The 43,913-nt window shown below is 51.6% G+C and carries 50 protein-coding genes (1 of these 50 cut by a window edge); 19 read left to right on the top strand and 31 right to left on the bottom strand.

Going from position 1 to position 43,913, the window contains the following annotated elements:
• From BLW97_RS01310 to ftsZ, 3 genes are all read left to right on the top strand, one after another.
• Positions 1 to 450 (top strand): cell division protein FtsQ/DivIB (locus BLW97_RS01310; RefSeq protein ID WP_143214896.1); only part of this gene is annotated, 450 nt, incomplete at its 5' end.
• Positions 451 to 480: 30 nt separating this feature from the next.
• On the top strand, positions 481 to 1,770 hold the full coding sequence (gene ftsA / locus BLW97_RS01305) for a cell division protein FtsA (protein WP_010641219.1): 1,290 nt from the start codon (positions 481 to 483) through the stop codon (positions 1,768 to 1,770).
• A 41-nt stretch (positions 1,771 to 1,811) separates the two neighbouring features.
• The gene (ftsZ, locus tag BLW97_RS01300) at positions 1,812 to 2,981 is read left to right on the top strand and encodes a cell division protein FtsZ (protein ID WP_010641217.1); all 1,170 of its coding nucleotides are present in this window, start codon (positions 1,812 to 1,814) and stop codon (positions 2,979 to 2,981) included.
• A 16-nt stretch (positions 2,982 to 2,997) separates the two neighbouring features.
• Here the strand turns inward: ftsZ and BLW97_RS01295 are convergent, their stop codons facing one another.
• Complete coding sequence (locus tag BLW97_RS01295; RefSeq protein ID WP_075322086.1) at positions 2,998 to 3,423, bottom strand: hypothetical protein; 426 nt, start codon at positions 3,421 to 3,423, stop codon at positions 2,998 to 3,000.
• An 18-nt stretch (positions 3,424 to 3,441) separates the two neighbouring features.
• Positions 3,442 to 4,299 carry a diiron oxygenase gene (locus tag BLW97_RS01290; RefSeq protein WP_024893332.1) on the bottom strand — a complete coding sequence of 286 codons (858 nt, stop codon included), beginning with the start codon at positions 4,297 to 4,299 and terminating at the stop codon, positions 3,442 to 3,444.
• Between the two features lie 234 nt (positions 4,300 to 4,533).
• Here BLW97_RS01290 and aroQ point away from each other — a divergent pair, with 234 nt between their 5' ends.
• From aroQ to BLW97_RS01260, 6 genes are read left to right on the top strand one after another with little or no spacing between them, the layout of a single operon-like run.
• Positions 4,534 to 4,992, top strand: a complete 459-nt coding sequence (gene aroQ, locus BLW97_RS01285) for a type II 3-dehydroquinate dehydratase (protein WP_010641211.1) — start codon at positions 4,534 to 4,536, stop codon at positions 4,990 to 4,992.
• A gap of 19 nt (positions 4,993 to 5,011) precedes the next feature.
• Positions 5,012 to 5,479: an acetyl-CoA carboxylase biotin carboxyl carrier protein gene (gene accB, locus BLW97_RS01280; protein WP_024893330.1), complete on the top strand. Its 468-nt coding sequence runs from the start codon at positions 5,012 to 5,014 to the stop codon at positions 5,477 to 5,479.
• A 1-nt stretch (position 5,480) separates the two neighbouring features.
• On the top strand, positions 5,481 to 6,827 hold the full coding sequence (accC, locus tag BLW97_RS01275; RefSeq protein WP_010641208.1) for an acetyl-CoA carboxylase biotin carboxylase subunit: 1,347 nt from the start codon (positions 5,481 to 5,483) through the stop codon (positions 6,825 to 6,827).
• Positions 6,824 to 7,702, top strand: coding sequence for a 50S ribosomal protein L11 methyltransferase (gene prmA / locus BLW97_RS01270; RefSeq protein WP_075322085.1), 879 nt, complete (start codon positions 6,824 to 6,826; stop codon positions 7,700 to 7,702). The genes accC and prmA overlap by 4 nt, the downstream gene beginning before the upstream one ends.
• Before the next feature lie 3 nt (positions 7,703 to 7,705).
• Positions 7,706 to 8,338, top strand: a complete 633-nt coding sequence (locus BLW97_RS01265) for a zinc-ribbon and DUF3426 domain-containing protein (RefSeq protein ID WP_024893327.1) — start codon at positions 7,706 to 7,708, stop codon at positions 8,336 to 8,338.
• A gap of 11 nt (positions 8,339 to 8,349) precedes the next feature.
• A complete protein-coding gene (locus BLW97_RS01260; protein ID WP_010641203.1) occupies positions 8,350 to 8,592 on the top strand; it encodes a helix-turn-helix domain-containing protein in 243 nt (80 codons plus the stop codon).
• On the opposite strand, the gene BLW97_RS01255 is transcribed toward BLW97_RS01260, so the two are convergent.
• The 10 genes from BLW97_RS01255 to BLW97_RS01210 form a co-directional block, all read right to left on the bottom strand.
• A complete protein-coding gene (locus tag BLW97_RS01255) occupies positions 8,574 to 9,254 on the bottom strand; it encodes a transglycosylase SLT domain-containing protein (RefSeq protein WP_010641202.1) in 681 nt (226 codons plus the stop codon). The two genes, BLW97_RS01260 and BLW97_RS01255, sit on opposite strands and share 19 nt — an antisense overlap.
• Positions 9,251 to 9,670: a ClpXP protease specificity-enhancing factor gene (locus tag BLW97_RS01250; RefSeq protein WP_207650535.1), complete on the bottom strand. Its 420-nt coding sequence runs from the start codon at positions 9,668 to 9,670 to the stop codon at positions 9,251 to 9,253. Before BLW97_RS01250 ends, BLW97_RS01255 begins: the two co-directional genes overlap by 4 nt.
• 98 nt (positions 9,671 to 9,768) lie before the next feature.
• Positions 9,769 to 10,794: a chorismate transformation FkbO/Hyg5 family protein gene (locus tag BLW97_RS01245; RefSeq protein ID WP_075322083.1), complete on the bottom strand. Its 1,026-nt coding sequence runs from the start codon at positions 10,792 to 10,794 to the stop codon at positions 9,769 to 9,771.
• A gap of 119 nt (positions 10,795 to 10,913) precedes the next feature.
• Complete coding sequence (locus BLW97_RS01240; RefSeq protein WP_242947646.1) at positions 10,914 to 13,241, bottom strand: MMPL family transporter; 2,328 nt, start codon at positions 13,239 to 13,241, stop codon at positions 10,914 to 10,916.
• A 23-nt stretch (positions 13,242 to 13,264) separates the two neighbouring features.
• Positions 13,265 to 13,963: an outer membrane lipoprotein carrier protein LolA gene (locus BLW97_RS01235; protein ID WP_242947643.1), complete on the bottom strand. Its 699-nt coding sequence runs from the start codon at positions 13,961 to 13,963 to the stop codon at positions 13,265 to 13,267.
• A 24-nt stretch (positions 13,964 to 13,987) separates the two neighbouring features.
• Positions 13,988 to 14,908 carry an LpxL/LpxP family acyltransferase gene (locus BLW97_RS01230; protein WP_075322081.1) on the bottom strand — a complete coding sequence of 307 codons (921 nt, stop codon included), beginning with the start codon at positions 14,906 to 14,908 and terminating at the stop codon, positions 13,988 to 13,990.
• Positions 14,908 to 15,315: an ApeI family dehydratase gene (locus BLW97_RS20185; protein WP_077218164.1), complete on the bottom strand. Its 408-nt coding sequence runs from the start codon at positions 15,313 to 15,315 to the stop codon at positions 14,908 to 14,910. Before BLW97_RS20185 ends, BLW97_RS01230 begins: the two co-directional genes overlap by 1 nt.
• A complete protein-coding gene (locus tag BLW97_RS01220; protein ID WP_075322080.1) occupies positions 15,215 to 16,588 on the bottom strand; it encodes an AMP-binding protein in 1,374 nt (457 codons plus the stop codon). The genes BLW97_RS20185 and BLW97_RS01220 overlap by 101 nt, the downstream gene beginning before the upstream one ends.
• Before the next feature lie 17 nt (positions 16,589 to 16,605).
• On the bottom strand, positions 16,606 to 17,331 hold the full coding sequence (locus tag BLW97_RS01215; RefSeq protein ID WP_075322079.1) for a COG4648 family protein: 726 nt from the start codon (positions 17,329 to 17,331) through the stop codon (positions 16,606 to 16,608).
• Positions 17,332 to 17,476: 145 nt separating this feature from the next.
• On the bottom strand, positions 17,477 to 17,806 hold the full coding sequence (locus tag BLW97_RS01210; protein ID WP_075322078.1) for a hypothetical protein: 330 nt from the start codon (positions 17,804 to 17,806) through the stop codon (positions 17,477 to 17,479).
• A 219-nt stretch (positions 17,807 to 18,025) separates the two neighbouring features.
• Here BLW97_RS01210 and BLW97_RS01205 point away from each other — a divergent pair, with 219 nt between their 5' ends.
• From BLW97_RS01205 to fabG, 4 genes are read left to right on the top strand one after another with little or no spacing between them, the layout of a single operon-like run.
• Entirely contained in the window at positions 18,026 to 19,222 is a 1,197-nt protein-coding gene (locus BLW97_RS01205; protein ID WP_075322077.1) for a beta-ketoacyl-[acyl-carrier-protein] synthase family protein, read from the top strand.
• A gap of 9 nt (positions 19,223 to 19,231) precedes the next feature.
• Positions 19,232 to 20,047, top strand: coding sequence for a beta-ketoacyl synthase chain length factor (locus BLW97_RS01200; protein WP_075322076.1), 816 nt, complete (start codon positions 19,232 to 19,234; stop codon positions 20,045 to 20,047).
• Positions 20,038 to 20,523 (top strand): hotdog family protein, encoded by a 486-nt coding sequence (locus BLW97_RS01195; RefSeq protein ID WP_075322075.1) that lies wholly within the window; start codon positions 20,038 to 20,040, stop codon positions 20,521 to 20,523. Before BLW97_RS01200 ends, BLW97_RS01195 begins: the two co-directional genes overlap by 10 nt.
• Positions 20,520 to 21,257 carry a 3-oxoacyl-ACP reductase FabG gene (gene fabG / locus BLW97_RS01190; RefSeq protein WP_242947638.1) on the top strand — a complete coding sequence of 246 codons (738 nt, stop codon included), beginning with the start codon at positions 20,520 to 20,522 and terminating at the stop codon, positions 21,255 to 21,257. Before BLW97_RS01195 ends, fabG begins: the two co-directional genes overlap by 4 nt.
• A 77-nt stretch (positions 21,258 to 21,334) precedes the next feature.
• Here the strand turns inward: fabG and BLW97_RS01185 are convergent, their stop codons facing one another.
• The 5 genes from BLW97_RS01185 to bamE form a co-directional block, all read right to left on the bottom strand.
• Positions 21,335 to 22,102 carry a glycosyltransferase family 2 protein gene (locus BLW97_RS01185; protein ID WP_075322074.1) on the bottom strand — a complete coding sequence of 256 codons (768 nt, stop codon included), beginning with the start codon at positions 22,100 to 22,102 and terminating at the stop codon, positions 21,335 to 21,337.
• Positions 22,099 to 22,815 carry a lysophospholipid acyltransferase family protein gene (locus tag BLW97_RS01180; RefSeq protein WP_242947637.1) on the bottom strand — a complete coding sequence of 239 codons (717 nt, stop codon included), beginning with the start codon at positions 22,813 to 22,815 and terminating at the stop codon, positions 22,099 to 22,101. Before BLW97_RS01180 ends, BLW97_RS01185 begins: the two co-directional genes overlap by 4 nt.
• Before the next feature lie 175 nt (positions 22,816 to 22,990).
• On the bottom strand, positions 22,991 to 24,313 hold the full coding sequence (locus BLW97_RS01175; protein WP_075322072.1) for an NAD(P)/FAD-dependent oxidoreductase: 1,323 nt from the start codon (positions 24,311 to 24,313) through the stop codon (positions 22,991 to 22,993).
• A gap of 80 nt (positions 24,314 to 24,393) precedes the next feature.
• Positions 24,394 to 25,134, bottom strand: a complete 741-nt coding sequence (locus BLW97_RS01170; protein ID WP_065958051.1) for a polysaccharide deacetylase family protein — start codon at positions 25,132 to 25,134, stop codon at positions 24,394 to 24,396.
• A 75-nt stretch (positions 25,135 to 25,209) separates the two neighbouring features.
• Positions 25,210 to 25,710, bottom strand: coding sequence for an outer membrane protein assembly factor BamE domain-containing protein (gene bamE, locus BLW97_RS18890; protein WP_143214827.1), 501 nt, complete (start codon positions 25,708 to 25,710; stop codon positions 25,210 to 25,212).
• A 539-nt stretch (positions 25,711 to 26,249) separates the two neighbouring features.
• On the opposite strand from bamE, the gene BLW97_RS01160 reads away from it, so the two are divergent.
• The gene (locus BLW97_RS01160) at positions 26,250 to 26,516 is read left to right on the top strand and encodes a phosphopantetheine-binding protein (protein WP_075322070.1); all 267 of its coding nucleotides are present in this window, start codon (positions 26,250 to 26,252) and stop codon (positions 26,514 to 26,516) included.
• A 122-nt stretch (positions 26,517 to 26,638) separates the two neighbouring features.
• Here BLW97_RS01160 and BLW97_RS01155 read toward each other — a convergent pair whose 3' ends face one another.
• The 13 genes from BLW97_RS01155 to BLW97_RS01095 form a co-directional block, all read right to left on the bottom strand.
• Complete coding sequence (locus BLW97_RS01155) at positions 26,639 to 27,643, bottom strand: class 1 fructose-bisphosphatase (protein WP_024893397.1); 1,005 nt, start codon at positions 27,641 to 27,643, stop codon at positions 26,639 to 26,641.
• A gap of 34 nt (positions 27,644 to 27,677) precedes the next feature.
• Entirely contained in the window at positions 27,678 to 28,424 is a 747-nt protein-coding gene (zapD, locus tag BLW97_RS01150) for a cell division protein ZapD (RefSeq protein ID WP_075322069.1), read from the bottom strand.
• Positions 28,425 to 28,519: 95 nt separating this feature from the next.
• Positions 28,520 to 29,128, bottom strand: coding sequence for a dephospho-CoA kinase (gene coaE / locus BLW97_RS01145; protein WP_075322068.1), 609 nt, complete (start codon positions 29,126 to 29,128; stop codon positions 28,520 to 28,522).
• 6 nt (positions 29,129 to 29,134) lie between these two features.
• Positions 29,135 to 29,935 (bottom strand): prepilin peptidase, encoded by an 801-nt coding sequence (locus BLW97_RS01140; RefSeq protein WP_075322067.1) that lies wholly within the window; start codon positions 29,933 to 29,935, stop codon positions 29,135 to 29,137.
• On the bottom strand, positions 29,932 to 31,290 hold the full coding sequence (locus BLW97_RS01135; RefSeq protein WP_242947635.1) for a sigma-54-dependent transcriptional regulator: 1,359 nt from the start codon (positions 31,288 to 31,290) through the stop codon (positions 29,932 to 29,934). The genes BLW97_RS01140 and BLW97_RS01135 overlap by 4 nt, the downstream gene beginning before the upstream one ends.
• Positions 31,287 to 32,900: a two-component system sensor histidine kinase NtrB gene (locus BLW97_RS01130; protein WP_065973655.1), complete on the bottom strand. Its 1,614-nt coding sequence runs from the start codon at positions 32,898 to 32,900 to the stop codon at positions 31,287 to 31,289. The genes BLW97_RS01135 and BLW97_RS01130 overlap by 4 nt, the downstream gene beginning before the upstream one ends.
• 32 nt (positions 32,901 to 32,932) lie before the next feature.
• A complete protein-coding gene (pilB, locus tag BLW97_RS01125; RefSeq protein ID WP_075322066.1) occupies positions 32,933 to 34,651 on the bottom strand; it encodes a type IV-A pilus assembly ATPase PilB in 1,719 nt (572 codons plus the stop codon).
• A complete protein-coding gene (locus BLW97_RS01120; protein WP_010640538.1) occupies positions 34,621 to 35,505 on the bottom strand; it encodes a shikimate dehydrogenase in 885 nt (294 codons plus the stop codon). Before BLW97_RS01120 ends, pilB begins: the two co-directional genes overlap by 31 nt.
• A 263-nt stretch (positions 35,506 to 35,768) precedes the next feature.
• On the bottom strand, positions 35,769 to 36,920 hold the full coding sequence (locus tag BLW97_RS01115) for an anhydro-N-acetylmuramic acid kinase (RefSeq protein WP_242947633.1): 1,152 nt from the start codon (positions 36,918 to 36,920) through the stop codon (positions 35,769 to 35,771).
• Between the two features lie 38 nt (positions 36,921 to 36,958).
• A complete protein-coding gene (locus BLW97_RS01110) occupies positions 36,959 to 37,441 on the bottom strand; it encodes an FKBP-type peptidyl-prolyl cis-trans isomerase (protein WP_024893405.1) in 483 nt (160 codons plus the stop codon).
• 55 nt (positions 37,442 to 37,496) lie between these two features.
• A complete protein-coding gene (gene hemH, locus BLW97_RS01105) occupies positions 37,497 to 38,510 on the bottom strand; it encodes a ferrochelatase (RefSeq protein ID WP_010640554.1) in 1,014 nt (337 codons plus the stop codon).
• The gene (xth, locus tag BLW97_RS01100) at positions 38,510 to 39,280 is read right to left on the bottom strand and encodes an exodeoxyribonuclease III (RefSeq protein ID WP_010640556.1); all 771 of its coding nucleotides are present in this window, start codon (positions 39,278 to 39,280) and stop codon (positions 38,510 to 38,512) included. The genes hemH and xth overlap by 1 nt, the downstream gene beginning before the upstream one ends.
• Positions 39,281 to 39,285: 5 nt before the next feature.
• The gene (locus tag BLW97_RS01095; protein ID WP_075322065.1) at positions 39,286 to 39,888 is read right to left on the bottom strand and encodes a glutathione S-transferase N-terminal domain-containing protein; all 603 of its coding nucleotides are present in this window, start codon (positions 39,886 to 39,888) and stop codon (positions 39,286 to 39,288) included.
• Between the two features lie 80 nt (positions 39,889 to 39,968).
• Here BLW97_RS01095 and BLW97_RS01090 point away from each other — a divergent pair, with 80 nt between their 5' ends.
• Genes BLW97_RS01090 through prmB form a run of 4 tightly spaced genes read left to right on the top strand, consistent with a single transcriptional unit; the run spans position 39,969 to position 42,805 of the window.
• Complete coding sequence (locus BLW97_RS01090) at positions 39,969 to 40,817, top strand: 23S rRNA (adenine(2030)-N(6))-methyltransferase RlmJ (RefSeq protein ID WP_075322064.1); 849 nt, start codon at positions 39,969 to 39,971, stop codon at positions 40,815 to 40,817.
• A gap of 33 nt (positions 40,818 to 40,850) precedes the next feature.
• Entirely contained in the window at positions 40,851 to 41,135 is a 285-nt protein-coding gene (locus BLW97_RS01085; protein WP_075322063.1) for a DUF2322 family protein, read from the top strand.
• A 12-nt stretch (positions 41,136 to 41,147) separates the two neighbouring features.
• Entirely contained in the window at positions 41,148 to 41,909 is a 762-nt protein-coding gene (locus BLW97_RS01080) for an exodeoxyribonuclease III (RefSeq protein ID WP_075322062.1), read from the top strand.
• Entirely contained in the window at positions 41,909 to 42,805 is an 897-nt protein-coding gene (gene prmB, locus BLW97_RS01075) for a 50S ribosomal protein L3 N(5)-glutamine methyltransferase (protein ID WP_075322061.1), read from the top strand. Before BLW97_RS01080 ends, prmB begins: the two co-directional genes overlap by 1 nt.
• On the opposite strand, the gene BLW97_RS01070 is transcribed toward prmB, so the two are convergent.
• Positions 42,800 to 43,726 carry a LysR family transcriptional regulator gene (locus tag BLW97_RS01070; protein ID WP_075322060.1) on the bottom strand — a complete coding sequence of 309 codons (927 nt, stop codon included), beginning with the start codon at positions 43,724 to 43,726 and terminating at the stop codon, positions 42,800 to 42,802. The genes prmB and BLW97_RS01070 overlap by 6 nt on opposite strands.
• 91 nt (positions 43,727 to 43,817) lie before the next feature.
• Between BLW97_RS01070 and BLW97_RS01065 the strand changes: the two genes are divergently transcribed.
• Positions 43,818 to 43,913 carry the start of an MFS transporter gene (locus BLW97_RS01065; RefSeq protein WP_075322059.1) on the top strand. Its footprint extends 1,473 nt past the window's final position, so 96 of the gene's 1,569 nt are visible here — the first part of the coding sequence; the start codon lies at positions 43,818 to 43,820; the stop codon falls past the right edge of the window.

Here is a 43,913-nt window from a genome sequence, read left to right as displayed (position 1 = left end):
TCGGGCCAGACCCGCCTGACGGTCAATATCAAACCCTACACGCCGGTCGCCCGCTGGCTGGGTGGTGCCGGGCAAATGGTCGATGCCCAGGGAAAAGTGTTCAGCGTTCCCCCGGCACAAGTACCCAATGGACTCCCCAATCTAGCCGGACCCGCCGATAGTGGCAGCCAACTCCTCGCGCAACTGGCGAAATTTAATTCCATTGTTGCCCCACTGGGCCTGAAGGTCGTTTCCCTTCAGGAAGACCAAAGGGGTGGATGGCGCTGCATTCTCAATAATCAGGTTCGCCTGCTGCTGGGCAGCGAGGACGTGATACCCGCTTTAAAACGCTGGGTGGCCATTGCCCCCCAGGTCAAGGAATACCTGGTAGCCGGAGCCACAATGGATCTTCGCTATACCAATGGTTTTGCGGTCGCCATGCCCTCAGCGACCACCGTCAACAGTCAGTAACGGATCCCGGATCCGAAGGAGAGAAAGCAAATGAAACGTGGACATCAGGAACTCATCGTCGGCCTGGATATTGGTACTTCCAAAGTGGCCTGTATTGTTGCGCAGTCCAAAGGTGGTCGTGAAGCAGAAATCATCGGTGTTGGTCAGCACCCCTCCCGGGGCTTGAAAAAAGGCGTTGTCGTGGATATTGAATCCACGGTTCAGGCTATCACCCGTGCCGTGCAGGAAGCCGAGCTCATGGCCGGTGTGCAGATTCATGGCGCGGTGGTCGGCATCGCCGGCGGACATATTCGCGGCTACAACAGCCACGGTATTGTCGCCATCAAAAACAAGGAAGTCAGCAATGATGATGTAGGTCGGGTCATGGACGCCGCGCGCGCCATCGTGATCCCGCAGGATCAGAACGTCATTCATATTCTGCCCCAGGAATTCATGATCGACAGTCAGGAAGGGGTTCGCGAACCGGTCGGCATGTCGGGAGTCCGTCTGGAAGCCCGGGTACATATTGTTACGGGTGCAGTCAGCGCCGCCCAGAATATCGCCAAATGTGTGGAACGTTGCGGGCTGCAAGTCCAGGATCTGGTCCTCGAACAGCTGGCCTCGGCAGACGCCGTGCTTACCCAGGACGAGAAAGAGCTGGGTGTTTGTCTGGTGGATATTGGTGGCGGGACTACCGATATCGCCATTTTCCGCGATGGGGCCGTCCGCCATACGGCTGTCATTCCCATCGCCGGAGATCAGGTGACCAATGACATTGCCCTGGGCCTTCGCACCCCACCCGTTGAAGCGGAGCAAATCAAGAAGCTATATGGTTGCGCCCTGGGTGATCTCATTCAGCAGGATGATGAAATCTCGGTCCCCAGCGTCGGCACCCGCCCGCCCCGCACCATTTCCCGGCGCATTCTCGGTGACATCATTGAGCCCCGCATCAAGGAATTGTTTGAACTCATCCAGGCAGAACTACGGCGCACCGGCTATGAAGATTTGATTGCCGCTGGCGTTGTCATTACCGGCGGTTCCAGCCGTCTGGAAGGCATTGCCGAACTGGCAGAAGAAATCCTTCACCTGCCGGTTCGCGTCGGTGAACCCATGCATTTGCCGGGGATGGAAAACGTGGTTCGGGTACCTGGACATGCCACGGGCGTAGGCCTGGTGATGTACGGATTACATAACCAACCTGCCGGGCAAGGCGAAGCCGCCGTTGTCGCCCAGCCCAAGGCGGCCTATGAAGATCACAGTCAGGGACATGCCGGTATGGACACCAGCTTTGGTGGTGTTTTCCGGAAAATGCGCAACTGGGTCCAGACCAGCTTCGGCTGATCCCCACCAACACCCATACTTAACGAATCAGGAGAAATATCATGTATGAATTGAACGAATGCGAACAGGACGGCGCCGTCATCAAGGTCATCGGCGTCGGCGGTGGTGGTGGTAACGCCATCAACAACATGTGCGGAGCGGGTCTGGAAGGGGTGGAATTCATCACCGCCAATACGGATGCCCAGGCTTTACGTCACTCACAGGCTAGCCGCACCATTCAGCTGGGTGCGCAGATTACCCGTGGTCTGGGCGCCGGGGCTGATCCGGAAGTCGGCCGCAAGGCAGCGGAAGAAGGTCGCGATGATATTCGTGCAGCCCTCGAAAAAGCGGATATGGTATTCATCACTACCGGCATGGGTGGCGGAACCGGTACGGGTGCTGCTCCTGTTGTTGCTGCCATTGCCCGGGATATGGGCATTCTGACGGTTGGTGTGGTAACCAAACCCTTCAATTTTGAAGGCAAAAAACGCCAGCAGCATGCACTTTCCGGTATCGACGAACTTTCCCAGCATGTCGATTCTCTGGTCATTATTCCCAATGAGAAGCTGCTGGCCGTTCTGGGCACATCCATCAGTCTCAAGGATGCCTATCAGGCAGCGGACAACATTTTGTTGGGCGCGGTGCAGGGTATCTCCGAGCTGGTCACCCGTCCCGGCCTGATGAACCTGGATTTTGCCGATGTGCGTACGGTCATGTCAGGCATGGGTCTGGCGATGATGGGTGCCGCCAGTGGCAAGGGTGAAAACCGCGCCAGAGATGCAGCGACCCGCGCCGCATCCAGCCCGTTACTGGACGACATCAACCTCTCCGGGGCACGCGGTATTCTCGTCAACATCACGGCAGGTATGGACCTGACCCTGGGCGAATTCCAGGAAGTCGGCGAGCTGATTCGCGGTTATGCAGCAGATGACGCCAATGTGAAGGTCGGTACAGTGCTGGATCCTGACCTGGATGGGGAGTTACGCGTCACTGTAGTGGCTACGGGTTTGCAACGCGAACCTGTACGTTTGGCCGTGGAGAACATCCGGGGTCGTGGGGCTGCCAGTGCCGGCAATCCGAGCACCCCTTCCGACTGGCGCAATCTCGACATACCCGTGGGTATGCGTCATAACGAACGTCCGGCACCAGCTTCAACCTCTAACCGTAGCTCCGGGGTTCAGGATTTTGCCGATTTGGATATACCTGCCTTTCTGCGCCGCCAGGCTGACTAAGGTCGGTACCGCCGGGTCAGCGCAATAACGGCGCCTGACCTGGACGACAGCGCTCCTGACTAGGCCGTGGCCCCTTGGCTGCGGCTGTTCTTACCAACTCGTCTTCATCGGCAAGCAGCCCGGCGCGCTGAATGTCCGTCAGCAGGGAATTTCGGGCAATGGCATAACGCACATTGGGATCCCGATCCATACAAAACTCCGCCACCTGTTCCGCTGATAAATCCGGTCTTTTCGCAATACACAAGCGGATCACGTAGTCGTCATCCCGAGCCAACGCCGCTACTTCTCCGGGCAGCAAATCCACGCGTCTGGCAAAGTAACAGCGCGTCTGTACCCACTGCTCCCTCAGCAGGAAGGGACGATAGTGCCCGGGCAGTTCAGGACTCAGTGCCCATTTCAACCTTTCCTCCAGGCTCATACTCCGCCAGGACGCATCTGACATACTTAAACGTTCCTGATGTCAGCCAGCGGCCATATGCCCGGATGCTTCGCGGTCTGCACTGGACATGGCCTTACGATAACGGCTTAGATCCTTGGCACTCTGGATGGGAATTTCAAGCAGCGTGGAAAGATTGCGCAAAATGCCATTGATAACCTTGCCTTCCCAGATGGCATCAAAATGAATCTGGGTATCCAGCCATTGCTCCAGCCAACCCGGATCCGGCAGGTGACTCTGGACACTATCCTCAGGGTACATCTCTTTATTCACATGCAAGTTGGTTGGATGCAAAGCCTTTGCCGTCTTGGTATTAGCCATCAATACGCCAATTTTAGCGAAAGCCAGACGCGCCGAGTCTCCCAGGCGCTCAATGGCCCGGCGCATATATTTCAGATAAATGCCCGCGTGCCGCGCTTCATCTTTAGACAGCACTTCGTAAATAGAACGAATGACCGGCTCGCTGTGCCACTGCGCCGCGCATTTGTACCAATGCGTCAAACGAATTTCCCCACAAAAATGGAGCATCAGGGTTTCCATGGCAGGGGCAGGATCAAATTCAAAGCGCACCTTGTGCAGCTCTTCCTCAGTCGGGAGATATTCGGGGGCAAAGCGGCGCAGGTATTCCATCAAAACCAGCGCGTGCTTCTGTTCTTCATAAAACCAGATGGACATGAAGGCCGAAAAATCCGAATCATCGCGATTATCACGCAAAAACATTTCCGTCGCCGGCAGCGCCGACCACTCGGTCACAGCATTCATCTTAATGGTGCGCAGCTGCTCTTCACTCACCAGACTCCGATCAAACTGATCCCAGGGAATATCTGTCGCCATATTCCAACGCGCGGCCTCCAGGGATTTAAATAATTCAGGGTATAACATGGCAAAGCCACCTCTCTCCGGCGTCGTCAATCACAATAGGTCGCAGCGACCTGTCTGGGCTGCACCATACTGCCAGCAACCCCTATGAACCATATATTGGGTGTATTCTACGTCAAATCAACGCGTGGGGCGATGCCTGCGAAAAATCATGAGTCGCTGATGTAGTGCTTCGACCTAGATTTATGCGCGCATTTGCGGCAGACTTCAGTTTATTCTTGATGTTACGCGGAAGCCATGGCTGTATCTAATCCTCACATATTGGTACTGCACGGACCGAACCTGAACCTTCTGGGTCAGCGTGAACCGGCACACTACGGCCACAGTACCCTGGCCGACATAGACGCCAAACTGGTAGCCATGGCCAATGCCTGGGGTTGGGCCTTGAGCAGCTTGCAAAGCAATGCCGAGCATCAATTGATAGATGCCGTGCAGCTTGCACCCAAGCAGGGTGTCACCAACATCATCATCAATCCTGCTGCGTTTACCCACACCAGCGTGGCCCTGCGGGATGCCCTGAGTGCCGTGGCGATTCCGTTCATTGAGGTACATTTGTCCAACATTCATGCGCGGGAACCCTTCCGTCAGTATTCCTACTTTTCCGACATGGCCCAAGGGGTCATCGCCGGATTGGGTGCTGATGGCTACTTCCTCGCGCTGGAAGCCATTTACCGGCGTTTTTCACGCCCCGACTAAACGCATAATAAGGAAAAGTATGGATATCCAATTCATTCGTCGCCTTGCCGAATTACTTGAAAAAAGCGCTATTGACGAAATTGAAGTTGTGGAAGGTGAAAGTAAGGTGCGTATTACCCGACATGCAGCGCCCGTCGCCCCGCAAAATGTGACCTATCACACTCAGCCAGCCCCACTGCCAACACCGGCTGCAGAAGTAACTCGGCCTCCTGAAGCCACTGCAGCACCTGAAACCGCCCCCCAGGGCTACATGATCAAGTCCCCCATGGTCGGCACCTTTTATCGGGCTGCTTCACCGGAAGCTGCGCCTTTTGTTGAAGAAGGCAGCACCGTCAAGGCTGGTCAGACACTTTGCATTATCGAAGCCATGAAATTGCTGAATGAAATTGAGGCGGATGTCTCCGGCAAAATCATCAAGGTGCTGGCCAGTAACGGCCAGCCCGTAGAATACGGTGAACCACTCTTTATTATTGCACCAGAGGATTGATATGTTTGAGAAAATCCTCATCGCCAACCGGGGCGAAATTGCCCTGCGCATTCAGCGTGCCTGTCGTGAGCTGGGTATCCGCACGGTGGCCGTACATTCCGAACCCGACCGTGACCTGATGCACGTCAAGCTGGCCGATGAATCAGTCTGTATCGGCCCCGCTCCCAGTGATCAAAGCTATTTGAATGTCCCGGCGGTCATTGCTGCCGCAGAAGTTACCGACGCCGAAGCCATTCATCCCGGCTACGGATTTTTATCGGAAAATGCCGATTTCGCAGAAAGGGTGGAAAACAGCGGTTTTGCATTTATTGGTCCCCGTGCAGAAACCATTCGCCTGATGGGAGACAAAATCGCGGCCAAGGCCGCCATGATCAAGGCCGGCGTACCCTGCGTTCCCGGGTCTGATGGTCCCCTACCCGATGACAATGAAGCCCTCAAAAAACTGGCGAAGGAAATCGGTTATCCGGTCATTCTCAAGGCTGCCGGTGGCGGTGGCGGACGCGGCATGCGCGTTGTCCACACCGAGGCACATTTGATCAACGCCGCCAACCTGACCCGGGCAGAAGCGGGCAAGGCTTTTGGCAATCCGACCCTGTACATGGAAAAATTTCTGGAAACCCCCCGCCATATTGAATTCCAGGTGCTCTGCGATGCGCACGGCCATTGCGTACACCTCGGCGAACGGGACTGCTCCGTACAACGGCGTCACCAAAAGGTCGTCGAGGAAGCACCGGCTCCAGGCATTACCGATAAACAACGCGCCGAAATTGGTGCAGCAGTGGTCAAAGCCTGTTCAGACATGGGCTATCGCGGTGCCGGAACCATTGAGTTTCTTTACGATCCCGGCAGTAAAACCTTTTACTTTATCGAGATGAACACCCGCGTTCAGGTAGAGCATCCAGTGACTGAAATGATTACTGGTGTGGACATTGTCAAAGCGCAGATTCTGATTGCGGCAGGCAAGCCTCTCCCTTTCCGGCAGGAAGATGTCCGCTTGCAGGGACATGCCATTGAATGCCGCATCAACGCTGAGGATCCTGAAAAATTCATGCCCTCACCCGGGCAAATCACGGCATGGCACCCACCCGGCGGTCCAGGAATTAGGGTAGACAGCCATATATATGCCGGTTATCGGGTACCGCCTTTCTATGATTCCATGATCGGCAAAATCATCGCCTATGGAAATGATCGGGAAGAAGCCCAGATGCGCATGCGCAGCGCTCTGCGGGAAACCAGCATTGAAGGCATCCAGACCAACATTCTTCTGCATCGCCGCATTCTTGAAGAAGCCCAATATGCAGCCGGTGAAGTGAACATCCATTATCTGGAGGCACTGCTCGCGCTATGAACATTGCGTGGTGGCAACTGAGCCTTCAGGTTCCGGCCGACTCTGCCGCAAAGGTGGAAACACAATTGCAGGAGGCAGGTGCTGAAGCCATCACTTTTTTGGAGCTGGATACCAGCGAAGCACTTTTTATTGAAGGAGAGCTCTGGCAGAAAAGTCAGTGTCTGGCGCTTTTTGCTGCCGAAAACCATAGCGAAGCCAGTATTCATGCCTTAGTAAACATGGCCGGTTGGCAAAACTACGGAGCCTCTGTCCATGCTTTGGAAGATCAGGATTGGGTATCCAGTACCCAGGCACAATTTCCGGCCCGTCAGTTTGGAAAACTCTGGGTGGTTCCCAGCTGGGATCAAGCGCCACAAGATGCCCGCTATGAACTGCACCTCGACCCCGGCCAGGCTTTTGGTACCGGGGCGCATCCCACTACTTCGCGCTGCCTGCACTTTCTGGAAAGCCACATTCAAGGTGGCGAGTGCATTGTGGATTATGGCTGCGGCTCAGGTATTCTCGCTATTGCTGCTTTGCTTTTGGGTGCGAAAGAAGCTTATGGAGTCGATACCGACTCAATTGCGCTGCAAGTGGCCATGGACAACGCCCAACGCAATGGTGTCGCGGAGCGACTGCGACTGTCCCTGCCGGAAGCAACACCACTGCCCTTGGCGGATATTCTGGTTGCCAACATTCTGGCTGGGCCCCTGCTCAGTCTTGCCCCGACGCTGGCTGCATTGACCAGGCCAGGAGGATGGATTGCCCTCTCCGGCATTCTCCACAGCCAGGAAACCGGCATTCAAAATGCCTACGCACCCTATTTTAATTTAGCCGCCCCGCAACATGAAGAAGACTGGTCCCTGCTGTATGGCCAGCGAAAATCCGGAGACTGAACCATGGAAATAACCTGCCCGCGTTGCGAGTCCACTTTCAGCGTGGAAGCAAAGGCCCTGCAACAACATCACTATCAAGTGAAATGTGGCGTCTGCCAGCACGTCTTCCAGGTAAACCCGGACGACGAAACCAGTGCAGCCGGCGCCCATCTGGGGCAGCGTCTGGGCCGTTATTTACTCCTGTTGATTATTTTCCTGTTGATTTTGGCGCTGATTGGACAAATCCTCTGGTCAACGGGCGTCTATAGTTATGCAGCCAACAGTGCGCCCATCCGCCGTGCCATGATCCAGAGTGCCAACACATTAGGTACACAGATTTCCTGGCCGGGACCCAATAGGGAAATGCGCATTGTCGATAGTCATGTCACTGCGCTGGATAATCACTTGGCTGAAATTACCGGAAAAATGGAGAATCTGGCGGGGCACGTGCAGGCATACCCGGTCATCCAGGTCACTCTGAGTAATGTTTACGGTGCACCCATTGCCCATCTGCAATTCACACCTAAAGAATATCTGGCAAAGCCGGAAGAGAGCATCTCCGGATTTTTATCCCATACACCCGTTCAGTTCTCCATCAAGAGTCCGAAACTGATTGCCGCTGCAGGCTATCAGGTCACTCTGCTCAGTCAACCCTGAGGAGCAGGATCATGGCAACAGAATCAATGACTCTGAGTGACTGCGTGGTCATGATCGTGGATCGTTATCTGGACGATCTGCAGGGCGAAGCGCCAAAAAACCTGCATACTCAGGTTATTGAACAGGTGGAATGTGCCCTGCTCGAACACACACTGAAGAAATGTGACGGACAACGGGGTACGGCTGCCCAATGGCTGGGTATCAATCGCAATACCTTGCGAAAAAAACTGCAAAACTACGGGCTGGATACCTGAATAAGCTGCGGAGAGACCGAAACCGGAGTGGGCATATGATCAATAACACCCAGGCTTGGGCCAGAGCTGCTGCCATTGAGATAACGCTGGTAATAAGCCAACACCCGAGGTACATAGGCCTGGGTTTCAGCAAAGGGAGGGATGTGATAACCCGCCTGAATAACCGCACCGGAACCGGCATTATAGGCGGCCACGGCCAGTTTCAGATCACCGCTGAACTTACGCAGCAGATGGGCCAGATAAGCAGTGCCACCATTGATGTTTTCGGCCGGACTGAAAGAGTTGGAAACCCCGAAACGGGCCGCTGTAGCCGGAATTAACTGCATCAGACCAATGGCTCCCTTGGGTGAAACCGCACCGGCGTTATAACCAGACTCGGCAGAAATGACGGCATTGACCAAAGCCGGACTCACCCCGTAGCGGCTGGCCGCCGCGTGAATCAGCGACTGATATTGCTGTTTGGCTACCCGGTTGAAGTCGGCGCGAGCCGTAGCTACCGGCATTTTCGGGGTGCGCATGACCATGTGATATGCGCTGTTTCCAGCCGGAACATTGGTCAGATGCACGACCCCATGGCTATCTGTATAGGCGTAGATATTTGCCTCGGCCGCCCCCGCAATCAGGAGCAACAGCAGTCCGCAGAAACCCGCCTGAATTTTCATTTGATGACCCGCAATGAAGGTCTCTCTGGTTTTTCCTGAACCTCAGCAGCACGCGCTACACGATCTTCGGGTTCGGCTCCTGGAGGCGGCGCAACAGGCAGCTCTGGCTCCGCAAAACCCATACCCTCCTGGGTTTCTGCTGCATAAATAGCCACCACGGCCGCCATAGGTACATCCACCGTTCGCGCCACACCACCAAAGCGCGCATTAAAGCTGATCCAACCATCTGCCATGCTGAGGTTGTGGCAAGCATTCGGGGAAATATCCAGTATCATGCGCCCGTCTTTTTCATAACCGCTGGGAACCGCCACCCCCGGATAGGCAACCACCACCAGAATATATGGCGTATGACCCTGGTCAACACACCATTGATAAACACTATTCAGCAAATAAGGCTTGGCACTTTCAGGCAACAATTTGCATTCTCCATTCATTCCGGGTCTGGATGACTATCTTCCAGATGAGTCACTAGGGGATATATAGCCGAATTTTCAGAATCCTCAAGCTGTCATCATCAGTGGTGATGTTCAAGCGTACTTGTGCAAGGCAAAGCAACTGCTTCTATTTCAACCAAAAGGTCGCGTCGGCATATGTCCGCCTGGATAATCAGGCAATTTACCTCTTTACCGACTATCTGATCCATTTCCTCGCGAAACATCCAAAGATCAGCACCATTCCGCAAATAAGCCTTGAATTGCAAGTTGGCAAGTTCCCAGTCAACGCCATGAGAACAGCTGACCTCATGGAGCAGTGCCTCTATGTTTCGCATGGTCTCGCGGATTTGTTCACGACAATTATCGGGGTGCATACTTTGGTGACCCACAATACTTGCTGTGCCCGATATAAACAGGGTCGGTCCATCCAGATCAATCAGGCTGGCACGAGAAAAGGTAGGCGGGCAGGGTCCATAATTTTGAGGATAATCATAAGCTCGAATTTGACGAGGATTTTCAATGGCCAGTGGCGCATGATGCGAAGCCAGTGCAAACAATGCCAATGGAGTATTGCGCTGCGCGCCCAGCGCGCTGGCCGCTGGTGGTGCAACATCAATTACTGACCAGTTGCCGGCCATAAAAGCTTCTAGTCTACCTATATTGAACTGTCGGTAACGTTCAAGGCCAGTCGAATCATCGTTTATATCACCAATGTGGTTCCAGACTCTCAGCAGATGCGGATAGCCAAGAGCAGTTATTTCGGCAAGCAATGCGCAGTAGGCATCTCGTGTAGCGTCATGCAAACATTGTTCAGCATTACCGATTTCCACCGTCAGAAACAGTAAGGATTCATTGGCTCTCCAGGAAATTGGCCCGTGACTCCCCGCCCGCACTTTTTGCTGTGACCTCCAGAGTTCACAAATACCATCGCCATGACCCAAAACCGGGACGTTGACTAAAGAAACGGGGATTTCGAGCTCTCTGAGTCCCGTGTGAACTTGATTTGGACCATAATGCACAATACCCAGCACATGAGACAGATATTCTTTGGGTTGACGCAGCAAAATTTCAGTACTGATCCATTCAAGTTGCAGCGGCTCATTCATACATAACAAATCCTTCAAGGCAAGTAGTACCAGTCAAAAATAACACAAGCGCGCGCGTGATGACTCCTCCTCAAAAATCAGCACGGCCCAGAACAGGATCATCCACAATGATTTTGGAATCAGGATGCTTGACGTTGAGAAAAGCTTGCAGCGAACAACAGGGCTAGAAAAACGCCTGGAGCAACAGTGGCACCTATGGCCTGAAGAACAGGCACCCCGGAAAAAGCGAGTGGCGCGAATCCCATAATGGTAGCGGTATTGGCAATAACCAGAGAGGCGAGTGTACACGAAGCAATTCCCCCCTGACCATGCCTATCGGCCTGATCAAAAAATATTGCATAGTTTGACCCGATGGCAACAATCAGCATCAGCCCAATTAGATTCATGATATTAAGTTCATATCCGCACAAGACAAATCCTGCAGATACGCTCAGTACAGCGGCTGTTAGCGGTAACATTATTCTAAAAACCCGAACTGGGGAACGTAATAAAAACAATAAAAGCACCACGATAAGAACCGCACCGGCTAATGACAGTTTAATCACATTGGTGAGATAACCTTTATACAATTGATCTGATGAGCCGGATAAATCAATGAGCATGGCGTCTTTGATATGTTGCCGGGCAAGGCTGCTACGTATGCGCTGGGTATTCACAATCCCTGATGCAGGTGCCTTGATCGGCAAAATGGCCTGCCATCCTTTCCCATGGTGAACAAGCATGCTGTTAACCACCATACCAATGCTGGTGCCATGCAGATCGGCAAGTTTTAAGGGGGCACATGTACGTTGTATTTCAGCCTCGTGGATAAATGGTGTAAAAAGGGAGGCTTTTACCGGCAGGCCTGTTAAAGCCTCATGCAATCGCTTTGCCAATTGCGTTTGCGGTGGAATTGCTGCTTGCCGCTCTTGTTGCATGGTAATGCTTGGGAGATATCTAACAGGGCTTTCATAACTTGCAATCACATCATTTTCAACCAGGCCCTGTAAGGCAATTCCAGCCTTCTCAGCTGTCAACAACGTGGCGTTAATCGTGGGCCCTGAAACAACAACCAGATAACCGCTTCCAGATACCCCCAAATCAGCGCGCAGTCGTGCATAAAGTTTTTGCGCAGCCGCCGGAACCGGACTCAGAGCAGATGGTTTATAATCCCAGATATTATCATGATGGCTAACAAGGGTGACACAAGCAACTATCAACATTAAGACAATACCGGGCCTCAGGATAAAAAGAATCTTTTTCCAACGCAGCAGATATTCGCCAATAGCGCTTAAATCCCGCACCTTAAGATGACGAGGCTGCAGGATTGGCAAGATCAGCCTGGTAACAGTCGCCGCAGTAAGGAGACCTGCAATTGCATATAGACCAATTTGCGCTAACCCAGGTAAATTAGAAAACAGCAGGCTGGAAAAACCTATGACTGAAGTGAATACTCCCAATTTTATTGTCGGCCAGTAGTTACGGATCCATTCTTCTGTATTTTTTTCTGACTGATCAGACTGCACGAAAAAATAAATAGAATAATCTACTGCTTCACCAATTAACGCGGTGCCGAACCCCATAGTGATATCATAAACAACGGAAAAGCCAAGAGCCACCGCAGTAATCCCGACAATGACACCAGAAAATACCGGTACGAGGCCTAAAACCAACACAAACACAGAACGGTAAACAAATAAGAGCAATATCGTGATAAGCGTCATGCTGATGACGGACATCATCTCAGCGGCATGAACGATAGTATCACGGGAGGCCACCGAAATAACTCCAACCCCTGTCATCATTAAGGAAGTGCCTGTGGCTAACAAACCCGCCTCATTTTTGGTTTTAGCAAAGGCCAATCTGATGCTATTAACCGCAACCTGCTGAGCAGCCATGTCAGAACCAGAGGCCCGGGTCTGAGCCAATATCAAAGCACTCTGACCCGAACGAGACGACCAGACTCCATCTTGCGTCATTGGTCTTGCAACACGCCCCAGGGATTGAATCAGTTGCACTGTGGCCCCAGTTGGATCACTCGGAAACAGGGATTGGACCATTCCCCCACCCGGTGTAGCCAACATATTAATGGAATTTTCTATAGCTTTATGTAAACCAGCCACAGTAAAAAGTTGCGAGTTGACGCTAGGACTTAGCAGATAGCGATGGGAGAAAAAATAATGAAAAAAACTGGCATCATCATTGCTGCTGCCATTGCTAACCGAGAAAAATGCCGCGTTTCGCTGCAACTTCTTAACAATCTCATTGGAAATCTTGGCACGGGTGGAAGCATCACCGCCATTAATCTCAATCATGATTTGGCGTGACAAAATACCATGCAGTAATTGTTCATTCAGAACCGCTTGCTGTGCGGTTGGAGACTGCGGCATAAATTCCGAAAGACTGGCTGAAAAGTTGGCCGTCAAAATCAATGCACCACCTACAAACAAAACAGTCAGCCAGATCACGACGACCAAACCGTGAATTTTTCTCACGGGGTACCGGACGAAATGATGGTTATCAGCGAACGATCATTATTCATTTTCAGAGTATTAATGCTGGTAATACTACTATTGTTACCATCAACTTGAATATATCTAATCAGACCGGCCAGTTTTTTTTGTTTGGGTCGCAACGTCAAGGTCCAGTTTTTTTCATCACCCTTCAAAAAAAGATAAAAATATTGCTCGAGCATCTGCTGGTTACCAGTTAATACACCACGAATACTATCAACAAATGCAAGCAGTTCTGGATGATCTTGTAAGTGGATATCATGGTGGTCAATACTTAGGATGTCGCCGTGGATAAGCATGACCTCATTTTTTGGCTCAATGGTGTGCATCTCCAATCCATCTGGAGCAATAAATTGCATTTTCCCATATGATTCTATGGGTTTTTCCAGAATATTAAGAAATTTTTTTTCGACGAATGTAGCATGATCCGGTTGAGCGTGTGCCAGAGAATGCATGAGTTGATTAACATTCCATTCTGCAGCATCCGCGTCACTCGTCAGCATTACACTTAACCCCATGAATGCCATAATAATAAAAGCACTGTAACGAATATACCGAGTAGCCGAGGGGAATGAAAAACCTCCCAACCAAACCTGACACCTGCGGCCGGTGCTTTCAGGATATATTGTGATCATTTTGATCGGTATATCCAGCAGGCCTCGAAATATTTCAGCCATTGTTTTCAGAGTAATCTCCTCTATTCATTGCCAAAAGTCAAAAAAATTAAACCAGTTATACGGGGCCATATGACAGTACTTATCCAGCAATTCTACATATTTTGTTAATGCTTGTTGTAGTGCCGCTTCTCTTCCTTCTTTCTCTACCTCAGTGAAATCGGCCAATGGCTCTATAAAAACTTCATATTTCCCCGGTCCAGTATGTAACCCAGTCATGAAGAAAACCGGCCTGCGCAATATTGCCGCTATTCGTAATGGACCATTTGACCATAAAGCAGATTTACCCAGAAACGGAATTGGTTGCATTTTCTCCTTTCCAAAAGAACGATCTCCAAGCAACCCAACCAAGGCACCATTTTCCAGTTCATTTTGTACGCAAATCATCGAATCTACACGGCCTGGAGATATAACATTTTGTTCAATATTCGGGTTTATCGCTGAAAGAATGGCATTAACACGCTCCGCATTTTTTTCATACATCACCATAATTACACGGGGATCAATATGCTGTCGGCCAAGGCCTCTTAACACCTCGAAACTACCGAGATGTGCGCCGAGCAGCAATACACCTCGTCCTGTCGCAACAGCTGTATCAACGGCCTCTGGTTGGTATAAAGATATATCAAAAAAGTCAAAACGATCATTAAGCAAATAAATCCGATCATGGATTGTCGCTGCAAAAGAAAAAAAATGTCGATAAACTTGCCAAATATGTGCCGGTCGGCCAAATACTCGAGTGAGATAGGCTTGCGATGACCGCCTGGCTTTTGGTGCAAACAACACAAAGTAACCGGCGATCAGATACAAGATAAGGTGAGCCAAGCGACGACCCAACTTCAGGGAAATCCAGGTGATGAGCCGTAACATGGTCATGCTGCCACGTTCTGGAGTGCGTGCCCAACCTTGCTGATCTGAAGATAGTGACGCCTGGTCTCGTGCAAACATCAGCAGAGATCGAATGTTGTAGCTGGTTTGAGATTTCCTGCGGCAATCTTTCTTTTATTCTCATAAATCTCAAAAAAGATAGTCTTATCCTGCCTTATATCAAAACGTAAACTCAGCAGATCTCCAGGGGAGACAGGGCTATAAAATTTTGACGCGGTAATATGCCCTCCTGCCATTATAGCCTGGCCAATTGTAGACTCGATGACATGAATTGCCTCGTCAACCAGCATCACCCCGGGAACAATGGGATGCCCCGGGAAATGCCCGGAAAATACCGGATGCGTCGCGGGGAAGCTGAAGAATATCTCATGCTGTGTCAGGATTGTTCCCCCTTTTATGGTATGCAGTGACCAATGCCAGAAGCGCCTCGCGCGGCAGTTTACCCGTATTATTACGCGGCAAGGCATCAACCAAAAGCAGGGGGCGCGGAAGAAAAGCCGGATCAATACGTTCGCGCAGTTTGGTGTTAATCAACTGGGCATCTACCCCATGTGCTACGACAAAAGCTATCAGCCGGCTAACACTACCAGGCATACCATCTTCAGGCATAAAAAAAACGCCGTCTTGAACTTCCGGGATAGAGTTGAGTTGATGGTTTAGATATTCCAATGAACTGCGTTTCCCAGCGATATTGACAAGATCGGCGGCTCGACCCTGCAGAAGAAATTGTTCCTTGTTCAGAACCTCTAGGTTGTCACTGATTTCGGTTTTCTGCGTCAAATGCCCTCCCCCAACCCATAAGTGCTTAGCCTCTTTTGTCAAATGCAGGCCCGGTAATAATGTCCATGCATCAGTTTGTGCAGTCCGCCGGGTGGCAATCAAACCTGTTTCAGTAGATCCGTAAATTTCCTGCAACGGTGCTCCAAAGCTGGCCTCCGCTTTTTGAGCAAGATCCTGGGGTAATGGAGCCGTCGCTGAAACCAGCAAGTCGGCAGTAGGTAAACAAATATTGGCACTGAGTAACGCACGGAGGTGAATAGGCGTGCTCACCAGCAAGCGAGGGCGTGGCAACGATGAAAATTCAGCTCCAATATCTGCCGGATAAAAATATTGTGGGGAGCTGAGGGCTCCTCCACTTTGCAAAACAATCAGTATCGTTGATTCCAAGCCATACATATGTTGAGGTGGCACTGTACCAAGGACAGTATATTTACGTCCATCAAACAAGCCCAGCCGTTGGGCTTCAGAACGAGCACTCCCCACCAGAGCAGCCCACCTTTTCAGGTGAGGTACAGGACTTCCAGAAGATCCTGATGTGAACACATAACCTACCGGCAAATTCCCAGGAAGAAGAGGTATCGGCATATTTTTATGGACCTCCGATTTGGGAGGCAAGTCAGACAGGCAAAGTTGGGGCAAGTTGATGTCGTTATCCGCATCGTTGAGGCAAAACACATCCGGGGCGAAGCGTAGCATCTGATTGATGGTTTCGTTCGTATATGTCGACGGTAGGAGACTTATTTTATTAGCAGTCATGACTGCGGCGAGCCCCACCATGAAGCGGTAACGGTCATGGCAAACATTGAGAACATGTTTACCAGGAAGAAGCATGGCACGAATCTGCTCCACGTCCGCCAAAAATTGACGCACTGTAATCGCTTCACCATGCCTAAACGCTACGATATCGCTCGCAGATGTGTGAGTCATCAGTGGAAGAAGATTCGTTGCCGGAGTATCCATAGATAATGAATAGTACCTTATCTATTGCCATTGCGTGGCTTTTCTTTGCTCAGCGCAGCATCAGAATACAAGAAAAAAGCGTGAAGCGCTTCCACCATTCCGGCACGTTCGCCTACCGGTATGATGCGGCAACGCACTGTATATTCAGCAAACATCATAGAAACTACCAGCCCCATAGTAATAGCATTGGTTATCAAAAAAAATAAAGGATGCGGTGAAAATTCAAAAACAATTAACGGCAGAAACGTCATGAAGCCGAACAAAGAGGTCCAAGCTATTGTTACCTGTCGCGTGTACTGCGCCACTTTTACATTCAGCGGGCCATGCACCAACTCAGCAATTCTGGAGATCATAGGAATACGCCCAGGGAGCAACGTGATGCCAAAAGCAAAAGCTGATAGTGCAAAAATGCAGCTTCTCTGAACCATGTACGTCCAGCTCAGATAGTTCACCAGAGTAGCTTGATAATGCCACAAAGCAAAAATTCCGGCGGCAATAGCGACAAATCCGATGTTCCGGTATTTGGTCTTCCATAACATAATTAAAATCAAAACAACAATAGGAAGATAAGAAACAACGACAAGAAAAGCCCCTGGATGCGCAGAAGATACCCCTCGATAGGCGAGTATTTGATATACAAAAAAAATCAATACAATAAATGCTATTCCCAAGTAAGTTTTCAACTTCCCTGATGACAGCTTTAACTGAACAGATTGAAAAAATTGATTGTGCAGCGATTTCATCCGTTCCGCCTTCCAAGAATCTACCATTACAAAACAATCCAACTGTAATATCGTTCAGAATAATAACATGGCACCATTCTATTTGAAGCTTTCGGTTCAAAATGAATCAGATTGCATTGGGCACCATGGCCTTGCTGCCAGTTTATTATATTGAATGGGTCCATACCTCTCCTCCAATATCAGCCACCCACCGCCGCAAACTGATGTGGTCATGACCTATAATCACGCTCATACCAACTTCATTCTGTGAGGGATAGAGAGCCAAATCCGCAATGTTGCACAGCAAACAGCATGTCATAATCGACGAACTCGCTCTGCCTACAGGAAGTTCAATATTATTCTTGCTTCCTTGAATCCACAAAGGCAGGCCGACTCCTTCAGCGTCAAACAGCTTCAGCCCTGCAGCAACCAGCAATTTCGCTTCGCTTAACACCTGTGAAAAACTATAGCCTACTACATAAAAATCACAAGTCACTTACCCGTTGACCCTGTTGCACCAGACCCGCTCTTCCCGTCAGTCAGGCAGAGCACCAGCTTGCACAGAAAGAAAACCTATAAATACCATAGATTATCGCCCTATCAAGATATGTCCACCTCAAGTTTCGGTTCCTGGAATACGATTAAACCGGTTTGACATTCATGGGGGCCCCGACCACAATGCTTTCATGATTTATTGTTGTAATTTATAAGACACATGACATCGGCGCTTATAACACGATTCACTGCGACGAGTAGCATTGGACGCGGTTTGGAACAGACAAAAACTGCACTGAGCGAACGCCGGTGCGGACTGAGGCGTCGTGCCTTTCAGAATATAAACATCAACACCTGGGTCGGTGAAGTAGACGCCGTTGACGACGAAGAAATAAGTCCGGACTTAAGGAGTTTCAACTGTCGTAATAATCGGTTAGCGCAAATGGCTCTGCGCCAGGATGGATTTGAGGAGGCGGTAGAAGTTGCTATCGAAAAATGGGGTCGCAAGCGTATCGGCGTCTACATGGGGACCAGTACTGCCGGGATACTCCAGACCGAACTGGCATTTCAACATCGTGACCCGGTAAGCGGAAGCCTGCCAGCAGATTTTATTTATGCTTGCACTCACAGCCCCTACTCTTTAAGTGACTTTGTACGGCGCAAATTACGCCTTGAAGGCCCAGCCCTTTCGGTCTCTTCTGCCTGCTCTTCCAGCGCCAAGGCTCTCGCTTCAGCAAAACGCATGCTGGACTTGGGACTAATTGACGCTGCAGTTGTTGGCGGCGTAGATTCGTTATGCGCTACCACTGTTTACGGTTTTCATTCCTTGGGGTTATTGGCCGACGGCCCTTGTCAACCGTTCAGCGATGATCGCAAAGGGATATCCATTGGCGAGGCAGCAGCTTATCTGCTCGTAGAGCGCATGCCAAAAAATCACTGCGGAGATGAGGTACTCCTGTTAGGTGTAGGTGAATCCAGCGATGCTTATCACATGTCATCCCCCCACCCTGAGGGTCTCGGAGCACGTTTTGCTATGGAACAAGCTCTGTCCACATCCGGTTTAAAGCCCGCAGACATCAATTATATCAACCTGCACGGTACCGCCACGCTCAATAACGACATTTCCGAGGCCAAAGCCGTGGCGAGTGTCTTCGGCATCAATACGCCATGTAGTTCTACAAAAGGAGCAACTGGACACACCTTGGGTGCTGCAGGGGCTCTGGAAGCCGTTATTTGTGCCATTGCCATTCAAAATAATTTGTTGCCAGCAGGCCCAAAAGCCAATCAGAGAGACACGTCAACCGGCATTCAATATCTTGCTTCAAACCAAAGGCAAAGTGTTTACCATGTGTTAAGTAATTCCTTCGGTTTTGGCGGCAGCAACTGCAGTTTGGTCTTTGGCCGCTCCCGCAAGTAAAATGACATCATGACAATGCTTAATGCTTATCTTGATGGTATTGGCCTGCTCGGCCCTGGACTTGGAAGCTGGTCGCAGGGATTGGCTATACTGACAGGGCAATCTCCTTACCAAAATCAGAAAACCGTATTATCACCCCCAGCTTCGTTACCAACAGCAGAACGACGTCGCGCCAGTCCAGGAGTCATGGCTGCCTTGGAGGTAGGTCATGCAGCCTGCGCTATGGCTAATGTGCCGCCCGCAGAACCTGCATCAGTTTTTGCTTCGTCTGGGAGTGATGGCCGCATCTGTCATTCGATTTGTACAGCGCTGGCATCTGGAGACACCATGATTTCTCCCACTCAGTTTCATAATTCCGTACATAATGCGATTTCTGGTTATTGGGGCATTTCTGCGGGTGCAATGACACCATCCTCTGTGGTCAGTGCACATGATGGAAGCTTTGCCGCAGGACTCCTGGAAGCCATTGTGCTCTTGGCCACTACGGAACTACCTGTGCTGTTAATAGCCTGCGATAGTGACTATCCTCAGCCTCTGTACGATGCCCGACCAATCGTTGACACTTTTGCCGTGGCACTGTTATTAAAATCTACACTTAGCCTTGGAAAGACGCTAGCTCAGATCAGCATCTGCAGCGAGAACCTATTCACCGATGCTATTGTGCAGACCATGAACCACCCTGATCTTGAAATTTTGCGCCAATCCAATCCTGCGGCACACTGCCTGCCGCTGCTTCAGCGCATAGCAATTGAAAAACCCGGTCGTGTTGTTCTGAATTATGAGAATCCATCCTGTCTGAGTATGGATATAGCACCATGCCTTTAGATCGCCAATGGATTGCGAAACAAATACCCCATCAGGATCAAATGCATTTGCTTGATGCCGTGGAACAATGGGATGAAAACACCATTACCTGCAGGGCGACCAGTCACCGCTGTGAGACTTTGCCTCTCCGTGCCCATGGACGACTCGGCGCTGCCTGCGGTATTGAATATGCGGCACAGAGCATGGCAGTACATAACGCTTTGTCGTGCCCCAAAACGGGGGAGAGTGATATGACTCATTTAGGATATCTCATCAGCGTACGGGAAGTTGCCTTGCATGTATCGCGCCTTGATGACATTGAATGCGATCTAAAGATCAAGGCCGAAAAACTGGCTGACAAAGGCAATGCCTTGTATCACTTTACAGTTATGGCTGCGAGCTGTGTGCTGCTGGAAGGACGTGCGGCGCTTTTATTGGGCGTCAATGGGCTTGCAGCGGAACCCTTTTTGCAATCCCCCTTGACCACACTCGAATGAGTATAAGCTGCATACCGAAGCGTGCACTGGTTACTGGTGGTAGTGGCGGTATTGGTGCAGCCATAGCCAGAAGACTTGCTGAAGATGGCCACCAAGTCATTATTCACGCTCACCAAAACCTGCCAAAAGCCCAAGCATTAGCTGACCAGATAGTACTCGCTGGTGGAAAAGCAAGTACGCTGGCTTTTGACATCACTGACGTTGAGGCTACCAATACAACCTTGCAGAAAGAACTTGAATGTGGCCCCATCCAGATTCTGGTCAACAATGCGGGCATTCATGACGATGCAGCCTTTCCGGCCCTAAATGCAAGGCAGTGGCATGACGTGATAGATGTTTCACTCAATGGTTTTTTTCATGTAACACAGGCAATGCTCATGCCTATGATCCGTACCCGCTGGGGGCGTATCATCAATATCACCTCGGTGGCGGCCCAAACAGGTAACCGTGGTCAGGTCAATTATTCGGCAGCTAAAGGAGCATTACATGCAGCCACCAAATCTCTGGCGCTGGAGGTCGCCAGCCGGGGCATTACTGTGAATGCAGTAGCGCCTGGCATTATCGCCACGGACATGAGTGCTCAAACCTTCACTACCGAAACCATTGCGCAAATAGTGCCAATGAAACGTGCCGGACGCGCGGATGAGGTGGCCGATCTGGTTGGATTTCTAGCCTCGGAACAAGCTGGCTATATCAGTGGACAGATTATTTCCATCAACGGCGCAATGGCATAAACCGCAGATGGCGCCTGGCAAATGCATCCCCCGGGGCGATCTTCCTGCGCCAGCCGGTGTCAGCGGATCCAGTGGACTCATTGTGTCCGCGCTGAATAACGACGCAAAAACAATGCGGGGAGGCGTAACAAAAATCCGAAGAACAGACGGGTGTGCATCCAGGTAAGCAGCAGGTTGTCCCGCAAATAATGGAAATGGGATACCCCCCCTTCATCCATATCAAAATAACGCACTGATGCGGGCATATTGATAATCCGGACACCAAGCCAGGACATTCTCACTGCCGCCTCAGGGTCAAAATCGAAGCGCCGCATCCATCGATGTGCATGCATCAGCTGCCGTAGTGGGGAAACAGGATAGACGCGAAAACCAAACAGCGAATCACCAATGCCACCACCCAGTGTCTCCAGGTTGGTCCACCAGTTGGATATCCGCCGGCCTTTTACACGCAAGGCCGGCGCACTGATATCGAATACCGGAACCCCAAGAATCATGGCGTCTGAATTTTCATGTGATGCCGCCATGAAGTCGGGAATACGCTCCATGGGATGTTGCCCATCGGAATCCATTGTAAGCACATGGGTGTAACCTTGAGCAGCCGCCTGATCCAAACCAAAAAGCACAGCTGCACCTTTACCCTGATTATCGGAGCGTTGAAAAACGCGTATTCCACTATCTTGGGCAGCCATAGCTTCCAGTCCAGCAGCTGTTCCATCAGTACTGCCATCCACTACAACCCATACGGGGTTCCACTGCAACCGCGCCGAAACAACGGTTTCATATACTTTTGGGCCCGGATTATAGCTGGGAATCAATACTAGATGGGTGACTGAAGCTTCGTTCATTGTCTCTCTGCTTCTGTTGGATAAAGCGGCGGGAATGGAACTTCCGTCATTGCTGACTCGAAATATCTTTCCAGCTCAACCGTAAAACCACGCACATCGCTCGGTGGGGCAAAGCGTTTGCCTAAACGGATCCGATAATGAATAGGCATAGATGGTTTACGAAAAAAAGACCAGCCTTTGGTCAGGAAAGCCGAGTCGGTTTCAATAAACACAGTTTGAATAGGTACCTTGGCTTCCTTGGCAATCAGGGCAATGCTGCCATGCACGGTCCCAATGGGGAGGCGTGTAGTTCTGGTACCTTCCGGAAAAAGCAGCAAATGGCTACCACCGCGCAGGTCTTCCGTGGCAAGGCGAATCATCTTGCGTAAAGAATCGTTGCGGATATATCCAGCCAAACGAGCCCCCGCACCAAAAAACAGGTTATTTACCAAATCAGACTTCAAGATGCACGCCAGATTGGGCAATCGCGAAATCACCATCAGCGCGTCCAGCATGGACGGATGATTAGGCGCAATGATCATGGGCGAATCATTTTGGAGAATATCCAGTGCTTGCAGATTAAAATGGCAAGCGCCCATACCAGAAAGTGCCCACAAATACATTCTGAAACCCATAGTAATAATTATCCGCCCGGTGAGCGTTTTCCATTTTCTCGGCAAAATCAGGTTTAATGGCAAAGCCAACAAGGTCCATAACAAACTGATGCCTGCCAACAAACCTAGTCCACAATAAAAAATGAGGTATTCTCGCAGAGTCCGGAGTCTGCTTGGAGAACCCGCGTCTGGAATCTGGCTCATACCCCACCGCTAAAAAATAGACTTTCGATTTCTCCAATTTTTACCAAAAGATCTCCCAAGCTATATCGGCCTGATGATAAAACACTGGAGGTCACTCTACCCGTATATTTTCTTTTCGTTGCTTCCAGGCTGACCACGAACGCGTCGCATGCCGCAAAGAAGCTAAGTAATAAATGCTCTTGAAGGCGGCGAGCGAAGGTTTGATCGGTGTCTTCTTGAAAATATCTCCCGCAAGGACCGAGATAACCGCCTCCCGAGCTCGGAAAATATTCCCTGAACGCATAAAAAGATCAATCATGGTCGGTTGGGTGATTCGATAGATGTACCAGGAAAACACCTTGCCTCCATGGCGCACCTGTTGATCAAAACGTCTGAGCGCCTTTGTGGCTTTTTGCGGCTCACGCAAACAAGTGTCAATGGTCTTTGCACCAATGAAAGCACTTTGCATTGCCAACATGACCCCCGAAGAAAAAACCGGATCATAGAAAGCGAATGCATCACCGAGTAATAGATAGTTGGAACCATGGGTTTGTTCACAGACATATGAGTAGTTGCCAGTCGCATTCACTGAACTGGTACGTTGTGCATTCACCAGCCGCGCTGCCAGATCGGGACATAACGCGATGGTGTCCATAAAAAATTCCTCTACTGATTTTGTTCTGGATTTCAGATAGTACGGCCAAACCACAGATCCCACGCTGGTCGTTCCATCAGCGAGGGGAATAAACCAGAACCATCCATGCTCAAACCAGAAAAAAGAAATATGACCCTCCTCTTTACCCTCAAGACGTCGAGCCCCCTGAAAATGCGCATAAAGAGCCGAACTATTATGCTTTGGGTTACGACGCTTCTGCTTGAAAAGATTTCCCAAAAAGGTATCGCGACCAGATGCATCCACAAGAAAGCGTGCCTGCAAATTTTCCTGTCGACCATCTTCATACTCCGCAAGGATCCGGACTCCCGCATTATCAGGCAAAAAGTCCACTGCTTTGGCTCGGCAACCTTCAATAACCTTGGCACCCTTTCGCTCGGCATTGCGAATAAGTATCTCGTCGAAATCCGAGCGCCGCACTTGATATGCCATTGGCATAGTCTTGTCCCATGCGTCGGCAAAAGCAAAGTTCTGCGGCTTTTCAGTATGGTAGGGTGAATTAAATTCCGCCCCCCATTTTTCCATGCCAATTTGCTTCACTTCTTCTGCAACGCCCAATTCTTGCAACAAGGGCAAATTGGCCGGAAGCAGTGATTCTCCAATATGAAAACGAGGATGATGCACCTTTTCCAGAACCGTCACTTGATAGCCCCGTTCCACCAGCAGCGCACTGACTGTAGAGCCCGCCGGTCCACCGCCGATCACCAGAACATCGCAAATTTTTGTTGTCAGGCTCGGACCGGTTATTTCTTCGTTTTCCATTTGTTGTCTTCTCCACTGTATTTTTCACAAAACATTGTCAACGATTACGCCCTCAGCAGACGCCTGAACCATAAACAAAATTAGAAACCACTGTTATCAAGTGCCATTGGCAAAGACACACTGTGTAGATCATGTTGTTCAAAACACTCCAATAGCCTAGGCAACACCTCAAGGACGACGGGTTGACCGGTAACCGTGCTCGCCGACCCTCCATCGTGCATCAACAAAATATCACCTGCAGATAAATTATGGACGAGGCGACGGAAGACCAAATCAGAATTATGACAAACCGTATCATAACCGCGCCGGGTCCAGGCCACATGTTGCATGTGCAACTGGCGCAAAACAAAGCCTAACCAAGGACTTCGAAAACCAAAAGGTGCACGAAAGAACCTGGGATTGACACTATTATTGGCTAAATTCAAGACCTGTTGTGTAGCTAGGACTTCTATCGTCAATTTTCTCATCCCGCAAAATGCAAACAAATTTCGGTGGTTGTAACTATGATTTTCAATGCTGTGCCCTCGACGAACGATTTCCGCGAGCAAGTCCGGATGTGCGACTGCTTTCTTGCCAATACAAAAAAAACTGGCCTTAGCGCAATATTTGTCGAGTTGGTCCAGTATCAGGGGAGTCACATAGGCATCTGGTCCATCGTCGAACGTCAAAACTATCTCACCACGCTTAACAGCGTTTTCTGGCAAGCGTACCAGATTACTGCTGATCACTTTGCAACGGGGACACATTACCAGAAAGCCCAGTCCAACATTTACCAAAACCACCACCCCTGCAAGAACCCAAAGCACTGAGGTTAACTGCATATGTCCAAAAACCTCCAATTCCAAGCCACCCTAAGCAGATCAACCCCCAGAGAAAATAACCATAACCATATATTTTTATGGTGTATTTGTATCCACTGTTATTTTAATCAAACTATCTGTGGATCCAAATCGAGAGTTGTTGTCATAGGTAAGAACACCTTGATCCTTGTAAAATGCTTCCGTACGACGCGTATCACCGCCAAAGTAGAATGGGATAAATTGCTTGCCGGTGATATGGCTCGAAGTATGACTTGGGAAACCAATCAACTGCTCGACTTGTTGTCTGGACATACCTACTTTCAATTTGGAGAATGGCGAGCCGGGGGCAGGAAGAACCACGGGAGCTTTTGTCTCAAGTGCTGGTGCCGAGTTTGTAATGGCTGTAGGAGCCGGGGCCGCAGCATTAGCTTGGGCAGACGAAGAGATTAATGCAGGCTTACTCGCGTCGTTTGCGCAACCAATCAGCCCAAAAGTCAAACAACTTACCGATAATATTCCAAAAATTCTCATGGCTGAGTTCATTGTTCTAATTTCCCCATGTTGAATATCAATTAAGATGATTGATGTGTATTCCACTGACTTATACTGCGGTTTATGCTACAGACGAAAGCCTGTCCAGTCTAGCAAGTGGCTGACCACAAACACACTGCCACTGACATCTTCGCGTATGCCTCATTAGTTTTTACAAAATTGAAAAATGGTCATCACAGATCTACATAACCATTCAGCTGGCGCATGGAATGGATAACATATTCTTAGCAATGTATTCATTGTTGCATGCCCTGTGGTAATCTATACCCTGTTGTTAGAAGGTAAATGGCGCTTTTCATTGTGCAGAAAGGCTGGAATTTTAGTACTTGCGAGGTATTTGGCCGTACTACAGCTTTTGGAGATTGGCACCTACCTCCAACGGTGGGGGCAGAAGATTAAAACAGGGAAAAGAGGCAATTGCTGGCCGTCAAAAAAGTTGATCTCAGCATCAATTTTGTTTTAAGCGCTTAATTTTAAAAATTATTTTTAGAGGAATTATATTTATAGAAAATAAAAAATATTAGAATTAATATAACATAATGATCCTGATTTATCTCAGTTCAAAAAAATGGAGATCGTCAAGTATGAACAACCTTACGCCCCAGGAAATGGAATTAAGCTCACTGATAATAAAAACATTGAATCTTTCTACCGAACCGCACAACATCGACCCTGAATCACCACTATATGGTGGAGAATTAGGGCTTGATTCTATTGATATTTTAGAGATATCTATGGTTGTATCAAAAAAATACGGGGTGACCATAGCCAACGATAGTGAAAATAAAGTGGAAATTTTTAGTTGCCTGCGCAATCTATCCACTTATATAGAGTCACACCAAGTCATTTAGCACTTGATTTGAGTAAATGCTGACATTTCTTGAAAATTTGATCACACCCCCATAATGCGCGGTTTGTGTGAAACAAAAAGCTCCCGACCAAACTCGGGAGCTTTTTCAGTTCTGCTGAAAAATCAGTGCTGATGGTAACTGAGCACCCGTTCGACTTCATTTTTAGCGCCCAAAATGACGGGAACTCGCTGATGCAGTCCCTCCGGCTGTATTTCCAGAATCCGTGCAGTCCCGGTACTTGCTGCACCACCCGCCTGCTCCACCAGATAGGACATGGGGTTGGCTTCATACAACAACCTGAGTTTGCCGGGTTTTTTGGGGTCTTTCTGATCAAAGGGATACAGAAAAATTCCGCCCCGGCAAAGAATGCGGTGAACATCCGCAACCATGGAACCCACCCAGCGCATGTTGAAATTCCGCCCACGCGGACCTTCTGTACCTTGGTTCAGCTCATCAATATAACGTTGTACCGGTTTCTGCCAGTGCCGATGATTACTCATGTTGATGGCATATTCACTGGTGTCTTCCGGAATGGTCATTTGCTTGTGGGTGAGAATGTATTCGCCGATGGACGGGTCCAGGGTGAAGCCATTGACCCCGTGCCCCGTACTGTAAACCAGCATGTTACTGGACCCATACAGGGCATAACCGGCACACACCTGCTCCACACCCGGCTGCAGGAAATCTTTCATACTGGCATCCCGTCCCGCAACTGGCGCTCTGAGAATGCTGAAAATCGTTCCGACACTAATCCCAACATCCGTGTTGCTGGAACCATCCAGAGGATCAAAAAGAAGCAGGTATTTACCTCTGGGAACACTATTGGGGATGGAATAAGGATCATCCATTTCCTCGGAAGCCATCCCCGCAAGATGACCCGTCCAGTCCATGGCGTGCAAAATGGCGTCGTTGGAAATAATATCGAGCTTTTTCTGTACTTCGCCCTGGACATTATCAGTCCCGGCACTTCCCAGGGCCCCTACCAGGGCACCCCGATAAACCTGTGCACCGATAAACTTGCAGGAAACGGCCAGATCATTCAAAAGTGCAGCAAAGTCTCCGGAGGCCTGAGGATGCCGTCGTGTTTCTTCCGTAATGAATTGTGTCAGGGTAGTCCCAATATGCATGCGCCGATCCTTTAATTAAGCAATGAAAATTTGTCTACAGGGCACTCAGACCCAGCCTGAAGGTGATGGTGGATTCTATCGCGCGGCCCGCGCCCTGGTCCAACCATTGCAACCACTGAATGTGAAAACGATGAATACCTCCACTGATTTTGGGGTAACAATCCATATCATCGGCAATTTCCAGACGGATCAATGAGGGCGGTCGACGCGGATCAAGAGCAGAACCATAGCGCCCTTCCTGAGCATCCACGAGTGACCATGCACAGGAATCCCGCAGCAAAGCCAGAATCAAATCGACACTTTGCTGCAATAATTCCAGCCCTTTCTCCCAACCACCAAGCAGGATTTTCGCGCGTTCCGGTGTCTGCTGATTCCAAAAAGCCAACAAAGGTAAATCGCAGTCTGCCAAACCGCCAGCCACCCCCATACGACCCCGCGCCAGCTGAATGATTTCCTGATGTCGTAATAACTCTCCAAAAGCTTCCCGATGTTCACGCAGTAATTTGAGTTGCTGATTAATGCGAAACTGCCAGGCCTGCAGAGGCCGCTCATCCACCTCAGGACTTTGGGACCAGATACTGAGGGTTTGCCCAAGTCGCTCCAGCTCCAGAATCAAGTCCAGGCGCAGCTCAGGTCGACTGCAAAAATCCAGCAGTTCATTATATGGACGCAGTGCCTGTCGCAAATCTCCCTCATGAATACGCTGCACCTGCGCAAAAACGCTCTCCATGCGCAACAACAATCGGGCGCGTTCGTGGAGGGGATGCTCATAAACTGCCATGCCTGTCCTTTTTTATCCGTAAAAACCGTTCATAGCGACAGCAATTGATGCACCATTTTCGGGCATCAACCGACAGGTTGCCACAGGCAATTTTTCTAGGCAAATCCACGGGCTTTATGAACGGTGTCCCAGTAAAACAAAACGGCTTCGCGCAAAGCCTGCACGTCTTTTTCATTGCTAATAACATAATCTGCAGCGGCATTCCGCTCGGCACGCGGAAGTTGTGCCGCCAGAACAGCCTCAATTTGCGCGTTGGACCAGCCGGGACGCAACTGTAATCGTTCAATTTGCAAAGCACTCGGACAATCAATGACCAGAACCTGATCCAGCAGGGCCTGATAATGATTTTCGACAAGCAACGGGACTACCCAGACGATGACCGCTTCGGGCTGATCCTTTTGCAGGCTTTGACTGCGGTCCAGAAAAAGTTGGCGAATCCGGGGATGCAACAGGGACTCCAGCCATTTTTTGGCGGCCGGATCGCTGAAAATCCGGTCCCGCAACAAAGACCGATCCAAACAACCATCCGCCAGCAAATATTGTGGCCCCCATTGCCGGACAATCTCCGCGTAGGCCGGCTGGCCCGGCTCAACCAGCTCACGGGCCATGAGATCCGCATCCAGAATATGCGCACCCAAGGCCCCCAACATCTCCGCCACGGTACTTTTGCCGCTGGCAACTCCGCCGGTCAGTCCTATGCGCATGATCGATCAGGCTCCCAGCAAATGTAGATAAGCGTGGACAATCTCCTCAGGCCAGAGGAACATGAGCCAGCCCCCCAGCGCCAGATAGGGCCCGAAGGGTATGGCGTAATCCCTGCCTTTTCCCCGCAACAAAAAGACGGTGGCAACCAGCCCCCCGCTGATGGCGGCTATAAACAGGGTGAGGAAAACTGCCTGCCAGCCCAGCCACGCACCAATCAGGCCGAGTAGCTTGAGATCACCACCACCCATGCCATGCCGTCCGGTCATTTTCAAATACACGGTCGCCAGCAACCATAAGCTGCCGTATCCCAGAACAATACCGAGGAGGGCATTCAATGGCGTGGTCAGGGCTAGTCCCGACCCCAAAAAAGCGGAAGCATTTATGAGCAGACCGAGGAGCATACCCGGTTTGGTAATGCGGTCCGGGAGCAATTGAGTTTCCAGATCAATCAGGGTAAGCGCCAACAAAGCCCAGGTGAAAAGCAGTGCAGGAATTAATGACCAACGGAATCCCCACTGCCAGGCAACCACTACGCTGAATATCGCCGTTAATAACTCCAAAGCCGGATAGCGCCAGGAGATGGAACTACCACAAGAATGACAGCGACCACGCAGCAATAACCAGCTCAGCACCGGAATGTTTTCCCAGGCATGGAGCACATGCCCACACTGTGGGCAATGGGAAGAAGGCCTAATGATTGATTCCCGGCGAGGAACACGGTGCACGACCACATTGAGAAAACTGCCAATCAGCAACCCGAACAGTCCCACAAAAACGTATTCGGCAACGGGAAAAAGTAGCGTCACCTCCCCCTCCCAGTCACGGCACGGGTCAATCTGAGTGCAAAAGATTGTGGACAAATACCCAGTCGTGTCGCCGCCGCCACCGGGTCTCCAGAGACCTCTGCAAGCACGGATCGGAGCAAATCGGCTTCGGCACTATCCAGGGTACAGGCAACCCCGGATTCGGTTTTCGGGGCGGCTGAAGAGAAACTTCGGTCCACATTCCGGTTCGGAGCAACGTGATTTCCATTTTCAAGAATATTCTTGTCCGGAAATACCAGACTACGCTCCAGCAAATTCTCCAGTTCGCGCACATTACCCGGAAAATCATATTGCTGCAGCTTTTCCAGGACGTCTTCCGCCAAAATGGTCGGGCTCTGGTCTGCTTGCCCATTGATGCGCTGAAGAATCGCCTCAACCAGCTGGGGAACATCTTCCAGTCGTTGCCGTAATGGCGGCATGTGTAACTGCACCACATTCAGCCGATATAGAAGGTCTTGACGAAAGCTCCCAGCCTCCACCATCGCGCCAAGGTCGCGATGCGTCGCCGAAATAAACCGCAGATCCAAAGAAATTTCGCGCGCTCCACCCAGCGGCCTGATCACCCGCTCCTGAATGGCACGCAGCAACTTGACCTGCATCAACATGGGCAACTCAGCAATTTCGTCCAGAAAAAGCGTGCCTCCGTTAGCCGCCTGGAAAAGCCCCTGGCGGGACTGGGTTGCGCCAGAATAAGCGCCTTTTTCGGCACCAAATAATTCGCTCTCAATCAAACCTTCGGGAATCGCGCCACAATTCACGGCCACAAAAGGCTTGTCCTGCCGCAGGCTGGAATCATGAATAGCCCGTGCAGCCAGCTCCTTGCCGGTTCCTGACTCGCCCGTAATATGAACAGGGGCATTACTACGGGCCAGCTTGCGAATATCTGCTCTTAATTGCTGCATTACGAGAGACTGACCGATCAGCCGGTTCGTCGCATCCTGCTCCATACCCTGGGGATGATTCAGCTTGAGCGCCTGGGCAACCAACTGACGCAGGCGTGCCAACTCAATGGGCTTGGACATATAGTCAAAAGCCCCCGCCTGCATGGCCTCTACAGCACCATCCGCTGATGAATAAGCCGTAATGACGGCCACCGGAATATGTGGATGGGCATTGTGCAAATATCGCACCAAATCAATACCTGAACCATCTGGCAAACGTAAATCGCTCAGCACCAGCGAGGGGAGATCATGAGATAGACGGGCATGAGCCTCAGCCAGAGAACCTGCTCCGGACACCTGCAGCCCCATACCCTGCAAAGTAATCTTTAATAATTCAACAATATTGGGCTCGTCATCTACGACCAATGCCGAGGGAACAGGACAATTCGTCATCATGCCGCCTCCTCGTGCGGGTCCCAACAGGGCAGAAATATTTTGAAGATAGCACCACATTCAGGGTGATTTTCGCAAAGCACTTGTCCATTATTCATCTGGATCAACTCGCGCACCATTGGTAAACCCAGTCCGGTACCCCGAGAGTTGGTCGTAAAAAAAGGCTCAAAAATGCGTTCCATGACTTCCGGTCGGATGCCGGGACCGAAATCTCTTAAAGTCAGCATGATTTGTTCTTTTCCATAACGTTCTGCACTGATTTCCACCCGCACCAATCCATCTTCGTCAACGGCATACTGGGCTGTATTATGCAGCAAATTCCAGACAACCTGACGCAATTGTGCGGGATCTGCGTAAATCAGCAAGCTCATGGGAATATCCTGAACCAGCACATGCATGTCCGCCAACTGCGGATCGGCCTGAAGCTGAACAATCAATTTCGGCAACCAGCTGGATAAGGCGATGGGCTCCAGATGGGCGGGTCCCGGTCGCGCCATTTCCAGCACCGACTCGACAATGGCGTTGATACGCACCGTTTCCCTTTCCAGAATTTCAAATAAATGCCGAGAACTAGCATTTTCCATGCTCTCATCAAGCAGATTGGCTGCGTGACGGATGACACTGAGCGGATTGCGGATTTCGTGGGCAATATTCGCAGCCAAGCGCCCCAATGCGGCGAGTTGCGCCTCACGCTCCATCGCCCGCAACACAGAAGCATCCCTTAACAACAACAGCCGGTAGGGACTCCCCGGAAGCGTAATTTTTCGTACCATCAATGAGGGAGTCTGGTCTCGTAAAGCCGGATCTTCCGGACCCAAAGGAACCAGAACTTCAGTATCGTTCCCATGATTTTTAATCAACATGGCGGCCAAACGCGCCTGCACCAGATCCAGGGCAACGGGTACATTGCCCCAAAACCGGTAACCAGAGAGTTTGCGGGCAATCGGATTGCTCAGGATAACCCGGTTATGCTTATCCAGCACCAGGACGCCCACATCCATGTGCTCGACGATTTCCCGGTTGAGCACATTGAGGTTGAAAAGCTCCTGGTCACGTTGCAGGGCCAAACGATGGTCGCGATCCAGACTCCGCACCAGACTGTCCGCCAGCACGGCTACTGCTACCAAGGCCAGGATATAAATGAATAACTGACCCAAAAGAGGATGCACACTAGTCATGCCCCCCTGCAGAGACTCCAGCACCAGAAGTAGCAGCAATACCCAGACAAATAAAAAAGCACCCCTGCCACGCAGCAAACTGGCCACAGACACCAACAACAAAAAAGGCAGAATACTGAAGGGACCGTTTATCCCACCGCCATAGCGCAGGAGCAGCAATACCAGGACGGTATCCATCAACACTTGTAACCAGATATGCCAACGCGTCTGGCCTGGAAACCTCATAAGCAGGAACAAAATATAAAACAGACTTATTCCCGCAGCGACCAGCGTAAGCACAATAAGCGGATGATTATGCGCATCTATATCCAGAATGCTTTTACTGAACGGCAATTGCACCAATACGGCAATCGCCGCCGCAATCAGGAGGCGATATGCGGAAACACCCCACAGACGCCGCCAGGATCCGTCCTGCTGGATGGACTCAGATACCATGAATTTGAATTTTGTGGTTCTGCATCAGTTATTCATTGCAGATTGGTAACCCGCAAAACTTCTTCCAGACTGGTTATGCCTTCCTTGATTCTGCGTAGACCATTCTGGCGCATGGTGAGCACCCCCTCACTGGCTGCCTGTCGTGCCAGATCTATAGCGGTGCCACCCCGCATGATGATTTCGCGCATCGCTTCACTGACTGGCATGACTTGATAGAGCCCGATGCGCCCTTTATAACCTGTTTTATTACATTCATCACAACCGGTAGGACCCATGGGACGCCAGCCTTGCAGATCATCCGCAGCAAACCCGGCTTCCACAAGCGCCTGATCAGGAATACGAACCGGCTTTTTGCAATGCGTACACAGCTTTCGAGCCAGACGTTGGGCCATGACCAGGTGCACCCCACCGGCGATATTGTAGGTAGGAATACCCATGTTCTCCAGACGGGTCAGGCTCTGAGGTGCATCATTGGTATGGAGCGTGGCCAGCACCAAATGTCCGGTCTGGGCAGCTTTTATCGCAGTTTCTGCGGTTTCCAGATCGCGGACTTCACCGACCATGATAATATCGGGATCCTGACGTAAAAATGACCGCAGGGCAGCGGCAAAATTCAAGCCGATCCGCTCATTGATATTCACCTGATTGATTCCATACACCGGAATTTCTACCGGATCTTCCGCCGTGCTGATATTACAGTCACCCGTATTGAGAATGTTCAATGCGGTATATAGCGTCGTGGTTTTACCGGAGCCGGTAGGTCCGGTCACCAGAATCATGCCATAGGGACGGTGAATGGCCTCTTCAAAGGCTTTGCGTTGTTCCGGTAAAAAACCCAGTTGTTCGATGGGCACTTTGGAGCTGGCAGGATCCAGCAGACGCAGGACAATGGTTTCCCCGAAACTGGTTGGCAGGAAAGACACACGAAAATCAATGACCCGAGCCGGAGGCACACGCACCCGCAAGCGTCCATCTTGAGGCAAACGCCGCTCCGAAATATCCAGGCGACAGAGAATTTTCAGCCGCGACGTGACCCCATCCCGCAAGGCCAGTGGCGGATGCAGAGCATCCTGCAACACCCCATCCAGGCGGTAACGCACCCGGAAATCCTTCTCATAGGGTTCCAGATGAATATCCGATACGCCGCGCTGAATCGCATCCAAAAGCAGCTGCTGCACAAAACGCACCACCGGTGCATCATCCACAGTGCCATCGCTATCCTTGGATAAATCAAATTCTTCCTGGGCATCATCGGTATTTACATCCGATGACTTTTCAAGGAAGACATCATCAATTCCTGTTCCGGCATTATTGGCCAGGTGTACCGCGCGCATCAGCTTGTTGGCTTCCACAAGTATCGGCACAACTTGCAGGCCGGTATTGAACTTGATGTCCTCAACGGCTTTGAAGTCGGTAGGATCTGCCATCGCCAGATAAAGTGTCTCGCCGCGTTTGGACAAGGGCAGAACGAAATAACGGCTCATCAGATTTTTATCAATCCGGCGTATCAACAGGTCATCAATCATGACCGCATCCAGATCAAGCATTGGCATATTGTAGCGCTGGGATAAATGCGCCATCAGCGCAGGTGCCGAAACAGCGCCTTTTTCTACTGCATAAAACAGTAATGGTTTTTTTCCCCGCCCGGGATCACTAGCCAGGGCAAGCAATTGCGCCTCATTACCCAACCCATTGCTGACCAGTGCCCGCAATACGGGCGTTAAAGTGATTTGTTCCGGGTTTGCAGCCATCGACGTAATGTATCCTCCACAGTTTGGGTTTGCGGCAGAACGCCCGTCCAGATCCGGAAACTTTCAGCCCCCTGTTCTACCAGCATACCCAACCCGTCAATAGCAACCCGTCCGTACTGACGAGCCGCGCGTAACAATGGGGTTTCCAACGGGTTATAGACGATATCGTACACATTGCCATGATTTGGCAACAACTCCAGATCCAGTTCCGGATGGCTTTCCCCATACAAACCTAAGGCGCTGGTATTCACCAGCAATAGCGTCTGCGGCAAAATCCGGGCAAGGATTTGTCGTTCCAGTGGCAGAGGATGCAGGGGGAATTGGGGAAATTCAGCCGCCAGTTTTTCGGCGCGCTCGACATGGCGGTTGGCCACATAAATAGCGGGACAGCCAGCCGTTCCCAAGGCATAAATAATGGCCCGGGCTGCCCCACCCGCACCAATTATCAGAACGGGGCCAGAGCGCCAATTATCCCCCGCATGACGCTCCAAAGCCCGCTGAAATCCAACGGCATCGGTATTGTCTCCCATAAAACGACCCGCTGCATAATGTACCGTATTTACTGCACCAATCTGCGCTGCGGCTGGACTGAGCTCGTCCATCAGGATCTTTGTGGATTCTTTATGCGGCACCGTGACATTGAGTCCCAATACACCGGCTGCCGCCAACCCTTTGAGCGCTTTGGGCAAGTCAGCAGCCATCACTGGAAACGGCACATACACCATGTCGATCCCCAGTTGTTGCGCAAACAGCCGATGCATCCAGGGGGATAAACTGTGTTTTACCGGGTCACCGATGATTCCGTAGACGGCAGTTTCTCCACCGGGATGCCATGTTTCTACTGCTGTTACCAAAATCTGCTCCTCATAAACCCAATGCCGCAGCAATTTTTATAAAACTTATCTAAAAAACGGCAGAGGGTCGGGAGGCTTTTTGCTCCAACGCCCCTTGCCTGTTGTTCTAAGGCTCATCCTGCTGTCAGGAGAGAACTCGCCCTACGGGCTCAAACAGCTCTCCTGACGGGCGCTGGATTTCGCCAAGAACAACAACGGCGCGGGACAAAGTCGCTGCAAAGCCTCCCGACCCTCTGCCGTTTTTTAGATGACAGAACCAGATATTAAGCGTGGGCCAGTCGAGATAATAATTCCAGCCAGTTCCTGCCTGGCAGAATATTGCCCAATACTACCGGCTCACGAACTCCCGTCACCTGACCATAGGCTAGAGCTTTTCCTCGCAAGCATTGTTCACCCAACCAGGCAAAGGCCAAAGCCTCAAGCGCCTGACTGGGAATCCCGCTTTGTTCTGAACCATTATGTACCTGCAACTCAGGTAAAGCCGACTGCAATTCCCGCATCAGCGTTGGATTTTCAGCGCCGCCGCCAAACACCAGCAATTCTTTTGCACCCGGTGTCCATTTTCGCAGGGCATCTGCCACCGTTATGGCCGTCAATGCCGTTAACGTAGCCACAAAATCCGCTCCCGAATATTTCCAGTCATTCCACCATTGACCGGCCAGCCGATCATCAAAACTTTCCCGACCGGTACTTTTCGGTGGAGATTGCAGTAAATAGGGGTGTTTCAGCCATTGGGCGAGGGGTAACGCCTGGACCTTACCTGTCGCTGCCAATTTGCCATCCAGATCACAGCAGGCTTCTCCGCCACTTAAAATCCGGACAGCCGCATCAATCAAGACATTCCCGGGCCCGGTATCAAAGGCCCGCAAAGCCCGGGAGTCATCACGGCCAGGGATCCAGGTCAAATTTGCCATACCGCCCAGATTCAGAACCAGAAGGGGCTGATCTGCCTGAAACAGGCGCTGATGAAATGGGGGAACCAATGGTGCACCCTCACCTCCAGCAGCAACATCTGCTCGCCGAAAATCGTGAACCACCGTCAGACCCGTAGCGATAGCCACATCAGCAGCGGAACCAATCTGCAGGGTAAAACCGGGAACAGCACGCGGCTGATGCCGAATGGTCTGGCCATGCAGGGCAATAAAATCGACCGGACCCAATTTATGGATGGCAGCCACTGCCACCTCCGCATAACAGGCTCCCAGTTGCCGATCCAGAATGGCCATTTGCTCAACGCCCAGCGGGCCATTGGCAGCAAGCACCATTTCCAGCAAGGGCGCAGCAAAAGCCTGGCTGAATAAACCGGCATATCCCCGTGCGGGAGTAACATCGCAATCCAGCACCGCTGCATCAACGCCATCGGCACTGGTTCCGGACATCAAACCCAAAGCGCGCAAGCCGTTACCGCTTCGCAACAGGATTCAGAAATTGTTCCTGCGGCGAACAGCCTCGCTCAATGTTCGTGACCGTGCTCACCATGTACGTGGCCGTGAGCCAGTTCTTCTGCAGTCGCATCACGCACATCCAGTACCGTGACATCAAAATTCAGCGTCATTCCGGCCAGAGGATGATTCAAATCAACGGTCACCTCTTCGCCTTCAATATCAATCACCGTGGCCAGACGGGCACCTTCGTCCGTCTCGGTTTCAAACTGCGTCCCGATTTCAAGATCTTCCGGATCATCAAAATCTTCCTTGGCAACCACCTCCACCAGATCTTCATCCCAGTCGCCATAACCTTCTTCGGGCGGAATGGATACTTCAACCTTGTCACCCGTGCGATGCCCGGCCAACGCCTGTTCCAATCCGGGAATGATTCCGTGGTGTCCGTGCAGATAAATAAGTGGTTCTTCACCTACAGAGCTGTCAATCAGCTCTCCCTCTTCATCGGTGAGGGAATAGTCGATGGTGACTACCTTGTCGTTGCTGATGATCATATTGGGCGTCCTATAGATGAGGGCTGGAGGATAAAGACTGATTTCAGTGAGAATTCTAGCTTGACTGGGCAGAAACGGCAAAATTTTCCGGGGTCTCCCAAAACTGCCAGGAAGGCGCAAGAATCTCGCTGAATGCTTTGATCCACAAAGGATTGTCATTAAGTGCCGGAATATATCGCAAAGTCTTTCCGCCAGCATTCAAAAAAGTTTCTTTGCCTTCCAGCGCAATTTCCTGGAGAGTCTCCACACAGTCCGCCGAAAACCCGGGGCAGAGAGCATCTATTTCCCGAACCCCCTGCCGGGCCAGATTCTCCAGGGTTTTGTCCGTATAAGGCTCAAGCCATTTTGCCGCGCCAAAACGACTCTGGAAGGTCTGAACCCATTCCTCCTGCTTCAGGCCCAACGCCTGTACCAGAAGTGCCGTGGTGGCTTCGCACTGTTGACGATATGGATCACCCAACTGAATAGACCGCTGGGGCAGGCCATGAAAGGAAATGAGTAACTTTTCAGCGCGACCGTTTTCCTGCCACCAGTGGCGGACACTTTCTGCCAGCGCATGAATATAGGCAGGATGGGTATGCCAATCCCGGAGCATGCGCAATTCGGGAATATCGCGCATACCGCGCAATACATCGGCGACCTTGTCGAATATGGAAGCCGTAGTAGCTGCGGCATATTGGGGATAGAGCGGCACCACCAGTAATTTTTCGCATCCCGATTGGCGCAATTCTGCCATTTTCTGCGGTAAGGACGGTTTTCCATAGCGCATGGCCAGAGCTATGCGGACCTGCCCGGAAAAATGGGTATCACAGTACTGCTGCAAGCCATCCGCAAGACGTTGACTGTAAACCATCAAAGGGGACCCTTCGGGCATCCAGATGCTGGCATAATTGCGTGCCGAACGCGCCGGACGGAAAGTCAGAATCGGACCATTTAATATGGGCCACCAGATAATCCGGGGCAATTCCACCACCCGCCGATCACTGAGGAACTCGCGTAGATAACGGCGCACGGCAGAAGCTGTAGGAGCTTCAGGCGTACCCAGATTGACCAGCAGAACACCAATCATCACACCTCCTCAAGTTGAATCAAAACGGGTGCGTGATCTGAAGGTCGTTCAGCAGCCCGTGCATTCCGATCGATGACTACATCCTGAACCTTCGTCATCAGGGCATTGGAGGCCAGAATCAAATCAATCCGCAACCCGCGATTGCGGCGGAATCCTGCCGCCCGATAATCCCACCAACTCCATTCCTGAAGATCACCATGCTGGTGACGCCAGCTATCCTGCAACCCGAGATTCAGCAGGGCCGTCAGGGCTGCCCGTTCGGGGGGTGAGCACAGGACCTCTTCACCCCAGGCCACCGGGTCATAAACATCCCGGTCATCGGGGGCAATATTAAAATCTCCAACGAGCAGCAGCCGGGGCCACTGCTGCAATTCCTTTGCAATCAACGCGCGCAAACGCTCCAGCCACTGCAGCTTGTAGGGATATTTGTCACTTTCCAATGACTGACCGTTGGGCACATACACATTCACCACCCGGGTACCCGCGAAAGTGCCGGCGCAAAGCCGCGCCTGACCGTCGCTTCCATCAGGCCAATCACAGCGCCCATCTTCCGGCACGCTGCGACTGAGTATCGCCACGCCGTTATAGGTAGGCTGCCCATGATATATTGCGTGATAACCCGCTTCAGCCAGTTCGGCAACGGGAAATTTTTCATCGCTGAGCTTGGTTTCCTGCAGACACAGCACATCCGGAGATTTTTCCTGCAACCACTCCAGCACTTGCGGAAGCCGCACCTTCAGTGAATTGACATTCCAACTGGCCACTTTCATGGACATTACTGCGGTAGTGTCGCACTGACACTTGGCCGTAAACGCATACTGTGCATCCAGGCCAACAAATCGGGAAACTGGACCAGAAAGTCCGGAGCCCGCAGATCCACATAACCCACTGCAGCTACCGTCGCAATTTGTGACAGATTCAATACCGGCGCGGACCCCACGTCTTTCCATGCCCTGGTTTCCTCCTGAAGCATGGCCAGCGCCGTAGTCACCTTGCCGCGCGCGCGCTGCAACATGTTCAGATCCTGACAATCAGCCGCGTGACGCTGCTCCAGAACCCAGGCGATGGTTGTATCCATGATGCCGCTGGCCAGTGCTTCCACACGCAGGGCTTCAATACGCGCTTCCGGGTCCTTGGGAATAATCGCCGGGTCCGGGCGCAACACCTCCAGGTACTGAACAATCACCGCAGAATCATAAACTGCTGAACCATCATTGCGCAGCAGTACAGGGATTTTGCCGAGCGGATTGTGGGCCAGAGCGGCGTGATCCTGAGTCCGCAGATTAACCCACTCCACTTCGCAGGGGATATTTTTTTCCAATAGCACCATACGGACCTTGCGGGCGTAGGGGCTGGTTTCGGTAGCGAACAGGCGCATCTTTTTTCTCCTTATGAGTAGGCCGGCGTTGACTCTGTTATCATGACTTAAATTATCATCCCTAGCCAAGCCCAGGAATCATGAACTACCAACATCATTTTCATGCCGGTAATGCGGCAGATTGCATCAAACATCTGGCGCTTTATCTTGTTTTGGAAGCCTTGACCCGCAAGGACACCCCCCTGGCCTACATCGACACCCATGCCGGGGCGGGCAGTTACCCGCTGGGCAATAGCGGAGAACATCTCGGCGGCATTACGCGCCTCTGGGCAGATCGGCGCAGCCTGCCCCAATCCGGAGAATGGCTCAAACGTATACAGCAGATCAATCACGACAAACAACTGCAGCACTATCCCGGCTCGGCCCGGCTGGCCGCCGAACTGCTCAGGCCGGAAGACAGGATGATTTTATGTGAAACAGAGGCGGAAATTGCCACGCAGCTACGGGCGAATATGGGTAAAAGACCGCACACCAGTATTTTGAACGAAGACGGATATCGCGCCCTTTTTGCCCATATTCCTCCGCAGGAAAAACGCGGTCTAGTGTTGATTGATCCGCCCTTTGAGCGTCGGGACGAATGGGAAATGCTTGCCGATACCATACTGCGTGCCTATCAACGCTGGCCGCAGGGAACCTATCTCATCTGGTATCCCATAAAAATACGGGGTACGATCACGCGGTTCTGGCAAGCCATACGCGGCAAAATTGCGGCGCAGGTATTTGAACTGACACAACGGCCGGAAGAAGGTCGCGAAGCCCTGGCCGGTAGCGGGTTATTGCTGATCAATGCGCCTTGGGGCGTCAAGGAAGCCCTCAGCGCCGGCCTTACCGAACTTGGTCCTCTACTGGCCGACCCGCAATCCGGAGGATTCTGGTCTCTGCGTTGCAGCGGCTGGGCCGCCCCTGAAAAAGCCGGTCATAAAAAATGATTCATCTCAATCACGCAGAAAAAGGTTAAGCGGATGGACAAAGAAACTCTTCCCAATATCGATCATATTCAAAAGCTGCTGCTTTATGGCGGCCCCTCCGCGCAGCTACAGCAGGAGCTGGTCAAAACGCCCGGCGCCGAAATCAGTGTCGCTGTCCTCTATCAGCTGGCCCTGCGTCATGGCGTCATCAGCCCCACTGCAGCGCGTGAAGGTCTGGCCCTGCTGGCTACTACGGGGTCAGCCGGCGACAGTGGCCGCAAAATTCTGGAAAAAGTGATTGCCGACAGCGATTTTCTGGCTGTACGGGTCATGCGCTGAAGGAAACGGACATTGCGTCTTTACAGCTGGAATGTGAACGGCTGGCGGGCAGCCTGCCGCAAAGGTTTGCGGGACTGGGTGAAAGAGACCGGTCCCGATTTGCTCTGCACTCAGGAAACCAAGGCGGATCCTGCAAAACTGACCGCTGCGGAAAGTCGCCTGGAAGGATATGGCAGCTGCTGGGCCGTGGCCGAACGGGCCGGTTACAGCGGCGTCGCCACTTTCAGCAAAATTCCCGGACAAACTTCTCATGCGGGCTTGGGCATAGAGCGTTTTGACCGCGAAGGCCGGGTGGTTGTCACCGATTGCGGCGATTTTGATTTGTACAACGTTTATTTTCCCAACGGCAAAAAAGATAGCGAACGACTGGCCTTCAAGCTGGATTTTTATGCCGCCTTTCTGGCGCATATCAACCAGAAAGCGGCGGCAGGCCGCCCGGTGATTTTTTGCGGGGACGTGAACACGGCGCATCAGCCCATCGACCTCGCCCGCCCCAAGGAAAATCAGCGCATTTCCGGCTTTCTTCCCGAGGAGAGAGCCTGCATGGACCAATGGCAACAGGCTGGTTGGGTGGATAGTTTTCGTCACCTTCATCCCGATGAGGCCCGTTACTCCTGGTGGAGCCAACGCACTGATGCCCGAAGTCGCGACATCGGCTGGCGCCTCGATTATTTCTGGGTACACCAGAGCCTTCTGCCGCGCCTGCGCGCTGCGGGTACCGCTACGGAAGTCATGGGTTCTGACCATTGTCCCGTCTGGCTGGAGATTATTTGATGCGCCTAGAACAGTATGTGCAACTTGCCGAAAATGACCTGTTCACCGTGGCAGACTTGCGGCGCTGGGGTAGCAGCCGCTTTGCTGCCGCTGATCTGGACTTCAGTCAGGGGCAGCAAAATCCCCGCGCCGAGGCCGATCTGATCCTGGCGCGCGCCCTGCACCTGGAACCCGAAGATCTTGCGGACTTTTCAGGTGCCCGGCTGCTGCCGGAGGAAAAGCGCCGGGTATTGCAACACTTTTATGCGCGTGAAATTCTCCGCAGGCCGGCGGCCTATATTACTGGAGAAGCCTGGTTCGCCGGGCTGCGCTTTATGGTGGATGAGCGGGTATTGATCCCCCGCAGCCTCATTGAGCCCTTTATTGAAGAGGGCTTTGCGCCCTGGGTGGAAGAATCGCGCATCCAGCGTATTCTCGAAATCGGTACCGGTTCCGGATGCATGGCCATTACCCTGGCCCTGCGTTTTCCCCATGCTGAAATAGATGCTGTAGATATTTCTCCAGAGGCCCTGGCTGTGGCGCGCAGCAATGTCCAGAAATACGGGCTGGAAGATCAGGTACATTTATATCAGTCAGATTTATTCTCGGCTTTGCAGGGCCAACGTTACGATCTGATTATCAGCAATCCCCCCTACGTGGATGCCGCAGCCATGGCCGAATTACCCCCGGAATACACCCATGAGCCACGCCTGGCCTTGGCTGCCGGCACAGATGGGCTGGACTGTCTCCTGCCCCTGCTGGAGCAGGCTCCCCGGCATCTGGAAGCAGGCGGGGTATTGATTGTGGAAACCGGCGATGCAGAAGTAGCGCTCAGCGAACAAAGACCCGATTTGCCGCTGATCTGGCTGGAGCACCCTGCGGGCGGCTCCGGTGTTTTCCTGATGACGTATTCATGAGTCAATACTAATACCTTCAATGGGATGTTTTTCCTCGCTGAACAGCAACTGTAAAAACACCCGCACCGCCCGCGACTGAAAATCCCTCTGCGGGCGAATCAGAAACAGCGTCCAGAATAACCCGCGCGGCGGTTCCAGGCGCAGGGAGGCCAAAGGCCAGCGGACCTTGTCCAGAGCCTCCACCGAGGCAAAGCCAATACCCAATCCCGCCGCGACCGCGTCGCGCAGGGCTTCGACGCCCGTCACCTCCACGCTGTAACGGGCACACAATCCGGCATGGGCAATGGCGGCCTCCACGCGGCGCCGGATTCCTGAATGGGCTTCTCTCCAGACAATGGGTTGTTGCAGAATTTCCTCCCAGCGCGCCGATTGTCGTCCTTCCTGCACCCAGGGATGATCCCGGGGCAGAATGGCCACCAGTTCATCTTCGCGCCAGGCTTCCTGCTCCATGTGTTGGGGCAAATGGTCTGCAACGATTTGTTCTTCGGTAAACAGCAAATCCCAACTCCCCAAAGAAAGGGCATCCGGCAAAGGACCCGTTTTCAATTGCAACTGGATACTCGGGTAGGCACTGCGGAAGCGCGCCAGATGTTCCATCAAAAAATAGTTGGCGACCGTATTAGTAGCCGCAATGCGTAAACTGCCTTCCTGCAGGTTCTGACGTCGCGCCGACCAGCTTTCCACCTCCTCCAGGCTTTCGCGCAGGCGGCGGGCATAGGGCAACAGGGACTCACCCGCTGCCGTCAGCTTGATACCGCGACCACTGCGTTGATAAAGCGGTTCTCCCAAATTCAGCTGCAATGCCCGCAGCCGCTCGGAAACAGCGGGCTGGCTGCGCTGCAACATCCGGGCCCCACGTCCTACCCCTTCGGCTTCGGCAACAGCCAAAAAGGCCAATAATTCTTCTGCATGTATTTTCAATAGGATTTTCCGATGAATGCGTACAAATCAATCTATTAGTTCTATATTAGTGACAGCGCTACAGTAGGGCAAATTTGATGGGAGACACCCGATGGAGCGTATCCAGCCATTGTCCAGAACCTGGCCACTTTTTGCAGGCGTAGCATTGGCTTTGGGCATGGGTTCTTTTGATGGCGCCTCGGTGCAG

Origin of the sequence: Acidithiobacillus albertensis (assembly GCF_001931655.1) — a bacterium.
In the GTDB taxonomy this organism is placed as follows: Bacteria; Pseudomonadota; Gammaproteobacteria; order Acidithiobacillales; family Acidithiobacillaceae; genus Acidithiobacillus; species Acidithiobacillus thiooxidans.
Note: the sequence above shows the minus strand (reverse complement) of the source record. Positions and strands in the feature narration are given on the sequence as shown.

What these genes read in the sequence shown, in the direction of transcription:
- ftsA (WP_010641219.1), top strand. Translation starts at nt 481, where the DNA reads ATGAAACGTGGACATCAGGAACTCATCGTCGGCCTGGATATTGGTACT.
- ftsZ (WP_010641217.1), top strand. Translation starts at nt 1,812, where the DNA reads ATGTATGAATTGAACGAATGCGAACAGGACGGCGCCGTCATCAAGGTC.
- BLW97_RS01295 (WP_075322086.1), bottom strand. Translation starts at nt 3,423, where the DNA reads ATGTCAGATGCGTCCTGGCGGAGTATGAGCCTGGAGGAAAGGTTGAAA.
- BLW97_RS01290 (WP_024893332.1), bottom strand. Translation starts at nt 4,299, where the DNA reads ATGTTATACCCTGAATTATTTAAATCCCTGGAGGCCGCGCGTTGGAAT.
- aroQ (WP_010641211.1), top strand. Translation starts at nt 4,534, where the DNA reads ATGGCTGTATCTAATCCTCACATATTGGTACTGCACGGACCGAACCTG.
- accB (WP_024893330.1), top strand. Translation starts at nt 5,012, where the DNA reads ATGGATATCCAATTCATTCGTCGCCTTGCCGAATTACTTGAAAAAAGC.
- accC (WP_010641208.1), top strand. Translation starts at nt 5,481, where the DNA reads ATGTTTGAGAAAATCCTCATCGCCAACCGGGGCGAAATTGCCCTGCGC.
- prmA (WP_075322085.1), top strand. Translation starts at nt 6,824, where the DNA reads ATGAACATTGCGTGGTGGCAACTGAGCCTTCAGGTTCCGGCCGACTCT.
- BLW97_RS01265 (WP_024893327.1), top strand. Translation starts at nt 7,706, where the DNA reads ATGGAAATAACCTGCCCGCGTTGCGAGTCCACTTTCAGCGTGGAAGCA.
- BLW97_RS01260 (WP_010641203.1), top strand. Translation starts at nt 8,350, where the DNA reads ATGGCAACAGAATCAATGACTCTGAGTGACTGCGTGGTCATGATCGTG.
- BLW97_RS01255 (WP_010641202.1), bottom strand. Translation starts at nt 9,254, where the DNA reads ATGAAAATTCAGGCGGGTTTCTGCGGACTGCTGTTGCTCCTGATTGCG.
- BLW97_RS01245 (WP_075322083.1), bottom strand. Translation starts at nt 10,794, where the DNA reads ATGAATGAGCCGCTGCAACTTGAATGGATCAGTACTGAAATTTTGCTG.
- BLW97_RS01235 (WP_242947643.1), bottom strand. Translation starts at nt 13,963, where the DNA reads ATGGCTGAAATATTTCGAGGCCTGCTGGATATACCGATCAAAATGATC.
- BLW97_RS01230 (WP_075322081.1), bottom strand. Translation starts at nt 14,908, where the DNA reads ATGTTTGCACGAGACCAGGCGTCACTATCTTCAGATCAGCAAGGTTGG.
- BLW97_RS20185 (WP_077218164.1), bottom strand. Translation starts at nt 15,315, where the DNA reads ATGCCTTGCCGCGTAATAATACGGGTAAACTGCCGCGCGAGGCGCTTC.
- BLW97_RS01220 (WP_075322080.1), bottom strand. Translation starts at nt 16,588, where the DNA reads ATGGATACTCCGGCAACGAATCTTCTTCCACTGATGACTCACACATCT.
- BLW97_RS01215 (WP_075322079.1), bottom strand. Translation starts at nt 17,331, where the DNA reads ATGAAATCGCTGCACAATCAATTTTTTCAATCTGTTCAGTTAAAGCTG.
- BLW97_RS01205 (WP_075322077.1), top strand. Translation starts at nt 18,026, where the DNA reads ATGACATCGGCGCTTATAACACGATTCACTGCGACGAGTAGCATTGGA.
- BLW97_RS01200 (WP_075322076.1), top strand. Translation starts at nt 19,232, where the DNA reads ATGACAATGCTTAATGCTTATCTTGATGGTATTGGCCTGCTCGGCCCT.
- BLW97_RS01195 (WP_075322075.1), top strand. Translation starts at nt 20,038, where the DNA reads ATGCCTTTAGATCGCCAATGGATTGCGAAACAAATACCCCATCAGGAT.
- fabG (WP_242947638.1), top strand. Translation starts at nt 20,520, where the DNA reads ATGAGTATAAGCTGCATACCGAAGCGTGCACTGGTTACTGGTGGTAGT.
- BLW97_RS01185 (WP_075322074.1), bottom strand. Translation starts at nt 22,102, where the DNA reads ATGAACGAAGCTTCAGTCACCCATCTAGTATTGATTCCCAGCTATAAT.
- BLW97_RS01175 (WP_075322072.1), bottom strand. Translation starts at nt 24,313, where the DNA reads ATGGAAAACGAAGAAATAACCGGTCCGAGCCTGACAACAAAAATTTGC.
- BLW97_RS01170 (WP_065958051.1), bottom strand. Translation starts at nt 25,134, where the DNA reads ATGCAGTTAACCTCAGTGCTTTGGGTTCTTGCAGGGGTGGTGGTTTTG.
- BLW97_RS01160 (WP_075322070.1), top strand. Translation starts at nt 26,250, where the DNA reads ATGAACAACCTTACGCCCCAGGAAATGGAATTAAGCTCACTGATAATA.
- BLW97_RS01155 (WP_024893397.1), bottom strand. Translation starts at nt 27,643, where the DNA reads ATGCATATTGGGACTACCCTGACACAATTCATTACGGAAGAAACACGA.
- zapD (WP_075322069.1), bottom strand. Translation starts at nt 28,424, where the DNA reads ATGGCAGTTTATGAGCATCCCCTCCACGAACGCGCCCGATTGTTGTTG.
- coaE (WP_075322068.1), bottom strand. Translation starts at nt 29,128, where the DNA reads ATGCGCATAGGACTGACCGGCGGAGTTGCCAGCGGCAAAAGTACCGTG.
- BLW97_RS01135 (WP_242947635.1), bottom strand. Translation starts at nt 31,290, where the DNA reads ATGATGACGAATTGTCCTGTTCCCTCGGCATTGGTCGTAGATGACGAG.
- BLW97_RS01130 (WP_065973655.1), bottom strand. Translation starts at nt 32,900, where the DNA reads ATGGTATCTGAGTCCATCCAGCAGGACGGATCCTGGCGGCGTCTGTGG.
- pilB (WP_075322066.1), bottom strand. Translation starts at nt 34,651, where the DNA reads ATGGCTGCAAACCCGGAACAAATCACTTTAACGCCCGTATTGCGGGCA.
- BLW97_RS01110 (WP_024893405.1), bottom strand. Translation starts at nt 37,441, where the DNA reads ATGATCATCAGCAACGACAAGGTAGTCACCATCGACTATTCCCTCACC.
- hemH (WP_010640554.1), bottom strand. Translation starts at nt 38,510, where the DNA reads ATGATTGGTGTTCTGCTGGTCAATCTGGGTACGCCTGAAGCTCCTACA.
- xth (WP_010640556.1), bottom strand. Translation starts at nt 39,280, where the DNA reads ATGAAAGTGGCCAGTTGGAATGTCAATTCACTGAAGGTGCGGCTTCCG.
- BLW97_RS01095 (WP_075322065.1), bottom strand. Translation starts at nt 39,888, where the DNA reads ATGCGCCTGTTCGCTACCGAAACCAGCCCCTACGCCCGCAAGGTCCGT.
- BLW97_RS01090 (WP_075322064.1), top strand. Translation starts at nt 39,969, where the DNA reads ATGAACTACCAACATCATTTTCATGCCGGTAATGCGGCAGATTGCATC.
- BLW97_RS01085 (WP_075322063.1), top strand. Translation starts at nt 40,851, where the DNA reads ATGGACAAAGAAACTCTTCCCAATATCGATCATATTCAAAAGCTGCTG.
- prmB (WP_075322061.1), top strand. Translation starts at nt 41,909, where the DNA reads ATGCGCCTAGAACAGTATGTGCAACTTGCCGAAAATGACCTGTTCACC.